The sequence below is a fragment of the Stenotrophomonas sp. YJH_SMC_25 genome (genome assembly GCF_059369595.1).
Genome location: NZ_JCAFSV010000022.1, coordinates 1 through 44,677, shown reverse-complemented (window position 1 = coordinate 44,677; position 44,677 = coordinate 1). Strand labels below are relative to the sequence as shown.

Annotated in this window: 43 protein-coding genes; all 43 read left to right on the top strand. The window is 67.5% G+C overall.

Annotation, left to right across the window (positions count from 1 at the left end):
• The coding region (locus AC5P7E_RS20150) for a flagellin (protein WP_495213708.1) at positions 1 to 1,183 on the top strand (1,183 nt) is incomplete at its 5' end.
• 440 nt (positions 1,184 to 1,623) lie between these two features.
• Positions 1,624 to 3,042 (top strand): flagellar filament capping protein FliD, encoded by a 1,419-nt coding sequence (gene fliD, locus AC5P7E_RS20145; protein ID WP_043033573.1) that lies wholly within the window; start codon positions 1,624 to 1,626, stop codon positions 3,040 to 3,042.
• Between the two features lie 128 nt (positions 3,043 to 3,170).
• A complete protein-coding gene (fliS, locus tag AC5P7E_RS20140) occupies positions 3,171 to 3,587 on the top strand; it encodes a flagellar export chaperone FliS (RefSeq protein ID WP_005409561.1) in 417 nt (138 codons plus the stop codon).
• Positions 3,584 to 3,877: a hypothetical protein gene (locus AC5P7E_RS20135; RefSeq protein ID WP_005409560.1), complete on the top strand. Its 294-nt coding sequence runs from the start codon at positions 3,584 to 3,586 to the stop codon at positions 3,875 to 3,877. Before fliS ends, AC5P7E_RS20135 begins: the two co-directional genes overlap by 4 nt.
• The gene (locus tag AC5P7E_RS20130; protein ID WP_005413262.1) at positions 3,874 to 4,452 is read left to right on the top strand and encodes a PilZ domain-containing protein; all 579 of its coding nucleotides are present in this window, start codon (positions 3,874 to 3,876) and stop codon (positions 4,450 to 4,452) included. Before AC5P7E_RS20135 ends, AC5P7E_RS20130 begins: the two co-directional genes overlap by 4 nt.
• Before the next feature lie 92 nt (positions 4,453 to 4,544).
• The gene (locus AC5P7E_RS20125; protein WP_005413261.1) at positions 4,545 to 5,177 is read left to right on the top strand and encodes a response regulator; all 633 of its coding nucleotides are present in this window, start codon (positions 4,545 to 4,547) and stop codon (positions 5,175 to 5,177) included.
• A gap of 438 nt (positions 5,178 to 5,615) precedes the next feature.
• Positions 5,616 to 7,025: an RNA polymerase factor sigma-54 gene (gene rpoN, locus AC5P7E_RS20120; protein WP_005409557.1), complete on the top strand. Its 1,410-nt coding sequence runs from the start codon at positions 5,616 to 5,618 to the stop codon at positions 7,023 to 7,025.
• A 14-nt stretch (positions 7,026 to 7,039) separates the two neighbouring features.
• Positions 7,040 to 7,417, top strand: a complete 378-nt coding sequence (locus AC5P7E_RS20115; protein WP_005409556.1) for a response regulator — start codon at positions 7,040 to 7,042, stop codon at positions 7,415 to 7,417.
• A complete protein-coding gene (locus AC5P7E_RS20110) occupies positions 7,414 to 8,919 on the top strand; it encodes a sigma-54 dependent transcriptional regulator (protein WP_114618424.1) in 1,506 nt (501 codons plus the stop codon). The genes AC5P7E_RS20115 and AC5P7E_RS20110 overlap by 4 nt, the downstream gene beginning before the upstream one ends.
• A gap of 222 nt (positions 8,920 to 9,141) precedes the next feature.
• On the top strand, positions 9,142 to 9,540 hold the full coding sequence (locus AC5P7E_RS20105; RefSeq protein WP_231347465.1) for a hypothetical protein: 399 nt from the start codon (positions 9,142 to 9,144) through the stop codon (positions 9,538 to 9,540).
• A 130-nt stretch (positions 9,541 to 9,670) separates the two neighbouring features.
• Positions 9,671 to 10,087: a hypothetical protein gene (locus tag AC5P7E_RS20100; protein ID WP_495222864.1), complete on the top strand. Its 417-nt coding sequence runs from the start codon at positions 9,671 to 9,673 to the stop codon at positions 10,085 to 10,087.
• Positions 10,088 to 10,563: 476 nt separating this feature from the next.
• A complete protein-coding gene (fliE, locus tag AC5P7E_RS20095; protein WP_005409552.1) occupies positions 10,564 to 10,929 on the top strand; it encodes a flagellar hook-basal body complex protein FliE in 366 nt (121 codons plus the stop codon).
• Positions 10,930 to 10,942: 13 nt separating this feature from the next.
• A complete protein-coding gene (gene fliF, locus AC5P7E_RS20090) occupies positions 10,943 to 12,589 on the top strand; it encodes a flagellar basal-body MS-ring/collar protein FliF (protein ID WP_005409551.1) in 1,647 nt (548 codons plus the stop codon).
• A 7-nt stretch (positions 12,590 to 12,596) separates the two neighbouring features.
• Positions 12,597 to 13,583, top strand: coding sequence for a flagellar motor switch protein FliG (gene fliG / locus AC5P7E_RS20085; protein ID WP_024958226.1), 987 nt, complete (start codon positions 12,597 to 12,599; stop codon positions 13,581 to 13,583).
• Positions 13,580 to 14,221: a FliH/SctL family protein gene (locus tag AC5P7E_RS20080; protein ID WP_005409549.1), complete on the top strand. Its 642-nt coding sequence runs from the start codon at positions 13,580 to 13,582 to the stop codon at positions 14,219 to 14,221. Before fliG ends, AC5P7E_RS20080 begins: the two co-directional genes overlap by 4 nt.
• Positions 14,218 to 15,603, top strand: coding sequence for a FliI/YscN family ATPase (locus AC5P7E_RS20075; RefSeq protein ID WP_005413257.1), 1,386 nt, complete (start codon positions 14,218 to 14,220; stop codon positions 15,601 to 15,603). The genes AC5P7E_RS20080 and AC5P7E_RS20075 overlap by 4 nt, the downstream gene beginning before the upstream one ends.
• Before the next feature lie 3 nt (positions 15,604 to 15,606).
• Positions 15,607 to 16,074 carry a flagellar export protein FliJ gene (fliJ, locus tag AC5P7E_RS20070; RefSeq protein WP_005413256.1) on the top strand — a complete coding sequence of 156 codons (468 nt, stop codon included), beginning with the start codon at positions 15,607 to 15,609 and terminating at the stop codon, positions 16,072 to 16,074.
• Positions 16,074 to 17,231 (top strand): flagellar hook-length control protein FliK, encoded by a 1,158-nt coding sequence (locus AC5P7E_RS20065; RefSeq protein WP_099561932.1) that lies wholly within the window; start codon positions 16,074 to 16,076, stop codon positions 17,229 to 17,231. The genes fliJ and AC5P7E_RS20065 overlap by 1 nt, the downstream gene beginning before the upstream one ends.
• Positions 17,232 to 17,477: 246 nt before the next feature.
• On the top strand, positions 17,478 to 17,993 hold the full coding sequence (locus tag AC5P7E_RS20060) for a flagellar basal body-associated FliL family protein (protein ID WP_099498300.1): 516 nt from the start codon (positions 17,478 to 17,480) through the stop codon (positions 17,991 to 17,993).
• 10 nt (positions 17,994 to 18,003) lie between these two features.
• Entirely contained in the window at positions 18,004 to 19,008 is a 1,005-nt protein-coding gene (gene fliM, locus AC5P7E_RS20055; RefSeq protein ID WP_005409544.1) for a flagellar motor switch protein FliM, read from the top strand.
• Positions 19,005 to 19,340 (top strand): flagellar motor switch protein FliN, encoded by a 336-nt coding sequence (gene fliN / locus AC5P7E_RS20050; protein WP_005409543.1) that lies wholly within the window; start codon positions 19,005 to 19,007, stop codon positions 19,338 to 19,340. Before fliM ends, fliN begins: the two co-directional genes overlap by 4 nt.
• Positions 19,337 to 19,756, top strand: a complete 420-nt coding sequence (gene fliO / locus AC5P7E_RS20045; protein WP_005409542.1) for a flagellar biosynthetic protein FliO — start codon at positions 19,337 to 19,339, stop codon at positions 19,754 to 19,756. Before fliN ends, fliO begins: the two co-directional genes overlap by 4 nt.
• 1 nt (position 19,757) lies before the next feature.
• Entirely contained in the window at positions 19,758 to 20,537 is a 780-nt protein-coding gene (fliP, locus tag AC5P7E_RS20040; RefSeq protein ID WP_049404621.1) for a flagellar type III secretion system pore protein FliP, read from the top strand.
• Between the two features lie 82 nt (positions 20,538 to 20,619).
• Complete coding sequence (locus tag AC5P7E_RS20035) at positions 20,620 to 20,889, top strand: flagellar biosynthetic protein FliQ (RefSeq protein ID WP_005413254.1); 270 nt, start codon at positions 20,620 to 20,622, stop codon at positions 20,887 to 20,889.
• Between the two features lie 13 nt (positions 20,890 to 20,902).
• Entirely contained in the window at positions 20,903 to 21,694 is a 792-nt protein-coding gene (gene fliR / locus AC5P7E_RS20030; protein ID WP_005409539.1) for a flagellar biosynthetic protein FliR, read from the top strand.
• A gap of 164 nt (positions 21,695 to 21,858) precedes the next feature.
• Positions 21,859 to 23,994 carry an EAL domain-containing protein gene (locus AC5P7E_RS20025; RefSeq protein ID WP_197651512.1) on the top strand — a complete coding sequence of 712 codons (2,136 nt, stop codon included), beginning with the start codon at positions 21,859 to 21,861 and terminating at the stop codon, positions 23,992 to 23,994.
• Positions 23,995 to 24,110: 116 nt separating this feature from the next.
• On the top strand, positions 24,111 to 26,360 hold the full coding sequence (locus AC5P7E_RS20020; protein ID WP_114618426.1) for a CocE/NonD family hydrolase: 2,250 nt from the start codon (positions 24,111 to 24,113) through the stop codon (positions 26,358 to 26,360).
• An 84-nt stretch (positions 26,361 to 26,444) separates the two neighbouring features.
• Complete coding sequence (gene flhB / locus AC5P7E_RS20015) at positions 26,445 to 27,575, top strand: flagellar biosynthesis protein FlhB (RefSeq protein ID WP_049404619.1); 1,131 nt, start codon at positions 26,445 to 26,447, stop codon at positions 27,573 to 27,575.
• A 44-nt stretch (positions 27,576 to 27,619) separates the two neighbouring features.
• The gene (gene flhA, locus AC5P7E_RS20010; RefSeq protein WP_169449112.1) at positions 27,620 to 29,680 is read left to right on the top strand and encodes a flagellar biosynthesis protein FlhA; all 2,061 of its coding nucleotides are present in this window, start codon (positions 27,620 to 27,622) and stop codon (positions 29,678 to 29,680) included.
• A 145-nt stretch (positions 29,681 to 29,825) separates the two neighbouring features.
• Entirely contained in the window at positions 29,826 to 31,442 is a 1,617-nt protein-coding gene (flhF, locus tag AC5P7E_RS20005) for a flagellar biosynthesis GTPase FlhF (RefSeq protein ID WP_114618428.1), read from the top strand.
• The gene (locus AC5P7E_RS20000) at positions 31,429 to 32,316 is read left to right on the top strand and encodes a MinD/ParA family ATP-binding protein (protein ID WP_005409532.1); all 888 of its coding nucleotides are present in this window, start codon (positions 31,429 to 31,431) and stop codon (positions 32,314 to 32,316) included. The genes flhF and AC5P7E_RS20000 overlap by 14 nt, the downstream gene beginning before the upstream one ends.
• Entirely contained in the window at positions 32,313 to 33,056 is a 744-nt protein-coding gene (locus AC5P7E_RS19995) for an RNA polymerase sigma factor FliA (RefSeq protein ID WP_005413248.1), read from the top strand. The genes AC5P7E_RS20000 and AC5P7E_RS19995 overlap by 4 nt, the downstream gene beginning before the upstream one ends.
• 57 nt (positions 33,057 to 33,113) lie before the next feature.
• A complete protein-coding gene (gene cheY, locus AC5P7E_RS19990; RefSeq protein ID WP_005413247.1) occupies positions 33,114 to 33,506 on the top strand; it encodes a chemotaxis response regulator CheY in 393 nt (130 codons plus the stop codon).
• Entirely contained in the window at positions 33,506 to 34,111 is a 606-nt protein-coding gene (locus AC5P7E_RS19985; RefSeq protein ID WP_012480099.1) for a protein phosphatase CheZ, read from the top strand. The genes cheY and AC5P7E_RS19985 overlap by 1 nt, the downstream gene beginning before the upstream one ends.
• A gap of 2 nt (positions 34,112 to 34,113) precedes the next feature.
• Positions 34,114 to 35,943, top strand: a complete 1,830-nt coding sequence (locus AC5P7E_RS19980; RefSeq protein WP_012480098.1) for a chemotaxis protein CheA — start codon at positions 34,114 to 34,116, stop codon at positions 35,941 to 35,943.
• A gap of 101 nt (positions 35,944 to 36,044) precedes the next feature.
• Positions 36,045 to 36,785: a flagellar motor protein gene (locus AC5P7E_RS19975; protein ID WP_005409527.1), complete on the top strand. Its 741-nt coding sequence runs from the start codon at positions 36,045 to 36,047 to the stop codon at positions 36,783 to 36,785.
• Between the two features lies 1 nt (position 36,786).
• Positions 36,787 to 37,803, top strand: coding sequence for a flagellar motor protein MotD (gene motD / locus AC5P7E_RS19970; RefSeq protein WP_012480097.1), 1,017 nt, complete (start codon positions 36,787 to 36,789; stop codon positions 37,801 to 37,803).
• A gap of 4 nt (positions 37,804 to 37,807) precedes the next feature.
• Positions 37,808 to 38,590 carry a ParA family protein gene (locus AC5P7E_RS19965; protein WP_012480096.1) on the top strand — a complete coding sequence of 261 codons (783 nt, stop codon included), beginning with the start codon at positions 37,808 to 37,810 and terminating at the stop codon, positions 38,588 to 38,590.
• Positions 38,587 to 39,801, top strand: a complete 1,215-nt coding sequence (locus AC5P7E_RS19960; protein WP_012480095.1) for a chemotaxis protein CheW — start codon at positions 38,587 to 38,589, stop codon at positions 39,799 to 39,801. Before AC5P7E_RS19965 ends, AC5P7E_RS19960 begins: the two co-directional genes overlap by 4 nt.
• 286 nt (positions 39,802 to 40,087) lie before the next feature.
• Positions 40,088 to 40,396 (top strand): STAS domain-containing protein, encoded by a 309-nt coding sequence (locus AC5P7E_RS19955; protein ID WP_012480094.1) that lies wholly within the window; start codon positions 40,088 to 40,090, stop codon positions 40,394 to 40,396.
• Positions 40,393 to 40,758 carry a response regulator gene (locus tag AC5P7E_RS19950; RefSeq protein ID WP_005409521.1) on the top strand — a complete coding sequence of 122 codons (366 nt, stop codon included), beginning with the start codon at positions 40,393 to 40,395 and terminating at the stop codon, positions 40,756 to 40,758. Before AC5P7E_RS19955 ends, AC5P7E_RS19950 begins: the two co-directional genes overlap by 4 nt.
• 45 nt (positions 40,759 to 40,803) lie before the next feature.
• Positions 40,804 to 42,795, top strand: a complete 1,992-nt coding sequence (locus AC5P7E_RS19945; protein ID WP_005409520.1) for a chemotaxis protein CheA — start codon at positions 40,804 to 40,806, stop codon at positions 42,793 to 42,795.
• Positions 42,796 to 43,165: 370 nt separating this feature from the next.
• Positions 43,166 to 44,677, top strand: a 1,512-nt coding sequence (locus tag AC5P7E_RS19940) for a HAMP domain-containing methyl-accepting chemotaxis protein (protein ID WP_143566766.1), incomplete at its 3' end; no start/stop codon positions are given.

Below are 44,677 nucleotides of genomic sequence, written 5' to 3'. Positions count from 1 at the left end.
TGCTCAGCGTAACCTGAGCACCAGCGGCAGCTCGCTGGCCACCACCATCCAGCGCCTGTCCTCCGGTTCGCGCATCAACAGCGCCAAGGACGACGCCGCCGGTCTGGCGATCTCCGAGCGCTTCGGCACGCAGATCCGCGGTACCGACGTCGCCATCCGCAATGCCAACGACGGCATCTCGCTGGCCCAGGTCGCCGAAGGTTCGCTGACCGAAATCGGCAACAACCTGCAGCGCGTCCGCGAGCTGTCGGTGCAGGCGTCCAACGCCACCAACTCCGCCAGCGACCGCAAGGCGCTGCAGGCCGAAGTGACCCAGCTGGTCAGCGAAATCGACCGCGTCGCCAAGCAGTCGGACTTCAACGGCACCAAGCTGCTGGACGGCTCGTTCTCCAGCCAGCTGTTCCAGGTCGGCGCCAATGCGGGCCAGGCCATTGCCATCGACAAGACCATCGATGCCAAGGCCAATGCCTTGGGTGGTGCGATGTTCGATTCGGTCAGCTTCACCATCGCCGCTCCGACAGACGGCGCAACCGGCGTGAAGGTCAGCGGCATGACCATCACCAACGGCGCAGGTTCGGCAATCAGCATCGCCGACATCGACGTGGCCGCCCAGGGCGGTGCCGATGGCACCAAGACCCAGGACGCCGCCACCAAGGCCATGGTCGCTGCGATCAATGCCAAGATCGGTGAGACCGGCGTCCTGGCCGAGGTCGACGCTGCCGGTGGTGGCAAGATCAACCTGAGCTCGGTCAAGGACAGCGTCGACAAGAATGGCGCCTTCCTCGGTATCGCCGTGGAAACCGGCACCTGGACCGGCATCGCCACCGGCCCGGGCGACATCACCGCCAGCACCACCGCAGTGGCCAAGAGCTTCGCCGACAAGATCGACGTGTCCACCGTGAAGGGTGCACAGCAGGCGATGGAAGTGGTCGACAAGGCCCTGGGTGCGATCAACAGCACCCGCGCTGACCTCGGTGCGATCCAGAACCGCTTCACCTCGGTCGTCGCCAACCTGCAGACCTCGTCGGAAAACCTGTCGGCGTCGCGCAGCCGCATCAAGGACACCGACTTCGCCAAGGAAACCGCAGAGCTGACCCGCACCCAGATCCTGCAGCAGGCCGGTACGGCCATGCTGGCCCAGGCCAACCAGGTGCCGCAGGGCGTGCTCAGCCTGCTGCGCTGATCCACGGCAAGAAGGCGCCGCTACCGTCGGGTCGAACCGACGGTAGCGGCAACCGGGAAGCCACGATGCACGAAGGCGCGGGCCATGCCCGGCCCGGGATCACTCCCGAACCGGCTTGGCATCGCCCGCTCCTGCGGACCTCTCTTTCAGCGCTGTACCTTTGACTGTACGTACCGGGCGGCTTCGTCTCCCCCCGATTGTCAGTAGCCTGATCCCTCCCCTGCATTGGGGGAGGGCTTTTTGCAGACTCCCGGCAGCCCGCGGTGAACCTACCCGCACCCTGCCCCAGCCCTCCTGCAACCCGCGTGCCAGAACCTGCGCCAGACCATTGGCACGGCACGTGCATCAACGAAGTCCTCAAGACCCAGCGGCGCAGGCCGCTATTTTCGTTGACGACGGGCCACCGCACGACGGCCAGGCCCGGATACCAGGAGAATCACATGGCAAGCTTTGGATACGGTGGCATTGGCTCGGGGCTCAACATCTCGGACATCGTCAACCAGCTGGTCGCAGCCGACCGCAAGCCCGCCGACAACGCGCTGAACCTGCAGCAGTCCAAGGCCAAGATGCAGCTGTCGTCGATCGGCACTGTCACTTCAGCCTTCGACAAGCTGAAGACCGCGCTGACCGCACTGAAGGCCACCACCGCCTTCGATACCCGCACCGTGACCGCCACCGGCAAGGCGCAACCCGCCAACACCGACGACGTGCTGACGGCCTCGGTGGCACTGTACGACCTGGGCACGACCAAGGCAGCGGCCTCCAATGGCACCCACCAGGTGGAGGTGAAATCCCTTGCCACCGCACACAAGCTGATTGCCAATACCTCGGTAGGGAAGACCGACACCTTCGGCGCCGGAACCTTGACGCTGACCGTTGGCGTTGGCGACAAGGCAAAGACGATGAAGGTCGAGGTGGAAGCCGGCGATACGCTGACCACCGTGCGCAACAAGATCGACGCCGCAGGCCGGAAGGAAGGCGTGCAGGCGACCCTGATCGCCTCGGGCGACAACCAGTACCTGTCGATCGCCCAGGAAAAGACCGGCGCCGCCAATGCCATCAAGCTCGAATACGGCGGCAGCGACCCGAAACTGACCGCACTGGTGGGCAGCCTCCAGGAAAACACCGCGGCAGCCGATGCCGAGCTGACCATCGATGGCGTCACGGTGGTCAGCGCCAGCAACACCGTGGCCGACGCCGTGCCGGGGTTGACCCTGAACCTCAAGGTCAAGGGCAAGAGCACCGTCGTGATCAGCACCGATACCACTGCAGCCACCAAGGTGATGCAGGAGTTCGTGACCGCCTACAACGCAGCAATCGCGGCGATCAACACCGAGACCAAGTACGACGCCAAGACCAAGGAAGCCGCCACGCTGACCGGCGACGCGCAGATGCGTGGTGCCTCCAGCCAGTTGCGCTCGGTGATGTCGGGCGTGCTGAAGGAACTGTCCGCCGATGGCCTGGACCCGAAAACGCTGGGACTGCAGACGCGTGGCTACCCCAACGCCGACGGCAGCCTGGTGCTGGACGCCACCAAGTTTGCCGCCGCGCTGGCCAGTCAGCCCGAGAAGATCCGCTCGGCAATCACCGGTGACACCGGCGGTGCCGGCACGCTCTACACCATGGTCGACGGCTACGTCAGCACCACGGTCGGCAAGGAAGGCGCATTCGTCGCCCGCACCAAGGGCCTCAACACCACGCTGGACAACATCGACAAGCGCCGCAAGGACCTCGACACGCGCATGAAGAACGTGGAGGAGCGCTACAAGAAGCAGTTCATCGCGCTGGACAGCCTGATGGGCAAGCTGCAGCAGAGCAATACGTCGCTGCAGCAGCAGCTGGCACAGCTGAACCGCTAAAGGACGGCGTGCAACGCTCAAGTTTGGCGTGTAACGCACCGATAACGGACGCAACAGCAATCAACGCCGCACCGCCGGAAGCGGTCCCCACGACCTGCCGGCGGCACCCCGCGCAAGGAGAATCACGAATGTACGGTTCCAGCCGTCAATATGCCGAGCAGTACCGCCAGGTGGGAGTGACCAGTGCGGTCGCCGATGCCGATCCGCACAAGCTGGTGGCGATGCTGCTGGCCGGCGCGCTGGAGCGCGTGCGGCGCGCCCTGGCCAGCCTCGAGCGTGGCGACCAGGCCGGCAAGGGCAAGGCGATCGGCGAGGTCTGCGCGATCGTCGGCCACCTCAATGGCTCGCTGGATCATGAGGCTGGCGGTGAAATCGCCGGGAACCTGTCGGCACTCTACGACTACGTGCTGCAGCGCCTGACCGAGGCCAACCTGCACAACGACCGTGCCGCCCTCGATGAATCCCTGCAGTTGCTGGGCGAGATCGACAGCGCCTGGAATGCAATCCCGCAGGAACAGCGCCGCCCGGCCGCGGTGGCGCCATGAGCCTGCACGAACTGCACACCCAGCTGGACGCCTTCGAAAAGGCCCTGGGCGAAGACGCCCTCGACCAGGCCGACAGCCTGCTAGACGGTCACGACAGCACGCTGCATGCCCTGCTCAGCCAGCCGCTGACCTCGGACGACCACGCACCACTCAGTGCGCTGTTCGAGCGCCAGCAGAACCTGCTGGGCCTGCTGCGCCAGCGTCGCGATGCGGTGGCAGCACTGATGAATGACGGCCAGCGCTCTCTTCGCGCGGCCCATGCCTACCTGCAGGCAGAATCGCTGGCATGACCCAACTGCCGACAACGTCGCTGCACCATCCCGCCGAAAGCGAGCTGTTCGACGAAACGCTCAGCTGCGAGCTGGCACTGCCCGCCGAATTCCAGGCAGGCAGTGGCACCGGCCGTACCGGCAGTGCCGAGGGCCTGCTGCGCAGCCTGGCGCTGGTTGAAGACAGCCGCGTTGACGAGCATGACGACCGCAATGAAGCCAGCCTGCAATTGCAGCGGCTGGAGGCGAAGCTGGATCTGGCGATGGTGCTGCTTGGCCGCCTGGTCCGCCAGCAGGGCCAGGAACTGACCCTGCGCCCGGTGCGCTGGTCGCGCCGTGGCATCCGCCTGCAACTGGGCCCGCGCAGTGGCGCCAGCCCCGGCCAGGCGGGCCTGGTCCGTCTGCAGCCCAGTGATTGGCTGCCCGACCATATCGACCTGCCGGTGGAAGTGATTGCCGAAGCGGCCGATGGCGGCGGCGGCCACTATCTGTGGCTGCGCTTCCAGCGCCTTGGCGATGGCCTGGAAATGGCCATGGAGCGCCACCTGTTCCGCCTGCACCGGCGCCAGGTGGCCGAGGCACGCCGGGCGCGCTGAAACCTGCCACCATCACGCTTGGCGGGCAAGCCTTGGCGCGCCCGTTCAGCTAAGTTAAGGTGGACTCCCCTACACGGACCTGCTGCGTGCCTGTGCGAGTTCTCATCGTCGACGATCACACCCTGGTCCGCGCCGGCCTGGCGCGGCTGCTGCAGGGGTTTGCCGACGTGCAGCTGGTTGCAGAGGCCAGCAACGCCGAACAGGCGCTGCAGCTGGCCCTGCAGCACGCCCCGGACGTGGTCCTGATGGACCTGTCATTGCCTGGCCGTACGGGTCTGGAAGCGCTCAGCGATATCCGGCTGCGCGCGCCCGGTACCCGGGTGGTGATGATGACCATGCACGACGATGCCGCTCACGTGCGCGATGCCCTGGATCGGGGCGCGGTCGGGTTCGTGGTCAAGGATGCAGCACCGCAGGAGTTGGAACTGGCGCTGCGCGCCGCACACGCCGGCCAGGTGTTCCTGAGCCCGCAGATCTCCGCCAAGATGCTGGCACCGATGCTGGGCCGCGAGAAGCCCACCGGCATCGCCGCGCTGTCGCCGCGCCAGCGCGAGATCCTGCGCCGCATCGGCAAGGGTGAGAGCAACAAGGAAATCGCCGCCGACCTCGGCATCAGCGTCAAGACAGTGGAAACCCACCGCGCACGCATGATGGAGTCACTGGGCTGCCGTCGCGCCAACGATCTGCTGCTGCTGGCCGCGCGCCATCAGCACGAGCTGGAGTAAGCGCCAGCCTCGGCGTGACGAAGCGATGGCTGGGTAGAGTTGGCTGTTGGTAGAGTCGACTGTCAGTCGACTTGCGCGCGGAGCGCGGAACTTTTCCTTGGTCTGATCGGAGAGCAGTCGACTGACAGTCGACTCTACCGGTGATCGTCTCTATCGACAGCCGACGCAGCCAACCCGCACCCGGCGTCGAATTCCCGTCATCCCGACACTCCCCGACAGGAATCCGTACACGGTGCAGCCCGATCAATCCCGGCCTTGCACCGGAAATCAGCAACTTAGCAGCGATCATCGTCAACATTCCGCACCACTGTAGGGAATACCCCTACACGCCGTAAGGAAATTCACGAAGCTCCTCAGGAACCCCCCGATTCCGCCACCGCCGGATCAAAAGCAAGATGCGTTCCACAAGGCGCCGGGGAGCGGCGCCGGGGAACCACGATGAAGGCTGCACTCTCGACCCAGCTGGGCCAACAACTTCACCTCACCCCGCAGCTGCTGCAGTCGATCCGGCTGCTGCAGCTTGATGGCCTGCACCTGGAACAGGAAATCCAGCGCCTGCTGGACTCCAATCCCCTGCTGGAAATCGAAGAGCCCGAAGCACCGGCCGCCGACGCCACCGACGTTGCCACCGCGACGCTGGAAACCGCCGCGTTCGACGAGCTGCCGGAGTCGTCGATGTGGGACGTGGCCGGCGCCAGCTGGCAGGACGGCGACGACGACCGCATGGCGCGCATCGCCGCCGGCGAATCCACCGACCCGCAGCTGCGCGTGCTGCAGCGCCTGTCGCTGGACATGGATGATCGCCAGCTGGCAGTGGCCGCATTCTGGCTGGACCACTGCGACGAGGCTGGCTACCTGCAGGCGCCACTGGGCCAGCTGCAGCTGCTGGCCAGCGCCCAGTTCGACATCGACGCCGACGGCGTCGAAGCCATCCGCCAGCAGCTGCTGCACGGTGACCCGGCCGGCATGGCCGCCCAGGACCTGCGCGAGGGCCTGCAGGCGCAGCTGCGCAGCCTGCACGGCGCGGTGCCTGCCCGCCACCTGGCCACGCGCATCCTGGACGGCGCGCTCGATGCGCTGGCCGCACATGATTACCCCGCCCTCGCCCGCCAGCACGACGCCGAGATCGACGATGTGCGCGAAGCGGTACGCCTGATCCTGTCGCTGCAGCCACGCCCAGGCGACAGCCTGCTGCCGGAACGCAATGCCGTTGTGGTTCCGGATGTGGTCGCCTGGCACGCCGATGGCCAGTGGAAAGTGGCATTGAACCCGGCCACCAGTCGCCGCGTCTCCATCAACAGCCAGTACGAACAGGCGCTGGCAGAGACCAGTGAGGCCGCCCCGGCACTGCGCGAGATGCTGCAGGAAGCGCGCTGGTTCAGCCGCGGCCTGTCGATGCGCTACGACACCCTGCTGCGCACCGCGCGGGTGATCGTCGAGCGCCAGGCCGCGTTCCTGGTGCGTGGCGAGGAAGCCATGGCACCGCTGACCCTGAAGGAAGTGGCCGAGGAAATCGGCATGCACGAGTCCACCGTCTCGCGCATCACCACCGGCAAGTTCCTGCAGACCCCGCGCGGCACCTTCGAACTGAAGCACTTCTTCGCCGTCCGACTGGAAGGCGCCAGCGTCTCCGGGCAGGCGGTCAAGGCCATGGTCCGCCGCCTGATCGACGCCGAACCGGCCGGTCGGCCACTGGCCGATGAGGCGATCGCCGGCCTGTTGTCACGCCAGGGGGTGAACATTGCCCGCCGAACCGTCGCAAAATACCGGGAACAACTGGACATCGCCCCGGCCCGTGAACGGCGCCGGCTCGGCGCCAGGCAACCACAGCTGGCCCGGGTGGGCTGAAAAGGATGTTGCACATGAACAAGCTTACCGTCCTGCTGGTCGATGACCACGAGGGCTTCATCAACGCGGCAATGCGCCACTTCCGCAAGATCGACTGGCTGCAGATCGTCGGCAGCGCCGGCAACGGCCTGGAAGCGATCGAGCGTTCGGAAACGTTGCGCCCGCAGGTCGTATTGATGGATCTGGCAATGCCTGAGATGGGCGGCCTGCAGGCCACCCGCCTGATCAAGTCGCAGGACGACGCACCGTACATCGTGATCGCCAGCCACTTCGACGACGCCGAGCACCGCGAGCACGCGCTGCGTGCCGGTGCCGACAATTTCGTCAGCAAGCTGTCCTACATCCAGGAAGTCATGCCGATCCTGGAAGGCCTCAGGGAGGAACAGTCGTGAGCGAATCGCGCATCCTTGTGCTGGACAACGACGCCGTGCGTGCAGAGCGCACCGTTGCCCTGCTGGAGTTCATGGACTTCAACCCGCGCTGGGTCTCCGACGCGGCCGACTTCGATCTGGGCCGGCAGCGCCAGAACGATTGGATGGCAGTGATCGTCGGCAGCCTAGACGACAACGCCGCCAGCACCGCACTCTACAACTGGCTGGGCGGCAGCAGCCTGCCACCGCCGGTACTGCTGGCCGACGGTGATGCCGCAGCCTTCGCGCAGCAGCACGGCCTGCACGAAGCCAACATCTGGCCGCTGGAGACGCCGCTGCGCCACGCGCAGATGGAAGCCCTGCTGCGCCGCGCCAGCCTCAAGCGCCTGGATGCCGAGCACCAGGCCGGTGCGGCGCAGGAGCAGGGACCGACCGGCAACGGCCCGGCGGTCACCGCGCTGCGCACCATGATCGAGCAGGTCGCCGCGTTCGACACCACCGTGCTGGTGCTGGGCGAATCCGGCACCGGCAAGGAAGTGGTGTCGCGCGCCATCCACCAGCGCTCGCCGCGCCGTGATGGCCCGTTCGTGGCGATCAACTGCGGCGCCATTCCGGCCGACCTGCTGGAAAGCGAACTGTTCGGTCACGAAAAGGGTGCCTTCACCGGCGCATTGACCGCGCGCAAGGGCCGCTTCGAGATGGCCGAAGGCGGCACCCTGCTGCTGGACGAAATTGGCGACATGAGCCTGCCGATGCAGGTGAAGCTGCTGCGCGTGCTGCAGGAACGCAGCTTCGAGCGCGTCGGTGGCAACCAGACCATCCGCTGCAATGTTCGCGTCGTGGCCGCGACCCATCGCGACCTGGAAACCCGCATCGCCGAAGGCAAGTTCCGCGAGGATCTGTTCTACCGCCTCAACGTGTTCCCGATCGACGTGCCCGCCCTGCGCGAGCGCCGCGAAGACCTGCCGGCGCTGGTGGAAACCATCGCCGCACAGCTGGCACGAACCGGTCGTGGCGAAGTGCGCTTCACCCCGGAAGCCCTGCAGGCACTGGCCGGCTACGAGTGGCCGGGCAACGTGCGCGAGCTGACCAACCTGGTCGAGCGCCTGGCCGTGCTGCATCCGGGTGGATCGGTGCGCGTACAGGACCTGCCGGCCCGCTACCGTGGCGATGCCGCGCTGGCCGCCGTCGCTACGCCGGCGCCGGCACAGCCCGCCACCAACGAAGAGCGACTGGACCTGCGCAGCTTCTCGTTCCACACGCCCGGCAGCGGCAACCAGCCGGCGCTGGAGCACGGCATCGCCGTCAATCGCCCGGCGGCACCGGCCGCCCTGCCCGACGAAGGCATGGACCTGCGCAACCACATGGCCAACATCGAACTGGGCCTGATCAACGAAGCACTGGAACGCACCCAGGGCGTGGTCGCCCACGCCGCCCAGCTGCTCGGCCTGCGCCGCACCACCCTGGTGGAAAAGCTGCGCAAGTACGGCATCGAGCGCGAGCAGGCCGAACTGGCCGGCTGACGCGCGCTACCAGCATGAAGGGGGCACGAACGCCTGGGCTTGCCCGGGCGTTGGTGTTTCTGGGATTTGCAACTATTCCCGATGCGCTTCGCTCCGGGACGCAATAGCCTCAAGGGTTGCGATTGCCACCGAGGAATGTCATGAGCGAGACCTTTGAAGGCTCCATGCAGGAAATACTGGAATCCATGCTCAGCGTTTGTCTGGAGTACGGGAGAGAATCGCGTGGATGGTGTGTACCTGTACGGCGCAGCGGAAGCTGGTACTTCCTCTGCAGACGTCTTCTATGAAATAGGTAGTGGCATCTACAGGATTCACGAGTTGAACGACTCTCCCGTCGCCCGGGATGGGCAGCAGTTTGATGTATCAGATGACCGTGGGTTCGCCTTGCTGAACCTTCTTCTGGACGACTTTGACCGCTTGATTGAGCTTCATGAAGGTCACAATCGGGAGCCTCCTACCCAGCTAAAGGCGCACTTCGACGCCGTTACTGGAAAGCTAAGCCTCAAGTTCAGCCATGACCTTCATTTCACCAATACCGAGGATCTCCTACCGAGTGACTTTTTCGAAGCGTGGCTCCAGGAAGTGAAGGAGCGCACCTCAAACGCCAATGTCGACGGTTAGCCGGGAGCGCAATTCCGGAACGAAGATGAGGCCACCGTGGTCAGCTGACTCCGTTTCATTTGCACGTTTTCCTAGAGACAACGCAGCCGCAGTGCGGTGCATTGCAGGGACACCCCAAGGAGCTCCCACCATGCACCGCACCACCCTGCTAGCCGCCCTGCTCTTCCCGGTCCTGGCCACTGCCGCCAACTGCTCCCTGCCGACCGCTCTGGACCAACGCCAGTTCACCAACCTCAGCGACCCGCTGTACGCACCGGACAACCCCAACGCCGGGCGCATGGTGCAGGTCAGCTTTGACAACAACCAGTACGTGTTGGACATCCTCGGCACCGACCTCCGCATCGACGGTAGCTACCGCTATCAACGCCTGGCCCCGCATATCGCGGAAATCCAGATGACCGAGGCCTACCCGGCCGGTCCCGCCCACTACACCCTGCTGCTGACCTGCCAGAGCGACCACCAGGGCCGCTTCATCTACACCCAGCACGACGGACCCATTGCCCCGCTCCAGCGCCAGAATTCCGGCCGCTGGCCCCTGCAGCCGTAGGCCAGAAAACCGACGCCGGTTAAATGGCGCCACGACCGGAGTCAGAGCCCGTTGCGTTGCAACGGGATCCGACCCCGTGCCGACCAACGGTCGGCACCCACCATCATCAGAAGCACCATCAGAAGCACCATCAGACGCAGGTTCCAACAGATCGCGGCCACCTGTCGAAGGCGGGGTGGGTCCGGTTGCGGGGGCGTGAGCGCCATGGATGGCGCGACCGAGCCTCCATGGACGGATTTACGGCGTCCCCCGTAACCGGACCCAGCCCGCCAACCATCAGTAGCCCCGCTTTTGCTGTTGCTTCGGCCGTTGCCGCTGAGGTTGCCGGCCAGCGGCCGGCACTACCGCGGGGAGCGGGGTGCAACCCCGCACGCACATCCAACCTCCTCACTTCACTGAATCGAAAACCGGTTTCGGCACGGCACTTGCACTGGCTACAGCAGACAACCCCATCCCTGTTTCTGGAACCGTTGCAGATGTCCCACTCCGTCACTTCGATCCTTTCGCAGATCCGCTCCTATCAGACCCAGATGGGACAGCCGGCGCTCAACCCGCTGGGCGAAACGCCTCGCAGCAACGCCCTGCCGGGCACGGTGCTGGATGCACCGCAGGCCCAGCCGGCCAGCTTCACCGAAACCCTGCGTGGTGCGATTGCCGGCGTCAACGATGCGCAACAGAAATCCGGCGCCCTCGCCAAGGCCTTCGAAATGGGCGACCCCAGCGCCGACCTCGCCAAGGTGATGGTCGCCTCGCAGCAGTCCCAGATCGCCTTCCGCGCCACCGTGGAAGTCCGCAACCGTCTCGTCCAGGCTTACCAGGACGTGATGAACATGCCGCTGTAAGGAATAGAGACGCATGGCACTGACGCTCTCCAAGGACAGCCTGAACGCCGAAAAGGCCGGGCAATGGTTCGACCGCCTGCAGAGCCTGCAGATCACCCGTCGGCTGGGCCTGATGGCGATGATCGCGGTGGCGGTGGCGGCAGGCCTGTCCGTGTTCTTCTGGTCGCAGAAGCCGGGCATGGTCCCGCTGTACACCGGCCTGGACCAGAAGGCCACCGCTGAAGCCACCGACCTGCTGCGCGCCGCGCAGATTCCGTTCGCGCTCGACCCGGCCACCGGTGGCATCACCGTGCCGGAAAAGAACCTGCACGACGCCCGCCTGAAGCTGGCCGGTTCCGGCCTGACCGACAGTGGCAAGCTCGGCTTCGAGCTGATGGAACGCGACCCGGGCTTCGGTGTGAGCCAGTTCGTCGAAAGCGCGCGCTATCAGCACGCGCTGGAAACCGAACTGTCGCGCACCATCAACACGCTGCGCCCGGTGCGCGATTCGCGCGTGCACCTGGCTATTCCCAAGCCCAGCGCCTTCACCCGCCAGCGCGACGTAGCCAGTGCCTCGGTCACCCTGGAACTGCGTGGTGGCCAGCAGCTGGAACGCAGCCAGGTGGATGCCATCGTGCACATGGTTGCGGCCAGCATCCCGGATCTCGCGCCGGAGCGGGTGACCGTGGTCGACCAGAGTGGGCGCATGCTCAGCATCACCGACCCGAACAGCGAAGCGGCGGTCAACGCTGCCCAGTTCGAGCAGGTGCGCCGCCAGGAAACCTCGTTCAACCAGCGTATCCGCGAGCTGCTGGAACCGATGACCGGCCCTGGCCGCGTCAACCCGGAAGTGAGCGTGGACATGGATTTCTCGGTGACCGAGGAGGCCCGCGAGCTGTACAACGGTGAGCCGCAGAAGCTGCGCAGCGAGCAGATGAGCGAGAACACCACCAGCACCCCTGGCCCGCAGGGTGTGCCGGGTGCGACCAGCAACAGCCCGCCGGGCCAGCAGGCTGCACCGGCCACCGCGCAGACCCCGACCGAAAGCAGCAAGAACGCCACCCGCAACTACGAGCTGGACCGCACCCTGCAGCACACCCGCCAGCCGGCAGGCCGCATCAAGCGCGTCTCGGTGGCGGTGCTGGTGGACAACGTGCCGCGCGCCGGCGCCAACGGCAAGATGAGCCCGCAGCCGCTGTCGGCCGCCGAACTGACCCGCGTCGAAGCGCTGGTCAAGCAGGCCGTCGGCTTCAACGCCGAGCGTGGCGATACCGTGTCGGTGATGAATGCCCCGTTCGTGCGGGATACCACGCCGGTCGAAGGGCCGGCCTGGTGGGAACTGCCGTGGGTGCACGATGCCGGCCGCATGCTGCTCGGCGCGGTGGTGGTGCTGGCGCTGCTGTTCGGCGTGCTGCGCCCGGCACTGCGTGCGATCACCGGCCAGAACAAGAAGAACGACGAACCGGCACTGGAACCGCATACCGCGGATGTGCAGCTGGTCGATGACGATGGCATGCCGCTGCCGGCGCTGGGCGCCGACCGGACCAGCCTGGCCGGACCAGACGCACTGGCCCTGCCGGTGGATTCTTATGAGGAACGACTGCGGATGGCGCGTGAAGCCGTGAAGACCGACTCCAAGCGCGTGGCCCAGGTGGTCAAGGGCTGGGTGGCCAATGACTGAGGCACAACTGACCGGCGTACAGCGCGCGGCCGTGCTGCTGCTGTCCCTGGGTGAGCTGGATGCGGCCGAAGTGCTGCGCCACATGGAACCCAAGGAGGTGCAGAAGATCGGCATCGCCATGGCCACCATGACCGACATCACCCGCGAGCAGGTGGAACGGGTGATGGACCAGTTCGGCCAGGAGCTGGGCTCGAAGACCTCGCTGGGCGTGGGCTCGGACGACTACATCCGCAACATGCTGGTGCAGGCGCTGGGCAGCGAGAAGGCCGGCAACCTGATCGACCGCATCCTGCTCGGCCGCAACACCACCGGCCTGGACGCGCTGAAGTGGATGGACCCGCGTGCGGTGGCCGACCTGGTGCGCAACGAGCACCCGCAGATCATCGCCATCGTGATGGCGCACCTGGAAACCGACCAGGCCGCCGACGCGCTGAAACTGCTGCCGGACCGTACCCGCGTGGACGTGCTGCTGCGCATCGCCACCCTCGACGGCATTCCGCCTAACGCACTCAATGAACTCAACGAGATCATGGAGCGCCAGTTCGCCGGCAACCAGAACCTGAAATCGTCCAACATCGGCGGCGTGCAGTGCGCGGCCAACATCCTGAACTTCATGGACAGCGGCCAGGACCAGGCGATCCTGGGAGAAATCGCCCGCATCGATGCGCCGTTGAGCAACCGCATCCAGGACCTGATGTTCGTGTTCGACGATCTGGTCGACCTGGATGACCGCGAAATGCAGCTGGTGCTGCGCGAAGTGAGCGGCGAGCGCCTGGGCCTGGCCCTGCGCGGTGCCGACATCAAGGTGCGCGACAAGATCACCCGCAACATGTCGCAGCGCGCGGCCGAAATCCTGCTGGAAGACATGGAAGCTCGTGGCCCGGTGCGCCTGTCCGACGTGGAAGGCGCGCAGCGCGAGATCCTGGCCATCGTCAAGCGCATGGCCGATGAGGGCACCGTCACGATCGGTGGCAGCGCGGAGGCCATGCTGTGAGCAACGTCGTGCGCTGGCTTGCCCCGGACCTGCTGGCCCAGCCTGAACCGGTGCTGGAGCAGGAGGATGCGTTCGAACTCACCGAGCCGGACCCGGAACACGAGCCGGAGCCGCCGCTGCAGCTGCCGACCCTGGAGGAGATCCAGGCCATCCAGGACAGCGCCGAGAAGGAAGGCTTCCAGCACGGCCATGCTGAAGGTTACGGCCAGGGTCAGGCCGAAGTGCGTCGCCTCGCCGCGCAGATCGAAGGCATCCTCGACAACTTCAGCCGCCCCCTGGTGCGGCTGGAGAACGAAGTGGTCGGCGCACTCGGTGAGCTGGCGGTACGCATCGCCGGTGCGCTGGTCGGCCGCGCCTATGAAGCTGACCCGGCACTGCTGGCACAGCTGGTCGGTGAGGCCATCGACGCGGTGGGTGGCAGCACCCGCGAGGTAGAAGTGCGACTGCATCCGGATGACATCGCCGCCCTCGCCCCGCTGTTGAGCCTGCCGCCACAACAGCGCCTGGTGCCAGACACCAGCCTCAGCCGCGGCGATCTACGCGTGCACGCCGAAGCCGTGCGCATCGACGGCACCCTGGAAGCCCGCCTGCGCGGCGCGCTGGACGCGGTGATCCGCCAGACCGGAGCCAATGCATGAACCCCGATCCGCAGCCGACGCCGCCACCGGCCGACTGGGCCATGGCCCGCAACCTGCGCCTGGCCCGTCGCCTCGATGGACTGCGCGTGGATACCGCCCATGGCCGTGGCCTGATCCGCGAAGGCGTGCTGCGCCGCGCGGTCGGACTGACCCTGGAAGCTGTCGGCTGCGAGGCGCCGCTGGGGGCCAGCTGCAAGGTGGAAGTGGTCGACGGCGGCTGGGTCGATGCCGAAGTGGTCGGCTTCGCCGGCGAGCGCACTTACCTGATGCCCAGTGCCGAGCTGCATGGCCTGTTGCCCAACGCCCGCGTGGTGCCGTCGGCGCGCCGCGGTGGCGTGGAAGTGGGCGAAGGTCTGCTTGGCCGCGTCATCGACAGCGATGGCGTGCCGCTGGACGGCAAGGGTCCGATCCGCGCCGAAGGCCATGTCGGCATGGCCGGCGTGTCGATCAATCCACTGGCGCGTGAACCGATCACCCAGCCGCTGGACGTGGGCGTGCGCGCGATCAACGCGCTGCTGCCGATCGGCCGCGGCCAGCGTGTCGGCCTGTTCGCCGGCTCCGGCGTCGGCAAGTCGACGCTGCTGGGCATGATGACCCGCTACACCGCCGCCGACGTGATCGTGGTCGGCCTGATCGGTGAACGTGGCCGCGAAGTGCGCGATTTCGTCGAGACCACGCTGGGCGAGGAAGGCCTCCGCCGCGCCGTGGTGGTGGCCAGTCCCGCCGACCGGCCGCCGCTGGCGCGCCTGCACGGTGCCTACCGCGCTACCGCCATCGCCGAATGGTTCCGCGACCAGGGACTGAACGTGCTGCTGCTGATGGACTCGCTGACCCGCTTCGCCCAGGCACAGCGCGAGATCGGCCTGTCGGTGGGCGAGCCGCCGACCACCCGCGGCTACCCGCCGTCGGTGTTCGCCAAGCTGCCGGCACTGGTCGAACGCGCCGGCAATGGCGCCAAGGGCCGTGGCTCGATCACTGCGTTCTACACGGTGCTGACCGAAGGCGATGATCCGCAGGACCCGATCGCCGATGCGGCGCGCGCGATCCTCGACGGCCACATCCTGCTCTCGCGGCGCGTGGCCGACAGCGGCCTGTACCCGGCCATCGACGTTGAATCGTCGGTCAGCCGTGTGGTCACGGAAATCGCCGACGAGCCGTGGCGCCTGCGCATCCGCAAATTGAAGCGACTGGTCTCGGCCTACTCGGCCAACCGTGACCTGATCGCCATCGGTGCCTACCAGCGCGGCAACGACGCGGCCACCGACGAAGCCCTGGAACGCTGGCCGGAAATCATGGAGTTCCTCGGCCAGGACGTTGCCAAGGCCGCAGATCTCCCGCACAGCCAGGCGGCGCTGCAGCGCCTGGTGGAACAAGAGAGTTAAGCCATGAACCAGTCCAAGCGCATTGATCCCCTGCTCAAGCGGGCCCAGGAACACGAGGACGCGGTCGCCCGCGACCTGGCCGAACGCCAGCGCGTGCTCGATACCCATCTATCGCGACTGGACGAACTGCGCCGCTACGCCGAGGAGTACGCCAACGCTCAGATGGCCGCCACCAGCCCGGCGCAGCTGCTCAACCGACGCGCTTTCCTCGACCGGTTGGACAGTGCCGTCGAACAGCAGCAGGCCACGGTCAATGGCAACCGCGAAAAGGTGGAAGCCGAGCGCGCCCGGCTGATCCTGGCCAGCCGTGACAAGGCCGTGCTGGAACAGCTGGCCGCGAGCTACCGCGCGCAGGAAAAAGTGGTGACCGACCGCCGCGACCAGCGCGAGATGGACGATATCGGTGCGCGCCGCGCGCGCCTGGTCCAGGCCGAAGACCAGGACGGCACCGAGCAGGGAGGTCGCTCGTGATGCCCTCCCCACTCGCCGGCAGTGCCAACCCTGCCACGCCGGCCACCAGCAACAGTGCGGCGCGCGCCCCGCGCAGCGAAGGCGGAAAGGACTTCAGCCAGCTGCTGCAGGACGGCGCGCCCTCTGCACCCGCCCCTGCCGGCAGCGCCACCACGCCGTCGCCATCCACGTCGAGCCAGCCGTCGACCACTGACAGCAGTGGCCAGGCACCAGGCGAACGCAGCGACGCCGAAGCGGTAACCGCTGAAGCGCCGCCGCTGCCGCCCGTTGCCGTGACCCCGGCTGCACCCGCTACCGACAAGGACAAGCCCGCCGCGACCGAAGACGCCCCTTGGCCGCCGCTCGGTCTGGCCGGCCTGGTGCTGGCGATGCCGACGCCCGTGGATGCGGCCGCTGCCCTGCCGACCACCGCTGCACCGTCGCAGGCCAGCGACGGCAGCGCACTGCCCGTTGCCCCTGCCGCGAACCCGGCACTGCCTGCAACCGCGCCAGCAGCGGCCACCGCAGCGACGGCCGACGGCAAACCGGCGGCGACCAGCGCGGACGATGCCACCGCGCTGCCACTGCCGGAGATGATCCTGCCCGGCAAGCGCAGCGAGCGCGGCGAAGGCAGCGACGTGGCTGTCCTCGGCGACCGCGCCAGTGCACCACTGCTGCATGCACCGGCGGGGGCCGCCGTACAGGACCTGAAGGCGGCGCTCGCCACCGGCAACGCGATCTTCAATGGCGAACCCACACCGAAGCCCGTGCTGGGTGACGACGGCTTCGACCAGGCCATCGGCGCACGCCTGGGCTGGCTGGCCGACCAGAAAATCGGCCACGCCCATATCCGCCTGAGCCCGGACGATATGGGCCCGGTCGACGTGCGCCTGCAGTTGAACGGCGACAAGGTGCACGCCAGCTTCAGCAGCCCGCACGTGGACGTGCGGCAGGCGCTGGAAAGCAGCCTGCCGCGCCTGCGCGAGCTGCTGGGCGAACAGGGCTTCCAGCTGGCACACGCTGATGTTGGCCACCAGGCCCCGGGGGGCGACGGCAATGCGTCGGGAGCATCTGGCAACGGTGGGACGGCCGGTGACGGAGAACCGTCGCCCGGCGACACCAACGTGTCGTCCGCACAGTTGATCCGCCAGCGCGGGTTGCTGGACGCCTACGCCTGACAGGCGTGCCAACCAAGGTTGGCACCCACCAGGGCAGTGCGGTTGGCACCCACCAGAGCGGGGCGGTCGGCACCCACCAGGGCACCGGGGCAATAGAGCCGCACCGGCCAGTATCGCGTTGGTGGGTGCGGAGCTTGCTCCGCACGGCCCCACCGCCCCCCGACGGAATTCCGTCGCACCCCTCTGCCCCGCCTTCGGCACACCCCTTGCATATCCCGGTGAAGCAACCCTCAGGAGCTTCACCCCGTGGCCGCAGCCGCTGACAAAACCAAGAAGACCGCCGAGAAGGACAAGGCCGCCAAGCCGCGCAGTCCGATCCTGATCACCGCGCTGGTGGCCGTACTGGCCGCCGCTGCCGCCGGTGGCGGCGTCTGGTTCTTCACCCAGTCCAAGCACGAAGACAAGGCCGCGCAGGCCCCGAAGAAGACCATGACCCCGGCACCGGCCCAGTATTTCGCGCTGGACCCGGCCTTCGTGGTCAACCTCAACGGCCCGGTCGACGGTCCGCGCTACCTGCAGCTGGAAGTGCAGCTGATGACCCGTGACCCGGCTGCGCTGGAAGCGATCAAGACCCATGCACCCGCCATCCGCGCACGCCTGCTGATGCTGTTTTCGCAGGTCAGCCCGGACCAGATCGCCGATGTCGCCGGCAAGCAGAAGCTGCAGGCTGCGTCGCTGGCCGAAGTGCAGAAAGTGCTCAAGGCCGAGACCGGCAGCAATGGTGCCGACGACCTGCTGTTCACCAGCTTCGTGACCCAGTAAGGGCCCACCGATGAATGATCTGTTGTCCCAGGACGAGATCGATGCCCTGCTCCACGGCGTGGACAGTGGCGCGGTCGAAACCGATCCGGAACCGCCGTCAGGCGAAGCGCGCTCGTACGACTTCGCCAGCCAGGACCGCATCATCCGCGGTCGCATGCCGACCCTGGAAATGGTCCACGAGCGTTTCGCGCGCCTGTGGCGGATCGGCCTGTTCAACCTGATCCGCCGCTCGGCCGAGCTGTCGGTGCGCGGCATCGAGCTGATCAAGTTCAACGACTACATGCACTCGCTGTATGTGCCGACCAACCTGAACCTGATCCGCTTCAAACCGCTGCGCGGTACCGGCCTGATCGTGTTCGAGCCGACCCTGGTGTTCGCCATCGTCGACAACTTCTTCGGTGGCGACGGGCGCTACCCCACCCGCATCGAAGGCCGCGAGTTCACCGCCACCGAAATGCGGGTGATCCACCTGCTGCTGAAGCAGACCTTCGCCGACCTGCGCGAGGCCTGGGCACCGGTGATGGACGTCGACTTCGAGTACATCAACTCGGAGATCAACCCGCACTTCGCCAACATCGTGACGCCACGCGAATACGTCGTGGTGTGCCGCCTGCACGTCGAACTCGATGGCGGCGGTGGCGACATCCACGTCACCCTGCCGTATTCGATGCTGGAGCCGATCCGCGAGCTGCTCGACGCAGGCATCCAGAGCGACCGCAACGACCGCGACGAGAGCTGGGGCAAGACCCTGCGTGAACAGCTCAACATCGCCGAAGTCACCCTGTCCAGCGTACTGGCCAGCAAGCGCATGACCCTGCGTGACCTGACCCAGCTGAAGGTCGGCGACATCCTGCCGATCGAGCTGAGCCCGCAGGTGCCGGTGTGCGTGGAGAACATCCCGGTGTTCACCGGCGAGTTCGGCATCGCCAACGGCATGAACGCCGTGAAGATCACCGCTACCCATCCGCCGGGCACCCGCCCGCGCGTACCCGTCATCCAGGAAGACCCGCAATGAACGATATCGACGCCCTCGAACCCACTCCGGCCCAGTTCAGCAGCCTGCAGGCCGATGAGGCGAACGGCCCGGACCTGAACCTGGACGTGATCCTCGACGTACCGGTGACGCTGTCGCTGGAAGTCGGTCGCGCGCGCCTGCCGATCCGCAACCTGCTGCAGCTCAACCAGGGTTCGGTGGTGGAACTGGAACGTGGTGCCGGCGAGTCGCTGGATGTGTTCGTCAACGGCACCCTGATCGCCCATGGCGAAGTGGTGGTGATCAATGACCGCTTCGGCGTGCGCCTGACCGATGTGGTCAGCCCGAGCGAGCGGATCCGGAGACTGCGTTGAGCCTGCTGGCCTCCACCCTGCTGGCGGTCGGCAAGACCGCCGCTCCGGCCGGACCGCAGATCGGCCAGCACGCAGCCGCCGCACCGAGCCTGTTCGGCGCGGTGCTGGCGCTGCTGGCAGTGCTGGCGCTGGTCATCGGCCTCGGCTGGCTGCTCAAGCGCCTGCCCGGCAGTGGTTTCCGCCCGGCCGAAGGCATGAAGGTGGTGGCCAGCCTGAGTGTCGGTGCCAAGGAGCGCGTGGTGGTGGTCGAGGTCAACGGCCAGCAGCTGCTGCTGGGCGTCACCGCCGGCGGCATCAACACCCTGCACACCCTGCCCGAACCGCTGCCGCCGCCCGCGCCCGTGCGCGTGCCGGACTTCAAGAATCTTCCGAATTTCGCCCAGCTGCTGCAGCAGCGGCTGCGCAAGGACCCCTGACATGCGTGTCGCCCGTACCCGTCTTGCCACCCTGATGCCGTGGCTGCTGATGCTCGCCCTGTGCCTGTTGCCGGCACTGGCCTTCGCTGCACCCGGCGCACCGACCACGCCACTGCCGGACATCAACGTCGGCAAGATCGGAGGTGCGCCGGTCAGCCTGCCGCTGCAGACCCTGCTGCTGATGACGGCGATCACCCTGATCCCGTCGATGTTGCTGGTGCTGACCTCGTTCACCCGCATCATCATCGTGCTGGGCCTGCTGCGCCAGGCGCTGGGTACCGGGCAGACCCCGTCCAACCAGGTGCTGCTGGGCCTGGCCCTGTTCCTCACCGCGATGGTGATGATGCCGACCTGGGACAAGGCCTGGAGCACCGGCATGGCGCCGTACCTCAATGGCGAGATCGACTTCCAGACCGCCTGGACGCTGACCACCACGCCGTTGCGCGGCTTCATGCTGGCGCAGATCCGGGAGACCGACCTGATGACCTTCGCCGGCATCGCCGGGCACGGCACCTACGCCAGCCCCGACGCGATCCCGTTCCCGGTACTGGTCGCATCGTTCGTCACCAGCGAACTGAAGACCGCCTTCGAAATCGGCTTCCTGATCTTCATCCCGTTCGTGATCATCGACCTGGTCGTGGCCAGCGTGCTGATGTCGATGGGCATGATGATGCTGTCGCCGATGCTGGTGTCGGCACCGTTCAAGATCCTGCTGTTCGTGCTGGTGGATGGCTGGGTGCTGACCGTGGGTACGTTGGCGGCGAGCTTCAATCCGGCGTGATTGAGAGGCAGTCGGGCATGGCCTGGCTCTACAGAAGCACAGTCGAGCGCGGCTCGACTCCACACAAGCAGATGGACCCCGAATGTCTCCCGAACTTGCCTTGACCGAACTGCGTGGCGGCCTGATCACCGTGTTGTGGGTGGCCGGCCCGCTGCTGCTCACCGTGCTGGTGGTGGGCGTTGTGGTGGGCGTGGTGCAGGCCGCGACCCAGCTCAACGAACCGACCATCGCCTTCGTTGCCAAGGCGGCGGCACTGACCGCGGTGCTGTTCGCGCTCGGCAGCCTCCTGATCGGCCACCTGGTTGAATTCACCACGCTGCTGTTCCAGCGCATTCCACACCTGATCGGCTAGGACACGCGCCTCGATGGACGCCGCCACCCAGATGGCTGCCGACGGCCTGCAGGCCTTCGGCATGATCGGCACCGTGCTGTGGACCATGCTGCGCATCGGCGCGGTGGCCATGGCCATGCCCATGGTCGGCACCCGCGCGGTGCCGGCACGGATCCGCGTGATCCTGGCCGGTACCCTTGCCATCGCGTTGGCACCGCTGCTGCCGCCGGTTCCGGACTGGACCGGCTTCGATGCTGCCACCGTACTGACCATCGCCCGCGAGCTGGCCATCGGCGTGTCCATCGGCTTCCTGCTGCGGCTGGTGTTCGAGGCCGGCGCGATGGCCGGCGAACTGATCGCCCAGGGCACCGGCCTAGCCTTTGCGCAGATGAGCGACCCGCTTCGTGGCGGCACCTCCGGCGTGATCGGGCAGTGGTTCTACCTGCTGTTCGGCCTGCTGTTCTTCACTGCCAACGGCCATCTGGCGCTGATCTCGCTGGTGGTGGACAGCTACCGGGCGCTGCCGATCGGCGCGCCGCTGCCGGACCCGCACGCCTTCTTCAGCATCGCTCCGACCTTCCTGCTGACCGTGCTGCGCGGCGCACTGACCCTGGCCATTCCACTGACCGTGGCGATGCTGGCGGTGAACCTGGCCTTCGGCGTGCTGGCGCGTGCAGCCCCGGCACTGAATCCGATCCAGCTGGGCCTGCCGGTCTCACTGCTGCTGGGCCTGTTCCTGCTGGCCCTGCTGGCCGGGGAAATGGGCCCGCCGGTACAGCGCCTGTTCGATGCCGCCTTCCAGGCTGCGGACGCGGTCACACACTGACCCGATCATCACGTTTTACTGCTTGCCCTTCCCCCGGGTCTGCGCGCTAGAGTGAATGCGCGGCAACCGGGGGGATGCCGCACGTGGCCGCCGCCCTGCGTCGGCCCGCCTCATGCATGCCCCACCGTGGTTTCCGTCGACAGGCAGGTCCGGGAGACTGACGAATGCTGGTAGGCACGTACAACCCGTGGCTGGTGGCGATCTCGTTGCTGGTTGCCGTGATGGCTTCATACACCGCGCTGGCGATGGCCGGGCGCACGGTCACCGCACCCGGCAAGGGCGCGGCCTGGTGGTGGCGCCTCGGTGGTGGCTTCGCCATGGGCCTGGGCATCTGGTCGATGCACTTCATCGGCATGCTCGCCTTCGACCTGCCCATTCCGCTCGGCTACGACCTGCCGATCACCCTGCTCTCCCTGGCCCTGGCCATCGCCTCATCGGTGTTCGCGCTGTGGCTGGTTTCGCTGCGCACCCTGCCGCACCCACGCCTGGCCGGCGGGGCATTGCTGATGGGTACCGGCATTGCCGGCATGCACTACGTCGGCATGGCGGCGATGCGCATGCAACCCGGCATCGACTATGACCCGGGCTGGCTGCTGTTCTCGCTGATCGTGGCGGTCGCCGCCTCATGGACTGCGTTGTATGTGGCATTCCGCCTGCGCGCGCAGCGCACCCGTGTCGGCGACCGGCTGGCAGCCGCTGGCCTGCTCGGGCTGGCCATCGTTGGCATGCACTACACCGGCATGGCCGCCGCACGCTTTCCGGAAGGCAGCATCTGCGGCGCGGCGGTCGGCGATGGCCTGCAGAACGAGTGGCTGGCGATGCTGGTAGTGGTGCTGACGGTCGCGATCCTCGCGGTGGTGCTGGTGGTGTCCTGGCTGGACCAGCGGGTGGAGGCGCAGCTGCTGCGGCTGCGCAATTCCATGCTGAGCACTTCGTTGACCGATGCGCAGCAGGAACTGACCCAGGCCGCACTGCATGATCCGCTCACCCGCCTGCCCAACCGCCTGCTGTTGCAGCGCCGCATCGTGCAGGCACTGGCCGAGGCCGAACAGGGCGGCAGCCGCTTCGCGGTGATGTTCATGGACCTGGACGGCTTCAAGCAGGTCAACGATGCCTATGGCCATCAGGCGGGTGACGCATTGCTGGTGGCGGTGGCCGAGCGCACCCGCCAGCTGCTGCGCCCGCATGACATGCTGGCGCGCCTGGGCGGCGATGAGTTCGTGCTGGTGGTGCGCATCGAGCACGATGAGGATCTGCCAACCCTCGCCCGGCGCATCCTGCAGGCGGTCGGCAGTGGGCCGTTGCTGCCGGACAACGAACTGCAGGTAACCGCCAGCATCGGCGTGGCGATCTGCCCGGATCACGCCGCCAGCGAGCGGCAGCTGATGGCCTTTGCCGACGCGGCGATGTACCAGGCCAAGGAATCCGGGCGCAACGCCTTCGTGCTGTTCGCCGACTGGATGAATGACAGCGCCGAACAACAGTTCCGGCTGCTGGCCGACCTGCGCCGGGCCATCGGCAGCGAGCAGCTGTTCCTGCACTACCAGCCCAAGATCCGCGTGGCCACGCAGAAGGTGGCCGGTGCCGAAGCGTTGATCCGCTGGCACCATCCGGAGCATGGCCTGATTCCGCCCGATCGGTTCATCCGCCTGGCCGAGCGCAGTGGTGCGATCAACGAGATCGGGCGCTGGGCGCTGGACCAGGCCTGCCTGCAGCTGCGGCGCTGGCACGATGCCGGTCACGAAGGCTGGTCGATGTCGGTGAACCTGTCGCCGGTGCAGTTCAGTTCGCCGCACCTGCTGCAGGATGTGCGCGCGGTGATCGAACGCCACAACATCGCCCCGCGCCACCTGGTGCTGGAAATCACCGAAAGCACGGTGATGCGCGATACCGACACCAGCCTGCGCCTGCTGCAGGCGCTGTCGGCGCTGGGCGTAGGCATCTCCATCGATGACTTCGGCACCGGCTATTCCAGCCTGCTGTACCTGAAGCGGCTGCCAGCCACCGAGATCAAGATCGACCATGCGTTCGTGCGCGACCTGGAACACCGTGCAGAGGACGTGGTGATCGTCTCGGCGATCGTGGCGCTGGGCCATGCGCTGGACATGGACATCGTCGCCGAGGGCGTGGAGACCGCCGCCCAGCGCGCCTACCTGGAGCGCCTGGGCTGCGACTACCTGCAGGGCTACCTGCTGGGACGGCCGGTCGATGCGGCGCGCTTCATGCAGCTGCACGACCTGCCCCGGCCGCGGGTGGAACTGGCGCAGAGCCCACCGCCCAGCGACAACGCGCCCCGGTAGCGCCGAGCCTGCGCTCGGCTCCCGCCGGGCACGGCCCGGCGCTACCATTGGTTGGCCTTCGGTAGATCCACGCCACGCGCGGATGCGCCGTTCCACCGTCATCCAAGGAAGCGCCCGTGGCCCTACGCACCCCCCTTGCTGGCCTGTTGCTCGCCCTTGCTGTTGGCCACGCCAACGCCGCTGATCTGCCGTGGTCATTGCCAGCCGATGCTTCCCCGGCCCAGGTCGACGCTGCCCTGCAGGCCCTTGGCAAGGGCGTGCTGAAGTCGCCCAGCCTGACCGATGTACAGCGCGGCCACGCGTTGGTGGCGGCGGGCCAGACGGCCGAAGCGCGGCGATCGATCCAGCAGGCACGCGCATCGCTTGCAGACGAAGGTGATACCGCAGCAGTGCAACGCTGGGTACCGATGCTGCTGCTCGTCACCGCCGGCGAGCAGGACGCAGCGGAGTATGCGCGCGCCTTCCACGCCACCTTCGCCGCCCTCGACGACGTTGCCGCGGTGCAGGCCGGTGCCGCACTCTCGGTTGAGCCAGCCCCGGTGCGCGCCCAGCTGGAGCAGGCCGTCGCGGCACAGGCGGGGGCGACGACCATTGCCGAGGCTGTCGCCCTGGAACTGCTGCGCCTGCGGGCGGTACTGCGTGCGCAGACCCTGGCCGCTGCCCTGGCCCCTCCGCTGGTCGCGGCGGAAGAGCAGCGCCGCTTCGCCATCGACGACGCATTGCGCATCCCCGTTGGCGATGGCGTCGTGCTGTCGGCGCAGCTGGCCCGCCCTCGCGCCGCATCGGCGCCCCTGCCTGCGGCCATGCTGTTCACCATCTACACCGATCCACCCAAGAACCGGCAGAAGATGCTGCTGGCGGCCGCGCATGGCTACGCCGGCATCGTGGTCGATGCGCGCGGCAAGGGCCAGGGCAGCGGCACCATTGCCCCCTACGAGCATGACGGCGCGGACGCCAACGCGGCCATCGACTGGATCAGCCGCCAGCCATGGAGCGATGGCCGGGTGGCCATGTATGGCGGCAGCTACGAGGGCTTTACTGCCTGGGCGGCGGCGCGCCATCACCATCCCGCATTGAAGACCATCGTGCCCTACGTTGCCGCCATCCCCGGCCAGGGCCTGCCGATGGAGAACAACGTGTTCCTGAGTGCCAACTACGGTTGGGCGTTCTATGTGGCCAATGGCCCGATGCTGGACAACGACACCTACAACCAGAACGAACGCTGGTCACAGCTGCCCCGCCGCTGGTATGCCTCCGGCCGCCCTTACCGGCAGATCGACCAGGTCGATGGCACGCCCAACCCCTGGCTGCAGCGCTGGCTCGATCACCCGTCCTACGATGCCTACTGGCAGGCGATGGTCCCCTATGGCGATCAGTTCAACGATATCCGCATCCCGGTGCTGACCATCACCGGCTACTACGACGACGGCCAGATCTCGGCACTGCAGTACTTCAAGGACCACCTGCGGCACCGCCCCGATGCCGATCACTCCCTGCTGATCGGCCCCTATGACCATCGCGGTGCGCAGTCGGCGCTCAAGCCGATGCAGCTGCGTGGATACGACCTGGACGCCGTCGCGCAGTTCGACACGCCCGCACTGACCTTCCAGTGGCTGGACCATGTGCTGCGCGGCGCCCCTCGCCCGGCGCTGGTGCCCGACCGCGTGAACTACCAGCTGATGGGCGCCAATCGCTGGGGGCATGCGGCAACACTGGACGCCGCCGCAGGTGCCCATCGCCGCTACCACCTGTCGGCCGCACCCGCTTCCGCCGATGGCTACCACCGCCTGCAGGAACAGCCGCCAGCGCCGGGCCAGCTGGGGCAGACCGTGGACCTGGGCGACCGCAACGAAATGCGGCATGGCTACTACCCGTTCCCGATCATCGCGGCGCAGGACGAAAGGGATACCGCGCTGTCCTTTGCCACCGATCCCTTTGCCGGTCCGATGGATCTGGTGGGCAGCTTCTCCGGCGACCTGAAGGTACGGATCAACAAGCGCGACTTCGACTTCACCGTCACCGTGTACGAGCTGCTCGCCGATGGACGCCGGATGCAGCTGTCCTATTACATGGGCCGGGCCAGCCACGTGCGTGACCCGAGCACGCGCCAGTTGCTGCAGCCCGGCCAATGGACCCACCTGCCCTTCGATCGCACGCGCATGGTCGCCCGCCGCCTGGCTGCAGGCAGCCGCCTGCTGGTGAAGGTGGATGTGCTGAAGGACGCGATGCACCAGGTGAACCACGGCACCGGGCGCGATGTCAGCGATGAATCGGCCGCCGATGCGGGCGCCCCGCTGCAGGTGGATTGGCACAGCGACAGTGTTCTGACGATTCCCCTGCACCCCACCAGCGACACCCCCCAGTAGAGCCACGCCATGCGTGGATAGGCAACGGCCCATCACGGAACACTTCTTGCACGCACCCCGGCATCCCCTGCCGCAGTGCCTGTGATGTCCGAGAACGAATCCGCCGGCGAAAAGACCGAACAACCTACCGAAAAACGCCTGCGCGACGCCCGTGAACAAGGCAACCTGCCGCGCTCGCGCGAACTCGGCACCGCCGCCGTGTTCGGCGCCGGCGTGCTGGCGGTGATGGCCATGAGCGGCTCGATCGGCCGTGGCGCCAGTGCCTGGATGAAGCAGGCGCTCAGCCCGGAACAGAGCCTGCGACAGAACCCGAAGGAACTGTTCGGCCACTTCGGCGACCTGCTGCTGCAGTTCATGCTGGTGATCGCACCGCTGGTGCTGGTCTGCCTGCTGGCCAGCTTCGTCGCCCCGTTGGTGATGGGCGGCCTGCGCTGGTCGCAGAAGGCGTTGCTGCCCGACATCAACCGCATGAACCCGATGAGCGGGCTCAAGCGCCTGTACGGCCCGGAGGCCATTGCCGAGTTCACCAAATCGCTGCTGCGCGTGGCCTTCGTCGGCGTCGCCGCCGGACTGGTGGTCTGGACCGGCTTCGACACCCTGCGCGGGCTGATCCACCACCCGCTGGAGACCGCCATCACCGATGGCCTGGGCTTCACCCTGCGCCTGCTGCTGGCCACCGCCGGCGCGATGCTGGTGCTGGCCGCCATCGATGCGCCGTACCAGCGCTGGAACTGGATGCGCAAACTGAAGATGACCCGTGAAGAGCTGCGCCGGGAAATGAAGGAGAGCGAGGGCAGCCCCGAGGTGAAGGGCCGCATCCGCCAGCTGCAGCAGCAGATGGCCAACCGCCGGATGATGGAAGCGGTACCCACCGCCGACGTGGTGGTGGTCAACCCCACCCACTACGCGGTGGCCCTGAAGTACGAAGGTGGCGCCATGAACGCCCCCACCGTGGTCGCCCTGGGCGTGGACGAAACCGCCCTGCGCATCCGTGAGGTGGCCGACGGCAACAAGGTCGCGATCGTCTCCGCCCCGCCTTTGGCACGCGCCTTGTATCGGGAAGGGCAACTCGGAAAGGAAATCCCCGTGAGACTGTATTCGGCCGTCGCCCAGGTCCTGTCCTACGTCTACCAGCTGCGCGCCTGGCGCACTGGCCCGATGCCGGACGCCCCGCACATCCAGGTGGATGAATTCGGCAAGGGGGGCCGCCCGTGAGCGCCCGGCCCTCCACCGGATTCAACACCCGCCGTGCCCTGGAAATGATCCGCCAGGGCCTTGGCGCGCCACTGATCGTGCTGGCCCTGCTGGCCATGGTCGTGGTCCCGCTGGCCGCGCCGGTGCTCGATGCGCTGTTCACCTTCAACATCGCCATCTCGCTGATGGTGCTGCTGGCGGTGGTCTACGTGAAGCGCCCGCTGGACTTCACCATCTTCCCGATCGTGCTGCTGATCACCACCATGCTGCGGCTGGCGCTGAACGTGGCGTCCACCCGCGTGATCCTGCTGAACGGCCAGAACGGCCACGATGCCGCGGGCAAGGTCATCGCCGCCTTCGGCGAATTCGTGATCGGCGGCAACTACGCGGTCGGCATCGTGGTGTTCGCGATCCTGACCATCATCAACTTCGTGGTGATCACCAAGGGCGCTGGCCGCGTCTCGGAAGTGACCGCGCGCTTCATCCTGGACGCGATGCCCGGCAAGCAGATGGCGATCGACGCCGACCTCAACGCCGGTTTGCTGACGCGTGAAGAAGCCAAGCTGCGCCGCGAGGAAGTGCGCGAGGAAGCCGACTTCTACGGCGCGATGGACGGCGCCAGCAAGTTCATCCGCGGTGACGCCATCGCCGGCATCCTGATCCTGTTCATCAACATGCTCGGCGGCCTGGCCGTGGGCGTGTTGCAGCATGGCATGCCGTTCGGCGAAGCCGCTGCCACCTACACCCTGCTGTCCATCGGTGACGGCCTGGTGGCGCAGCTGCCGGCCCTGCTGGTCTCCAGCGCGGTGGCGATGCTGGTGACCCGCGCCTCGCGCTCGCAGGACATGGCCCAGGCGATGACCGGCCAGGTGTTCGGCCAGTACCGCGCGCTGGCGATCACCGCCGGCATCATCGGCGTGGTCGGCCTGGTGCCGGGCATGCCCAACGTCGCTTTCCTGACGCTGGCCGCTATCCTCGGCTTCATCGCCTGGAAGGTCTACCGCAAGGGCAAGGCCGCAGCCACCGACCCGGCAGCCGCCGGCAATGACGCGGCCGCACTCAACGCACTCGGCCGCCCGGCGGCACCTGCGCCGACCGCCGAACTGAGCTGGGACGAGCTGCGCCCGGTCGATCCGCTGGGCCTTGAGGTCGGCTACCGGCTGATCCCGCTGGTGGACAGCAACCAGGGCGGCGAACTGATGGCGCGCATCAAGGGCGTGCGCCGCAAGCTGACCCAGGACGTCGGCTTCCTGATTCCCTCGGTGCACATCCGCGACAACCTGGAACTGCCGGCCAACGGCTACCGCGTGCTGGTGCATGGCGTGCCAGTGGCCACCGCCGAGATCCACCCGGACCGCGAACTGGCGCTGGACCCGGGCAGCGCGCTGGGCACCCTGGAGGGCATTGCCGGCAAGGATCCCGCGTTCGGCCTGGATGCCACCTGGATCCAGCCGCACCAGCGTGCCCAGGCTGAAACGCTGGGCTACACCGTGGTCGACCCGGCCACCGTGGTGGCCACCCACCTCTCGCACCTGATCCGCGAACATGCGCCGGAACTGCTCGGCCACGAGGAAGTGCAGCATCTGCTGGCCAACCTGGCCAAGAGCGCGCCCAAGCTCGTCGAAGATCTGACGCCGAAGGCGCTGCCGCTGTCGGCAGTGGTGCGCGTGCTGCAGAACCTGCTGGTGGAGCGCATCCCGATCCGCCAGCTGCGCAAGATCGCCGAGGCGCTGGTCGAACACGCGCCCAGCAGCCAGGACCCGGCGGTGCTGACCGCTGCCGTGCGCACCGCGCTGGGCCGCTTCATCGTGCAGGAGATCGCCGGAATGTCGGCGGAGCTGCCGGTGTTCACCCTCAACCCGCAATTGGAACGTGTCTTGCAGGAGTCCACGCAGGGCAACGGCGCCGCGCTGGAACCCGGACTCGCAGAGCGACTGCACCAGAGCCTGGCCGAATGTGTCAGCAAGCAGGAAGCGCGAAACGAGCCGGCGGTCGTGCTGGTACCGGGCCCGGTGCGCGCCGCGCTGGCGCGCCTGGTCCGCCACAGCGTTCCGTCGTTGTCGGTCCTGGCCTACAGCGAGGTGCCGGAGGACAAGCGCCTGAAGCTGGTCGGAACGATCAGCTGACGCCGCCCACCGATGCGCCAGAAAACAGACACCACCTTCGAACCAACGCAACAGACAGATACCAAGGGGAACCCGCACCGTGCAGACCACCGACCACCCGAGTTCTCCGACCGCCACCCCGCCGTCTTCGTCCCGTGACCACAGCATGAAAATCAAACGATTCGTCGCCGCCGACATGCGCTCGGCCATGAACCTGGTGCGCAAGGAACATGGTCCTGACGCCGTGATCCTGTCCAACCGCCGGATCGAGGAAGGCGTCGAGATCGTCGCCGCGGCCAACTACGACGAGAGCGCCGTGCAGCGTGCACTGGAAGCCTCGCGCCGTGATGTCGCACCGCCGCCGGCACCCAAGCCACGCACCGCCGCCGACGCGGTGATCGCCGCGGTCACCCGCCGCCGCAGCAGCACCCCCGCGCCGGAACCGGTCGCCGCCACCACCTCGGCCGTGGCCGCCCTCGCCCGTGCGGCCGTTGGGGCCACCGGCCGCACCCTGGACAGCGCAGACGAGATCGTGCCGACCCGTGGCAGCACTGGCTTCGCCGCCACCCTGGCGCGCGCCGCCGTCAACGAACCGGCGCTGCCCGAACAGAGCTTCGCTCCATTCGCCGAGGCCATCGTTGCGCCGGCCGCCACCGTGCCGGCCAACCGCGCCCGCTTCCAGATCGACCCGCCGCGCGACATGCATCACGAAAGCGTGGCCCCGGCAGTGCAGCCGCCGCCGCTGCCGACCGCTGCCGTGACCGAAGCGCAGCCCGGGATCGCCGCCAGCGAACCGGCAGCGGCCGAAGCCGCCGGCGAAGCCAGCCCGGCCCCCATGCTGGCCCCGGCACCGACGCTGACCGTGGTTGCCCAGGACGACGCCGAGATCCGCCAGCTGCGCCAGGAAGTGGCCGGCATGCGCCAGGTGATCGAGCGCGAGATGAACCGCTTCACCGACGAGCGCCTGCGTGGCAGCCCGGTGCGCGCCACCGCGCTGGACCTGATGGACGAGTACGGTTTCGACGCCGGGCTGGCCCGCGACGTGGCCATGCAGATCCCGCTGGAGACCGAAGCCCATCGTGGCCGCGGCCTGATGCTGGGGCTGATCTCGCGCAAGCTGCCGATCGCCCCGGTCGACCCGCTGGAAGAAGGCGGCGTGATCGCCCTGGTCGGCCCGACCGGCGCCGGCAAGACCACCACCATCGCCAAGCTGGCCTCGCGCTTCGCCGAGAAGCATGCGCCGCGCGATGTGGCCCTGGTGACCACCGACACCACCCGCATCGGCGCCCGCGAGCAGCTGTACGGCTACGGCCGCCAGCTCGGCATCGCGGTGCACGAGGCCAACAGCGGCACCGACCTGGACCAGCTGCTGGAACGCCTGAAGGACTACAAGCTGGTGCTGATCGACACCGCCGGCCTGGGCCCGCGCGACCGCGCGCTGGCCGCGCAGCTGCAGTGGCTGCGCGCCGCCCGCCAGGTACGCACCCTGCTGGTGCTGCCGGCCAACACCAGCTTCGGCGACATGGACGAGGTGGTCCGCCGCTTCGGCGCCGCCAACCTGCAGGGCCTGGTGCTGAGCAAGCTGGACGAGACCGGCCGCTTCGGCAACGCCCTGTCAGTGGCCGTGGACCACGCCCTCCCGATCAACTGGGTGACCGATGGCCAGGACGTTCCGGAGGACCTGCACCGGGCCAGTGCGGCCAATCTCGTACTTCGCCTTGAAGATTTGCGCCGCGCGGCCGATATGCCCTGCAACCCGGAGTTGAACCATGCCGTCGCGTGAGTACGCCAAGCTGACCAAGACCTTCCCGCTGTCGGCCACCCGCAGCGAGCCGCTCGGCCCTGTGCGCACCATTGCCGTCACTGGCGGCAAGGGCGGCGTGGGCAAGACGAATGTGTCCGCCAACCTGGCGGTGGCACTGGCCGGGATGGGCAAGCGCACGCTGCTGCTGGACGCCGACCTGGGCCTGGCCAACATCGACGTGATCCTGGGGCTGAACCCGACCTTCACGCTGGCCGACCTGGTCGCCGGCCGCTGCTCGCTGGACGACGTCATCGTCGAAGGCCCGAACGGCGTGCTGGTGGTGCCGGCCGCGTCCGGCCGCCGGCACATGGCCGAGCTGGCCCCGGCCGAGCACGTCGGCCTGGTCAACGTGTTCTCCGAGCTGGAACGCGAACTGGACATCATGGTGGTGGACACCGCCGCAGGCATCACCGACGGCGTGCTGACCTTCTGCCAGGCCGCGCAGGACACCGTGGTGGTGGTCTGTGACGAGCCGGCCTCGATCACCGACGCCTACGCGCTGATCAAGGTGCTGTCGCGCGAACGCGGCGTGGACCGCATCCAGGTAGTGGCCAACATGGTGCGCGACCCCAACGAGGGCCGCGTGCTGTACGAAAAGCTGACCCGCGTCTGCGAGAAATTCCTCGCCGATGTCTCGCTGAACTACCTGGGCTGCGTGCCGCAGGACGACTGGCTGCGCCTGTCGGTGCAGCGCCAGCAGCCGGTGGTGAAGGCCTACCCGTCCAGCCCGGCCGCGCTGGCGATCACCGAGATCGCGCGTCGCACCGCACGCTGGCAGGCGCCGACCGAACCGCGTGGCGGCGTCGAGTTCTTCCTCGAGCGCATCCTCAAGCAGCGCGGGGTGGCCGCATGAAAGGCGCAGCCCAGTACAGGGAAGTCCAGCGCTCGGCGGCCAACGAGGTCATCGCCCAGCATTCGGACCTGGTGCGGCGCATCGCCCACCACCTGGCCGCGCGGTTGCCGGCCAGCGTTGAAGTGGACGACCTGATCCAGGCCGGCATGATGGGCCTGATCGAAGCGTCGCGCAGCTACGACGCCGACCAGGGCGCCTCGTTCGAGACCTATGCCTCGATCCGCATCCGCGGTTCGATGATCGACGAGATCCGCCGTGGCGACTGGGTGCCGCGCTCGGTGCACCGCCGTGCACGCGATGCCGCCGCCACCATCCGCCGCCTGGAACAGAGCAGCGGCCGCGCCGCCAGCGCCACCGAAGTGGCCGCAGCGATGGAGATGCCGCTGCCCGAATACCTGCGGTTGATGGAAGACGCCGCCCGTGGCCAGGTGCTGAGCCTGGAGTCGCGCATCGAGGACCAGGGCGAGCTGGACACCGTCGCCCAGGGCGGCCCGACCCCGCAGCAGGTACTGGAGCGTGGTGAGTTCGGCCGCGAGCTGGGCAAGGCCATCGGCCACCTGCCCGAGCGCGAACAGCTGGTGCTCTCGCTCTACTACGAGCAGGAACTGAACCTGAAGGAGATCGGCGCGGTGCTCGGCGTGAGCGAGTCGCGGGTCTGCCAGATCCACGGCCAGGCGGTGCTGCGCCTGCGTGGCCGGCTCAAGATTTTCGAGGCGGCGGACGCCGGCCTGGAAGAATGAACATGCCCGAGGCGGCTGCCCCCGGCCGCCCGGAATGAACAACAAAGGAACTCTGCTTTGAACAAGAACATGCGCATCCTGATCGTCGATGACTTCTCGACCATGCGTCGGATCGTCAAGAACCTGCTGGGCGATCTGGGCTTCACCAATACCGCCGAAGCCGAGGACGGGCATGCCGCGCTGTCGCTGCTGCAGAGCCAGCCGTTCGATTTCGTGGTCACCGACTGGAACATGCCGGTGATGACCGGCATCGAGCTGCTGAAGGCGATCCGTGCCGATGCCAAGCTGAAGACCCTGCCAGTGCTGATGGTCACCGCCGAAGCCAAGCGCGAACAGATCATCGAAGCCGCCCAGAACGGCGTGAACGGCTACATCATCAAGCCGTTCACTGCGCAGACGCTGGAAGAGAAGCTCGGCAAGATCTTCGAACGCCTGGCGGCCAGCGCCTGATGGATACCACGGTCGACAAGAGCGCCCTCTCCCTGCGCCTGCAGGAAGCCCTGGACGCACTCGAGTCCGGTGACGAGGCCGCCTGGCGGCAGCGCATCGACGGACTGGTCGCGCTGCGTACGCAGCCGATGATGAGCGGCCTCTCGCGGCTGGCCCGCGAGCTGGGGCAGGCACTGGGTGAGCTGCCGACCGTGCCCAGCGAGGCCGGTGAGCTGGACGACGCCTGCGCACGCCTGGACCACGTGGTGGCAATGACCGAACAGGCCACGCACCGCACCCTGGACCTGGCCGAGGAATGCCGCAGCCTGACCGAACAGCTGCGTGCTGAAGGCCTGCAGCCGGGCCAGGACGCGCAGCTCGAGCGCATCCGCCACAACCTGACCGAGATCGCCCTGACCCAGAGCTACCAGGACCTGACCGGGCAGATCATCCGTCGCGTGGTCGGCATCGTCCGCCGCGTGCACGAGGGCTTCGGCGCACTCGGCCTGCCGCCGGAACAGCATCGCACCGACCCGGAACTGGCCGGGCCGGCACTGAAGGGACTGGACCGCCACGCGGTCTCGCAGAACGACGCCGACGACCTGTTGTCGGATCTGGGGCTGTAAGCATGAGCGCGGTATCCGACGACATCACTGCCGATTTCATCATCGAGGCACAGGAAATCCTGGATCGCCTGGGCGAACAGCTGGTGTCGCTGGAGCAGGCACCGCAGGACACCGAGCAGCTCAACGCCGTGTTCCGTGGATACCACACGCTCAAGGGCGGTGCCGGCTTCCTTGGCGTTACCGCGATGGTCGAACTGTGCCACGCCGCTGAAGAGGCCCTGGGCATCGCGCGTGCCGGGCAGGCGGTGCTGCAGGCCCACCACTTCGACGCCGCCCAGCAATCGCTGGACTACCTGCAGTCGATGCTGGACGCCGTGTCCTCCGGCACCGAGCCAGGCTATGCGCCGCCGGACCTGATCGCGCAGTTCGACATGAACGGTGGCACTGCCGCGCCGGTCGCTGCGGCCGCCCCTGCGGCAGCTGGCAGCGACCTGATCACCGACGACGAATTCGAGGCCCTGCTCGACCAGCTGCATGGCGGCAACGCACCGACCGCGGTCGCGCCGGCCAGGAAGGCCGACGACGGCCTGATCAGCGAAGACGAGTTCGAAGCGCTGCTGGACCAGCTGCACGGCGGCGCTGCGCCAGGCGCGAAGCCTGCTGCCACCGTCGCGGCGGCACCTGCCGCTGCACCGCGCCCAGCGCCCGTACCGGCGCCCGCCGCCAAGCCGGCGCCCAAGCCGATGGCCGAGGCCGAGCACACCGTGCGCGTGGACACCAAGCGCCTGGATGCGATCGTCAACCTGATCGGCGAACTGGTGCTTTCCCGCAACCGCCTGAAGACCCTGCGTGCACGCCTGCGCGACGAGGAGCTGGACCGCGCCGTATCGACGCTGGACATCGCCACTGCCCGCCTGCAGTCGGCGGTGATGCGTACCCGCATGCAGCCGGTGGGCAAGGTGTTCTCGCGCTTCCCCAAGGTCGCCCGCGACGTCGCCCGCTCGCTGAAGAAGGAAGTGGACCTGGAGCTGGTCGGCGCCGAAACCGAACTCGACCGCAACCTGGTCGAAGCACTGGCCGATCCGCTGGTGCACCTGGTCCGCAACGCCATCGACCATGGCGTGGAAATGCCCGACCTGCGCGAAGCACAAGGCAAGCCGCGGATGGGCCATGTACGCCTGTCGGCGCAGCAGGAAGGCGACTACGTCAGCATCGAGGTGCAGGACGATGGCGCCGGCATCGACCCGGAGAAGCTGCGCGCGAAGGCGCGTGAGAAAGGCCTGATCGATCCGGAAGCCGCCGCCCGCCTGAGCAGCGAGGAATGCCTGCACCTGGTGTTCCTGCCCGGCTTCTCGACCAAGCAGCAGGTCACCGACATCTCCGGCCGTGGCGTCGGCATGGACGTGGTGCAGTCGCGCATCCGCGAACTGAGCGGCCAGATCCAGATCCAGTCGGAACTGGGTCGTGGCAGCCGCTTCCTGATCCGCGTGCCGCTCACCCTCGCGATCCTGCCGACCCTGCTGGTGCAGGCCGGCGAGGACGTCTACGCGCTACCGCTGGCACGCGTGATGGAAGTGCTGCACGCGCCGCGCACCTCGCTGGGCTGGTTCGATGGCCGCGCCGTGCTTGATCGCCGCTCGCACACCCTGCCGCTGGTCGACCTGCGCCAGTGGCTGGATGTGACGCCGGCCGCGTCAACCCTGCTGACCATCGTGGTGCTGCAGGCCGGCGAAGCGCGCTTCGGCCTGGTCGTGGACCAGGTGCGCGGGCGCGAGGAAGTGGTCATCAAGCCACTGCCAAAAGCCCTGCGCGGCCTGCGCGGTTATGCCGGTGCAACGTTGATCGGCGATGGTCGCATGGCACTGATCCTGGACGTGGACGGCATACGCTGAACGCCGCCGGGCATGGCCCGGCGACCCGAAAACTGTGACTACCGTCTGTACGCATTCTCCCGGTGTCTCAAGTCCCATTCATACAAGCCGATACCGGAACCATGGATAGACTCAGCCTCATTGGACTCTTTCTCGCCCTGGCCTCGCTGGTCGGTGGCAGCATCCTCAAGGGCGCTGGCCTGGCGTCGTTGTGGTCGCCTGCGGCGTTCGTGATCGTCATCGTCGGTACCGTTGCCGCGATCCTGCTTCACACCTCGCCGGCGGTGTTCAAGCATGCGTTCAAGATCGTGCGCTGGGTCGTGCGCCCGCCGCACAGCGATCGCCGCGAACTGATCCAGCAGATCGTCGAGTGGAGCAACATCGCCCGCCGCCAGGGCCTGCTGGGCCTGGAATCGCAGGTGGAAGCGCAGCAGGACCCGTTCCTGCGCAAGGGCCTGCAGCTGCTGGTGGACGGCGTTGAACCCGAATCGATGCGTCACATGCTGGAGATCGAACTGGGCAGCCAGGAGCACCAGGACCAGGCCGGTGCCAAGGTCTTCGAAGCGATGGGCATCTACGCGCCCACGCTCGGCATCATCGGTGCCGTGCTCGGCCTGATCGCGGTGATGAAGAACCTGGCCGACCCGAGCAAACTCGGCCACGGCATCGCCGCCGCGTTCACCGCCACCATCTACGGCATCGCCTCGGCCAATCTGCTATTCCTGCCGATCGCCGCCAAGCTCAAGAGTGTGATCTCGCACAACACCCGCGACCGCGAAATGGTCATCGAAGGCCTGATTTCGATCGCCCAGGGCGAGAACCCGCGCAACATCGAAACCAACCTCTCCGGCTTCCTGCACTGACATGGCCCGCCGCAAGCACCACGAAGAGCACGCCAACCATGAAGCATGGGCGATCCCCTATGCCGACCTGATGACGTTGCTGCTCGCCTTCTTCGTGGTCATGTACGCGATCTCCTCGGTCAACGAGGGCAAGTACCGGATCATGGCCGACGCGCTCACCGATGCCTTCGGCGGCGCACCGCGCACCATCAATCCGGTGCAGGTGGGTAACAAGCAGGTGCAGGGTGGCGGCTGGGACAGCCCCTCGGTGATCAAGTCCGGCACCAAGATCGGCCCCTCCGCGCCCGCGCCGTCGCACGACCCGACCCTGCTGCCGTCGATGGCCTCGCAGATGCGCATGCCGGTCTCCGTGCACAACCAGGAACAGATCGCCCGTGCCGAGCGCCAGCTCAACAGCATCGCCGACCGCCTCACCGCCGCGCTGGCACCGCTGATCGACCGCGGCATGATCAGCGTGCGCCGCACCGAGTTGTGGATCGAAGTGGAGATCAACAGCGACATCCTGTTCCCCACCGGCTCGGCCGCGCTGGACGTGCATGCACGGCAGACGCTGGCCAGCCTGGCCGAGGTGCTGCGCGACGTGCCCAACAGCGTGCGCGTGGAAGGCCATACCGACAACGTGCCGATCGCCACCGCCACCTTCCCTTCGAACTGGGAACTGTCGGCCGGACGCGCCGCCAGCGTGGTGCACCTGTTCGCCGACCAGGGCGTGCAGCCATCACGGCTGGCGATGGTTGGCTATGGCCAGTTCCGTCCGCGCGAAGAGAACGACAGCGCGCAGGGGCGCAACCGCAACCGCCGGGTGATGGTCATCATTCTGGCCGACACCTCGCATTCGGTGGATCCGCTTGGCCAGCGCCTCAATGCGGCCACCGGCGCCGTCGACGACAACACCACCGAACAAGCCGCCGCAACTCCGGCTACCGCCCCCACCTCCCCCATCGCACCGGTGAAGTTGCCGCCGGTGCCGGCTGGCAGCCGCGTCGGCGCCGCCGTTCCCCCGGCAATGAAGGAGTAAACCGATGCGCATCTGGGCAGTCGCCAACCAGAAGGGCGGAGTCGGCAAGACCACCACCACCCTCGCCCTCGGCCGCGGCCTGGCCGCGCTTGGCCATCGCGTGCTGCTGATCGACCTCGATCCGCATGCCTCGCTCAGCCGCGCCTTCGGCGTGCCGGTGGATCCGCCGCCGGCGGGCGTGCTGGAACTGTTCGGCGCCCCGCCGGCCGATCTTTCCAGCCTGTGCCATGCCAGCAGCATCCACGGCCTGGACTACGTCTGCGCGCAGTCGGCGCTGGCCACGCTGGAGCGCCGCAGCGCCAACCAGCCCGGCCTCGGCCTGGCCCTGCAGAACGCACTGGCGCGTCACCAGGGCCAGCACGACTACATCCTGCTGGACTGTGCCCCCACCCTTGGCCTGTTGATGATCAACGCACTGGCCGCTGCCGACCGCCTGATCATTCCCACCCAGGCCGAGCCGCTGGCCCTGCATGGCCTGGACGGCATGGTCCGCACCGGCGAGATGGTCGAGCGCTCGCGCCGCCGCCCGCTGCCGATCTCGATCCTGCCGACCCTGTTCGACCGCCGCACCCGCGCCGGCAACGAGTCGCTGCGCACGATGCAGGATCGCCATGGCACCCGCGTGTGGGAAGACGCCATCCCGATCGACACCCGCATCAGCAATGCCGCAGGCCTGACCCTGCCCAGCGTTGGTGAGGACTACCCGGGCCGCGGCCTGGCCGCCTATCGCCGCGCACTGAACTGGATCCTCGTTGAGGATGCCCGTGCCCTGGAGCAGGCCGCATGAACAGCACCGGCGTACTGGACGACTACCTGGACGAACTGCTGGGCGAAGCGATCGCCCCGGCGGCCGTCGTGCTGCCAACGCCGGACAGCGCCGCCCCGGCTCCGGACAGCACATCGGAACCGGAACGCGAGCCGACCTGGGATGACCTGCCGGCCGAGGTGATCTACGAAACCGACACCGTTGCCGCGGGGCCTGCCGTGGACAACGCCGCGCTCGAAGCCGCCTTCGAGGCGGCCACAACGGCCGAGCGCGAACCCACCTGGGACGATCTGCCCGCCGAAGTGATCTATGAGACGGGCACTGTTGCCGCTGCCCCGGCACAGGACGAGGCAGCACTGGAAGCCGCCTTCGAGGCCGCCGCAATGCCGGTCGCCGCTCCCGAGCGCGAACCGACCTGGGATGACCTGCCTGACGAGGTGATCCACGAGACGACCCCGGCCCAGGCCGGCCCGGAGCCCACCTGGGACGACCTGCCCGACGAAGTGATCTACGAGACCGACGCGGCCGACAGCCATCAGCTCGCCCACACTGACAGCCCCGGTCTGCAGGCTGCGTTCGAAGCCGCTGCGGGTGGCGAGGATGTCCCCACGCCGCCACCGGCCGTGGTTGCGCCCCCGGCACCGCGCGCTGCACCCGCGCCCGCCCCGGTCGCGCGTGCTGCCGCCGCGCCGCCGCCCCGCGTTGCCCTGGATGCCCCGGCCACCAACCGTCCCGGTACCTGGCAGGAGCTGCAGGCGCAGGCGCACCAGCCCGCCAGCAGCCCGCACCCGCAGAACCGCCGCGCCGGCGAGCGCACCTCGCGCTGGCTGCGCCTGCGCTGCGGGACCCAGGCCTATGCGCTGGAACTGCTGAAAGTGCAGGAAGTGGTGTTGCCGGTGCCACTGCTGCCGTTGCGTGGCACGGCACCGGCGATGCTCGGGATCATGAACCTGCGTGGCCAGGTGGTGCCGGTGATGGACCTCGGCCTGCACCTCGGCGCCGCAGCGGCAGAAGACGATGCCCAGACCCGCATCGTGGTGCTGGAAGAGGACGGCGAGACCATCGGCCTGCGCGTGTCGGCAGTGGAAGATGTCGCCAACCTCACCGATTCACAGATCGAACCCCCGGATACCGCCCGCATCTGCCAGATCTCCAATGATCTGTTCCGCGGCGTCGCCCGGGTCAGCCAGCGCCCGATGATCCTGCTGGACGCCACACGGCTGCTGAGTTGATCTGGAAAAAAGGGGACGGAGGGGATTAAGTCGCAAGTGGCTCGGCGCTTTGCGCCGAAGCGGTGCCTGTCGGGGACGCAAGGAGTTGATCCGTTGGATCAACACCTTGCGTCCCCACTGCGCGGTCGCCGTTGCCGAGGGGGCTGCAGTAGAGCCAGGTCGCTTGCGACTTGATCCCCGCCGTCCCCTTTTCAGCTGCGACCGCATCGACGCACCGCGTCGATTCCTCTAAAGAACCCCGCCGGGGTGCCGTTATGGATCACGGAACCGTTTGTCCGGAGCAACGATGAGCACTGTCGAACTGGGTGAGGATCTCGGCATCGAGAGCAGCACCGAGCTCAAGAACCGCCTCGCCCCGCTGGTGGCGCAGGCAGGCGAGCTGACCCTGGATGCAAGCCAGGTCGCCCGCATCCACACGGCCGCCGTGCAGGTGCTGTGTGCATTCGTGCAGGCCCGCCGCGATGCAGGCCTGGGCACCGGCTTCCACGGTTGCACCGCAACCTTCCGTGACGCCGCACGCCTGCTGGGCGTCACCCAGGCCCTGGGCCTGGACGTAACCCATGACAACCTGAAATCTGTGGAGAACGCTGCATGAGCGCACGTATCTTGGTGGTGGACGATTCGGCGTCGATGCGCCAGATGGTTTCCTTCGCCCTCACCTCGGCCGGTTTTGCCGTCGAAGAAGCCGAAGACGGCGCGGTCGCGCTGGGTCGCGCCAAGGGCCAGCGCTTCAACGCGGTGGTCACCGACGTCAACATGCCGAACATGGACGGCATCGCGCTGATCCGCGAACTGCGCCAGCTGCCGGACTACAAGTTCACCCCGCTGCTGATGCTGACCACCGAATCGGCCGCCGACAAGAAGTCCGAAGGCAAGGCCGCCGGTGCCACCGGTTGGCTGGTCAAGCCGTTCAATCCGGAACAGCTGGTCGCCACCGTGCAGAAAGTGCTGGGCTGATCGCCCCGCACCGCTCCCCTTCTTCGCTTCCGGACCACCACTGCCATGAGCATGGACCTGCAACGCTTCCACGCCACCTTCTTCGAGGAGAGCCGCGAAGGCCTCGACGCGATGGAGGCTGGCCTGCTGGCCCTGGAATCGGGGCAGCAGGACGCGGAGATCATCAATTCGGTGTTCCGCGCCGCCCACTCGATCAAGGGCGGCGCCGGCACCTTCGGCTTCGATGCCATCGCCGGCCTGACCCACGTGCTGGAAACGCTGCTCGATGAGCTGCGTGCCGGCAAGCGGGCCCTGGAAGGCCATGCCGTCGATGCCATGCTGTCCTCGGTGGATGTACTGCGCGCCCTGCTGCGCGAAGCCGAACATGGCCAGGCCGCAGACCCCGCTGCGGTCGCCGCAGTGAAGGCGCGCCTCGAAGCCGTTCTCTCCGGCCAGGCCGCACCGAGCGCGCCGGCCGCTGCCGCAGCCAAGGTGGACGATACGCCGGAAGCCTGGCAGATCGGGTTCACCCCGGCACCCTCGCTGTTCATGAGCGGCAACGACCCGTTGCGCATCATCCGCGAACTGGAACACCTCGGCTCGCTGCAGGTGGCCGCGCGCATGGAACGCCTGCCGGGCTTCGCCCAGCTCGACCCGCTCGAGGCCCACCTGGCGTGGGACCTGGGCCTGGTCGGCAAGGTGCCGCGCAGCAAGATCGAAGACACCTTCGCCTGGGTGCTGGACGACTGCGAACTGGACATCCGTCCGGCCGCGCCGCCGAGCCTGGCAACCCAGGCGCCCGTTGCTGCATCCCCTTCCACACCTGCTGCCGTCGTGCCGGCAGCGCCTGCTGCGCCTGCCGCCGGCGGTGCTGCCACCCAGGAAGCCGAAACGTCGATCCGCGTCAGCGTCGACAAGGTCGATGCGCTGATCAACCTGGTCGGCGAACTGGTCATCACCCAGGCCATGCTCAAGCAGGTCTCGCACGCGCTGGACCCGGTCCACGCCGAGAGCCTGTTCGCCGGCCTGGACCAGCTGGAACGCAACACCCGCGATCTGCAGGAAGCGGTGATCGGCGTGCGCATGCTGCCGGTCGACGCGGTGTTCCGCCGCTTCCCGCGCCTGGTCCGCGACCTGTCCAGCCGCCTCGGCAAGCAGGTGCGCCTGCGCACCGTCGGCGAGGGCACCGAGCTGGACAAGGGGCTGATCGAGAAAATCGCCGATCCACTGGTGCACCTGGTGCGCAACTCGATCGACCACGGCCTGGAAATGCCCGACGTGCGTCGCGGCGCGGGCAAGGACGAAACCGGCACGATCACCCTGGCCGCTTCGCACCAGGGCGGCCATATCGTCATTGAAGTGAGCGACGACGGCCGCGGCCTGGATCGCGCCAAGATCCTGGCCAAGGCCACCGAACGCGGCCTGGCCGTACCGGACAACCCGACCGATTCGCAGGTCTGGGACCTGATCTTCCAGCCAGGCTTCTCCACTGCCGATGCGGTCACCGACCTGTCCGGGCGTGGCGTCGGCATGGACGTGGTTCGCCGCAACATCCAGGCACTGGGCGGTGAGGTCCAGATCGAAAGCAGCCTGGGTACTGGCACCCGCACGCTGATCCGCCTGCCGCTGACCCTGGCCATCCTCGACGGCATGACCGTGGCCGTTGCCGGCGAAACCCTGATCCTGCCGCTGGCCTATGTGCTTGAGGCGTTGCAGCCGCAGGCCGAGGACATTCGCAGCATGGCCGGCGAAGGCCGCGTGCTGCGCGTACGTGGCGAGTACCTGCCGATCCTCTCGCTGAGCGAGTACTACGGCTACGGCAACCGTGCGCCGGGCAGTGAATCGCTGGTGGTCGTGGTCGAAGGCGATGGCCAGAAGATCGCACTGGAAGTGGATGAACTGGTCGGCCAGCAGCAGGTGGTGGTGAAGAACATCGAGAACAACTACCGCCGTATCGGCGGGGTGTCCGGTGCCACCATCCTTGGCGACGGCCGCGTCGCGTTGATCGTCGACATCGGCGGACTGGTGCGCTCGTTGCGGATGCCGCAGGCCGCCTGATCCACGCCGCATGCGTGTACTGGACCGCCGCCCTTCGGGGCGGCGGTTTTTGTTTGTGCGCGCTCTGCCAAGGGGGTCGGATCCCTTTCCGCAGGAAAGAGCTCTGACCCCATCCCTTCTGTGAACTCCGTCGCCATGATGGTTGCGGGCGCAATTACTTCATCCAAGCGAAAGCACGCCGCTGCAACGCTTTCGCGCTGTCATCCCTACGCAACCGAATGTGATCTGAGTCCATAAAGTCCACGCGGACGGCGCCGTTATTTCGCAATGACGGTCGTCACCGAACCCCACCGGGCACCCCCGTTCGCTCTGCAACCACCCCCGAACCGGCGCACAGACGCCGGCACTCTGCCCACCTGGAGCACCCTGCATGAAGTGGTTCCAAGATCTGCCCATCGCCCGCAAGCTGGCCGTGGGGTTCACCCTCACCACCTTGATGACCCTGATCCTCGGCGCCTTCGCACTGCTGCGCCTGAGCGAAGCCAACGCGCAGTTGCGCGAGATGGCTGGCAACGACATCCCCTCGGTCCAGCACCTGGGCGAGGCGCGCTCGCAGCTGGGGGAATTCCGCACCTATGAACTTGCACAGCTGAGCATGCTCGACCAGCCGGAGAAGGTCGCCGACTACAACAAGCGCATGGACGACACCGCCAAGGCCGTGCATGACGAGCTGGCCGCGTACTCGGCGCTGCCGGCGCTGGCCAAGGAGCGTGAACTCTATCGCGCGGCCAGCGCACAGCTGGACCGCTACTTCGCCGCCAACAAGGCGATGCGCGACGCCGTGGCCGCCGGTGATGGCGCTCGGGCCCAGCAGATCTCCGACGAGCAGTCGCGCCCGGCGCGTCGCGACCTGTTCGCTGCGATGAAGGCGCTGGGCACCCACATCGCCGGCCAGATGGACGGCAAGATCGCCGACGCCAACGCCACCCATCGCAACAGCATGATCGCCATCATCGGCTGCATCGTCCTGCTGTCCCTTGTGGCCGCTGCGCTGGCCATCGTCATCTCACGTGCAGTGACCGGCCCCCTGGGCAAGGCCGTGAACGCCATCCAGGCCGTCGCACGCGGCGACCTCAGCGTCACCACCCAGAGCACCGGCAAGGACGAGGCTGGCCGCATGCTGGCGGCCACCGCCGACATGACCGCGATGCTGCGCCGCTTCAGCGAACAGACCCAGCTGATGGCACAGATGCATGCCGGCCCGGACATCAGCCACCGTATTCCGGAAGACTTCCCGGGCGTCTACGGCCAGCTGGCCAGCGGCATCAACACGGTGATCTTCGAACACCTCGATGCGATCGTCGATGCCATTGAAGTGCTCAACCAGTACGCCATCGGCAACCTCGCCCCGGACGCCCGCCGCCTGCCCGGCAGCCGCGCGATCCTGCACGAGTCGATGGACGCGGCCAAGGCCAGCCTGCTGGCCATCAACACGCAGATCCAGCAGCTGGCCTCGGCCGCCGCCGCCGGCGACTTCAGCCAGCGCGGTGATGCGCAGCGTTTCGATCACGATTTCCGCGTGATGATCGAGCAGCTCAACAGCATGATGCAGGTGGCCGACGGCAACCTCGGCCAGCTCTCGCAGCTGCTGCAGTCGATCGCCGCCGGCGACCTGACCGCACGCATGGACGGCCAGTTCAACGGCGTGTTCGCGCGCATGCGTGACGACGCCAACACCACCGTCGCACAGCTGACCCAGATCGTCGGCCAGATCCAGGCCAGTGCCTCCAGCATCACCTTGGCCGCTGGCGAGATCGCGTCCGGCAACAGCGACCTGTCGCGCCGTACCGAGCAGCAGGCCGCCAACCTGGAAGAGACCGCCGCCTCGATGGAGGAACTGACCTCCACCGTGCGCCAGAACGCCGAGCACGCCCGCCAGGCC

Coding starts and splice junctions, on each gene's coding strand:
- fliD (WP_043033573.1), top strand. CDS start 1,624: ATGGCAAGCTTTGGATACGGTGGCATTGGCTCGGGGCTCAACATCTCG.
- fliS (WP_005409561.1), top strand. CDS start 3,171: ATGTACGGTTCCAGCCGTCAATATGCCGAGCAGTACCGCCAGGTGGGA.
- AC5P7E_RS20135 (WP_005409560.1), top strand. CDS start 3,584: ATGAGCCTGCACGAACTGCACACCCAGCTGGACGCCTTCGAAAAGGCC.
- AC5P7E_RS20130 (WP_005413262.1), top strand. CDS start 3,874: ATGACCCAACTGCCGACAACGTCGCTGCACCATCCCGCCGAAAGCGAG.
- rpoN (WP_005409557.1), top strand. CDS start 5,616: ATGAAGGCTGCACTCTCGACCCAGCTGGGCCAACAACTTCACCTCACC.
- AC5P7E_RS20115 (WP_005409556.1), top strand. CDS start 7,040: ATGAACAAGCTTACCGTCCTGCTGGTCGATGACCACGAGGGCTTCATC.
- AC5P7E_RS20100 (WP_495222864.1), top strand. CDS start 9,671: ATGCACCGCACCACCCTGCTAGCCGCCCTGCTCTTCCCGGTCCTGGCC.
- fliE (WP_005409552.1), top strand. CDS start 10,564: ATGTCCCACTCCGTCACTTCGATCCTTTCGCAGATCCGCTCCTATCAG.
- fliF (WP_005409551.1), top strand. CDS start 10,943: ATGGCACTGACGCTCTCCAAGGACAGCCTGAACGCCGAAAAGGCCGGG.
- AC5P7E_RS20075 (WP_005413257.1), top strand. CDS start 14,218: ATGAACCCCGATCCGCAGCCGACGCCGCCACCGGCCGACTGGGCCATG.
- fliJ (WP_005413256.1), top strand. CDS start 15,607: ATGAACCAGTCCAAGCGCATTGATCCCCTGCTCAAGCGGGCCCAGGAA.
- AC5P7E_RS20065 (WP_099561932.1), top strand. CDS start 16,074: ATGCCCTCCCCACTCGCCGGCAGTGCCAACCCTGCCACGCCGGCCACC.
- fliM (WP_005409544.1), top strand. CDS start 18,004: ATGAATGATCTGTTGTCCCAGGACGAGATCGATGCCCTGCTCCACGGC.
- fliN (WP_005409543.1), top strand. CDS start 19,005: ATGAACGATATCGACGCCCTCGAACCCACTCCGGCCCAGTTCAGCAGC.
- fliP (WP_049404621.1), top strand. CDS start 19,758: ATGCGTGTCGCCCGTACCCGTCTTGCCACCCTGATGCCGTGGCTGCTG.
- AC5P7E_RS20035 (WP_005413254.1), top strand. CDS start 20,620: ATGTCTCCCGAACTTGCCTTGACCGAACTGCGTGGCGGCCTGATCACC.
- fliR (WP_005409539.1), top strand. CDS start 20,903: ATGGACGCCGCCACCCAGATGGCTGCCGACGGCCTGCAGGCCTTCGGC.
- AC5P7E_RS20025 (WP_197651512.1), top strand. CDS start 21,859: ATGCTGGTAGGCACGTACAACCCGTGGCTGGTGGCGATCTCGTTGCTG.
- flhB (WP_049404619.1), top strand. CDS start 26,445: ATGTCCGAGAACGAATCCGCCGGCGAAAAGACCGAACAACCTACCGAA.
- flhA (WP_169449112.1), top strand. CDS start 27,620: ATGATCCGCCAGGGCCTTGGCGCGCCACTGATCGTGCTGGCCCTGCTG.
- flhF (WP_114618428.1), top strand. CDS start 29,826: ATGAAAATCAAACGATTCGTCGCCGCCGACATGCGCTCGGCCATGAAC.
- AC5P7E_RS20000 (WP_005409532.1), top strand. CDS start 31,429: ATGCCGTCGCGTGAGTACGCCAAGCTGACCAAGACCTTCCCGCTGTCG.
- AC5P7E_RS19995 (WP_005413248.1), top strand. CDS start 32,313: ATGAAAGGCGCAGCCCAGTACAGGGAAGTCCAGCGCTCGGCGGCCAAC.
- AC5P7E_RS19985 (WP_012480099.1), top strand. CDS start 33,506: ATGGATACCACGGTCGACAAGAGCGCCCTCTCCCTGCGCCTGCAGGAA.
- AC5P7E_RS19980 (WP_012480098.1), top strand. CDS start 34,114: ATGAGCGCGGTATCCGACGACATCACTGCCGATTTCATCATCGAGGCA.
- AC5P7E_RS19975 (WP_005409527.1), top strand. CDS start 36,045: ATGGATAGACTCAGCCTCATTGGACTCTTTCTCGCCCTGGCCTCGCTG.
- motD (WP_012480097.1), top strand. CDS start 36,787: ATGGCCCGCCGCAAGCACCACGAAGAGCACGCCAACCATGAAGCATGG.
- AC5P7E_RS19965 (WP_012480096.1), top strand. CDS start 37,808: ATGCGCATCTGGGCAGTCGCCAACCAGAAGGGCGGAGTCGGCAAGACC.
- AC5P7E_RS19960 (WP_012480095.1), top strand. CDS start 38,587: ATGAACAGCACCGGCGTACTGGACGACTACCTGGACGAACTGCTGGGC.
- AC5P7E_RS19955 (WP_012480094.1), top strand. CDS start 40,088: ATGAGCACTGTCGAACTGGGTGAGGATCTCGGCATCGAGAGCAGCACC.
- AC5P7E_RS19950 (WP_005409521.1), top strand. CDS start 40,393: ATGAGCGCACGTATCTTGGTGGTGGACGATTCGGCGTCGATGCGCCAG.
- AC5P7E_RS19945 (WP_005409520.1), top strand. CDS start 40,804: ATGAGCATGGACCTGCAACGCTTCCACGCCACCTTCTTCGAGGAGAGC.